Source organism: Kocuria rosea subsp. polaris, assembly GCF_001483755.1.
Classification (GTDB): domain Bacteria; phylum Actinomycetota; class Actinomycetes; order Actinomycetales; family Micrococcaceae; genus Kocuria; species Kocuria cellulosilytica.
On the sequence record NZ_LQBK01000022.1, the window covers coordinates 227,964 to 284,138 of the forward strand.

Annotated in this window: 48 protein-coding genes, 1 tRNA gene and 4 pseudogenes; 25 read left to right on the top strand and 28 right to left on the bottom strand. The window is 66.8% G+C overall.

All coding sequences use genetic code 11. The annotated features are described in order from the left end of the window. Positions 1-264 precede the first annotated feature (264 nt). Entirely contained in the window at positions 265-1,464 is a 1,200-nt protein-coding gene (locus AVL61_RS11330) for an acyltransferase family protein (protein WP_058874430.1), read from the top strand. A gap of 181 nt (positions 1,465-1,645) precedes the next feature. Then, the gene (locus tag AVL61_RS11335; protein WP_058874431.1) at positions 1,646-2,092 is read left to right on the top strand and encodes an FAD synthase family protein; all 447 of its coding nucleotides are present in this window, start codon (positions 1,646-1,648) and stop codon (positions 2,090-2,092) included. Between the two features lie 3 nt (positions 2,093-2,095). On the opposite strand, the gene AVL61_RS11340 is transcribed toward AVL61_RS11335, so the two are convergent. After that, on the bottom strand, positions 2,096-3,787 hold the full coding sequence (locus AVL61_RS11340) for a polymer-forming cytoskeletal protein (RefSeq protein WP_058874432.1): 1,692 nt from the start codon (positions 3,785-3,787) through the stop codon (positions 2,096-2,098). 215 nt (positions 3,788-4,002) lie between these two features. Here AVL61_RS11340 and AVL61_RS11345 point away from each other — a divergent pair, with 215 nt between their 5' ends. Then, a complete protein-coding gene (locus AVL61_RS11345; RefSeq protein ID WP_058874433.1) occupies positions 4,003-5,247 on the top strand; it encodes a ScyD/ScyE family protein in 1,245 nt (414 codons plus the stop codon). Between the two features lie 141 nt (positions 5,248-5,388). Here the strand turns inward: AVL61_RS11345 and AVL61_RS11350 are convergent, their stop codons facing one another. From AVL61_RS11350 to AVL61_RS11365, 4 genes are all read right to left on the bottom strand, one after another. Beyond that, positions 5,389-6,954 (bottom strand): arylsulfotransferase family protein, encoded by a 1,566-nt coding sequence (locus tag AVL61_RS11350; RefSeq protein WP_082697097.1) that lies wholly within the window; start codon positions 6,952-6,954, stop codon positions 5,389-5,391. Between the two features lie 79 nt (positions 6,955-7,033). Next, entirely contained in the window at positions 7,034-8,188 is a 1,155-nt protein-coding gene (locus tag AVL61_RS11355; RefSeq protein WP_058874435.1) for an aminoglycoside phosphotransferase/kinase family protein, read from the bottom strand. 83 nt (positions 8,189-8,271) lie between these two features. Continuing rightward, entirely contained in the window at positions 8,272-9,012 is a 741-nt protein-coding gene (locus tag AVL61_RS11360) for a hypothetical protein (RefSeq protein ID WP_058874436.1), read from the bottom strand. Between the two features lie 232 nt (positions 9,013-9,244). Beyond that, positions 9,245-11,089: an ABC-F family ATP-binding cassette domain-containing protein gene (locus tag AVL61_RS11365; RefSeq protein ID WP_058874437.1), complete on the bottom strand. Its 1,845-nt coding sequence runs from the start codon at positions 11,087-11,089 to the stop codon at positions 9,245-9,247. Between the two features lie 442 nt (positions 11,090-11,531). On the opposite strand from AVL61_RS11365, the gene AVL61_RS11370 reads away from it, so the two are divergent. From AVL61_RS11370 to AVL61_RS11390, 5 genes are all read left to right on the top strand, one after another. Then, the gene (locus AVL61_RS11370; protein ID WP_197412686.1) at positions 11,532-12,488 is read left to right on the top strand and encodes a calcium-binding protein; all 957 of its coding nucleotides are present in this window, start codon (positions 11,532-11,534) and stop codon (positions 12,486-12,488) included. A gap of 348 nt (positions 12,489-12,836) precedes the next feature. Then, positions 12,837-13,604: a hypothetical protein gene (locus AVL61_RS11375; RefSeq protein ID WP_058874439.1), complete on the top strand. Its 768-nt coding sequence runs from the start codon at positions 12,837-12,839 to the stop codon at positions 13,602-13,604. Between the two features lie 62 nt (positions 13,605-13,666). Next, a tRNA-Gln gene (locus AVL61_RS11380) sits at positions 13,667-13,739 on the top strand. Positions 13,740-13,971: 232 nt separating this feature from the next. After that, positions 13,972-15,429 (top strand): bifunctional UDP-N-acetylglucosamine diphosphorylase/glucosamine-1-phosphate N-acetyltransferase GlmU, encoded by a 1,458-nt coding sequence (glmU, locus tag AVL61_RS11385; RefSeq protein WP_231738396.1) that lies wholly within the window; start codon positions 13,972-13,974, stop codon positions 15,427-15,429. 2 nt (positions 15,430-15,431) lie between these two features. Beyond that, the gene (locus AVL61_RS11390; protein ID WP_058874441.1) at positions 15,432-16,412 is read left to right on the top strand and encodes a ribose-phosphate diphosphokinase; all 981 of its coding nucleotides are present in this window, start codon (positions 15,432-15,434) and stop codon (positions 16,410-16,412) included. A 77-nt stretch (positions 16,413-16,489) separates the two neighbouring features. On the opposite strand, the gene AVL61_RS11395 is transcribed toward AVL61_RS11390, so the two are convergent. Both AVL61_RS11395 and AVL61_RS18460 read right to left on the bottom strand, forming a co-directional pair. After that, a complete protein-coding gene (locus tag AVL61_RS11395) occupies positions 16,490-17,683 on the bottom strand; it encodes a CAP domain-containing protein (RefSeq protein ID WP_058874442.1) in 1,194 nt (397 codons plus the stop codon). After that, positions 17,680-19,569, bottom strand: a complete 1,890-nt coding sequence (locus AVL61_RS18460; RefSeq protein ID WP_157571391.1) for a GH25 family lysozyme — start codon at positions 19,567-19,569, stop codon at positions 17,680-17,682. Before AVL61_RS18460 ends, AVL61_RS11395 begins: the two co-directional genes overlap by 4 nt. A gap of 305 nt (positions 19,570-19,874) precedes the next feature. On the opposite strand from AVL61_RS18460, the gene AVL61_RS11405 reads away from it, so the two are divergent. Continuing rightward, a complete protein-coding gene (locus AVL61_RS11405) occupies positions 19,875-20,486 on the top strand; it encodes an arsenate reductase/protein-tyrosine-phosphatase family protein (protein ID WP_058874444.1) in 612 nt (203 codons plus the stop codon). Positions 20,487-20,588: 102 nt separating this feature from the next. On the opposite strand, the gene AVL61_RS11410 is transcribed toward AVL61_RS11405, so the two are convergent. The 5 genes from AVL61_RS11410 to AVL61_RS11430 form a co-directional block, all read right to left on the bottom strand. Next, positions 20,589-20,831: a hypothetical protein gene (locus AVL61_RS11410; RefSeq protein ID WP_058874445.1), complete on the bottom strand. Its 243-nt coding sequence runs from the start codon at positions 20,829-20,831 to the stop codon at positions 20,589-20,591. A gap of 135 nt (positions 20,832-20,966) precedes the next feature. Next, the gene (locus tag AVL61_RS11415; RefSeq protein ID WP_058874446.1) at positions 20,967-21,707 is read right to left on the bottom strand and encodes a hypothetical protein; all 741 of its coding nucleotides are present in this window, start codon (positions 21,705-21,707) and stop codon (positions 20,967-20,969) included. After that, complete coding sequence (locus AVL61_RS11420) at positions 21,704-22,624, bottom strand: ABC transporter ATP-binding protein (RefSeq protein WP_058874447.1); 921 nt, start codon at positions 22,622-22,624, stop codon at positions 21,704-21,706. The genes AVL61_RS11415 and AVL61_RS11420 overlap by 4 nt, the downstream gene beginning before the upstream one ends. Beyond that, entirely contained in the window at positions 22,621-23,016 is a 396-nt protein-coding gene (locus AVL61_RS11425) for a GntR family transcriptional regulator (RefSeq protein ID WP_058874481.1), read from the bottom strand. The genes AVL61_RS11420 and AVL61_RS11425 overlap by 4 nt, the downstream gene beginning before the upstream one ends. Positions 23,017-23,110: 94 nt before the next feature. Further along, positions 23,111-25,513: an ATP-binding cassette domain-containing protein gene (locus tag AVL61_RS11430; protein WP_058874448.1), complete on the bottom strand. Its 2,403-nt coding sequence runs from the start codon at positions 25,511-25,513 to the stop codon at positions 23,111-23,113. Between the two features lie 176 nt (positions 25,514-25,689). On the opposite strand from AVL61_RS11430, the gene AVL61_RS11435 reads away from it, so the two are divergent. From AVL61_RS11435 to AVL61_RS11445, 3 genes are all read left to right on the top strand, one after another. Further along, a complete protein-coding gene (locus tag AVL61_RS11435) occupies positions 25,690-26,052 on the top strand; it encodes a nuclear transport factor 2 family protein (RefSeq protein ID WP_058874449.1) in 363 nt (120 codons plus the stop codon). Between the two features lie 75 nt (positions 26,053-26,127). Next, entirely contained in the window at positions 26,128-26,421 is a 294-nt protein-coding gene (locus AVL61_RS11440; RefSeq protein ID WP_058874450.1) for an ArsR/SmtB family transcription factor, read from the top strand. Next, a complete protein-coding gene (locus tag AVL61_RS11445) occupies positions 26,418-26,825 on the top strand; it encodes a VOC family protein (RefSeq protein WP_058874451.1) in 408 nt (135 codons plus the stop codon). The genes AVL61_RS11440 and AVL61_RS11445 overlap by 4 nt, the downstream gene beginning before the upstream one ends. 32 nt (positions 26,826-26,857) lie before the next feature. Here AVL61_RS11445 and AVL61_RS11450 read toward each other — a convergent pair whose 3' ends face one another. The 4 genes and pseudogenes from AVL61_RS11450 to AVL61_RS18730 all read right to left on the bottom strand — a co-directional run. Further along, complete coding sequence (locus tag AVL61_RS11450) at positions 26,858-27,052, bottom strand: ferredoxin (RefSeq protein ID WP_058874452.1); 195 nt, start codon at positions 27,050-27,052, stop codon at positions 26,858-26,860. Positions 27,053-27,129: 77 nt separating this feature from the next. Beyond that, the gene (locus AVL61_RS11455; protein ID WP_058874453.1) at positions 27,130-28,377 is read right to left on the bottom strand and encodes a cytochrome P450 family protein; all 1,248 of its coding nucleotides are present in this window, start codon (positions 28,375-28,377) and stop codon (positions 27,130-27,132) included. Between the two features lie 245 nt (positions 28,378-28,622). Further along, the gene (locus AVL61_RS18465; protein WP_231738390.1) at positions 28,623-29,717 is read right to left on the bottom strand and encodes a CpsD/CapB family tyrosine-protein kinase; all 1,095 of its coding nucleotides are present in this window, start codon (positions 29,715-29,717) and stop codon (positions 28,623-28,625) included. Positions 29,718-30,032: 315 nt separating this feature from the next. After that, positions 30,033-30,365 (bottom strand): annotated as a pseudogene (locus tag AVL61_RS18730) (Wzz/FepE/Etk N-terminal domain-containing protein); the annotation flags it as partial. Positions 30,366-30,730: 365 nt separating this feature from the next. Here AVL61_RS18730 and AVL61_RS17895 point away from each other — a divergent pair. From AVL61_RS17895 to AVL61_RS17495, 6 genes and pseudogenes are all read left to right on the top strand, one after another. Beyond that, complete coding sequence (locus AVL61_RS17895; RefSeq protein ID WP_157571393.1) at positions 30,731-32,074, top strand: hypothetical protein; 1,344 nt, start codon at positions 30,731-30,733, stop codon at positions 32,072-32,074. 336 nt (positions 32,075-32,410) lie between these two features. Further along, positions 32,411-33,563: pseudogene (locus tag AVL61_RS11470) on the top strand (IS3 family transposase); the annotation flags it as partial. A gap of 293 nt (positions 33,564-33,856) precedes the next feature. Continuing rightward, the gene (locus tag AVL61_RS11475; protein ID WP_231738391.1) at positions 33,857-34,879 is read left to right on the top strand and encodes an acyltransferase family protein; all 1,023 of its coding nucleotides are present in this window, start codon (positions 33,857-33,859) and stop codon (positions 34,877-34,879) included. Positions 34,880-34,981: 102 nt separating this feature from the next. Beyond that, a pseudogene (locus tag AVL61_RS17490) lies at positions 34,982-35,182 on the top strand (leucine zipper domain-containing protein); the annotation flags it as partial. 220 nt (positions 35,183-35,402) lie between these two features. Beyond that, a pseudogene (locus AVL61_RS11480) lies at positions 35,403-35,690 on the top strand (transposase); the annotation flags it as partial. Positions 35,691-35,938: 248 nt separating this feature from the next. After that, on the top strand, positions 35,939-36,118 hold the full coding sequence (locus AVL61_RS17495; RefSeq protein ID WP_197412688.1) for a hypothetical protein: 180 nt from the start codon (positions 35,939-35,941) through the stop codon (positions 36,116-36,118). A gap of 205 nt (positions 36,119-36,323) precedes the next feature. Here the strand turns inward: AVL61_RS17495 and istB are convergent, their stop codons facing one another. Both istB and istA read right to left on the bottom strand, forming a co-directional pair. Further along, entirely contained in the window at positions 36,324-37,109 is a 786-nt protein-coding gene (istB, locus tag AVL61_RS11485) for an IS21-like element helper ATPase IstB (RefSeq protein ID WP_058874457.1), read from the bottom strand. Further along, entirely contained in the window at positions 37,109-38,317 is a 1,209-nt protein-coding gene (istA, locus tag AVL61_RS11490) for an IS21 family transposase (RefSeq protein WP_058874458.1), read from the bottom strand. The genes istB and istA overlap by 1 nt, the downstream gene beginning before the upstream one ends. Here istA and AVL61_RS18735 point away from each other — a divergent pair. Genes AVL61_RS18735 through AVL61_RS18620 form a run of 3 tightly spaced genes read left to right on the top strand, consistent with a single transcriptional unit; the run spans position 38,310 to position 39,101 of the window. Further along, positions 38,310-38,492 carry a helix-turn-helix domain-containing protein gene (locus AVL61_RS18735; protein WP_197412689.1) on the top strand — a complete coding sequence of 61 codons (183 nt, stop codon included), beginning with the start codon at positions 38,310-38,312 and terminating at the stop codon, positions 38,490-38,492. The genes istA and AVL61_RS18735 overlap by 8 nt on opposite strands. Further along, positions 38,482-38,892 carry a DDE-type integrase/transposase/recombinase gene (locus tag AVL61_RS17905; RefSeq protein ID WP_058874459.1) on the top strand — a complete coding sequence of 137 codons (411 nt, stop codon included), beginning with the start codon at positions 38,482-38,484 and terminating at the stop codon, positions 38,890-38,892. Before AVL61_RS18735 ends, AVL61_RS17905 begins: the two co-directional genes overlap by 11 nt. Continuing rightward, the gene (locus AVL61_RS18620; protein WP_197412690.1) at positions 38,889-39,101 is read left to right on the top strand and encodes an IS3 family transposase; all 213 of its coding nucleotides are present in this window, start codon (positions 38,889-38,891) and stop codon (positions 39,099-39,101) included. Before AVL61_RS17905 ends, AVL61_RS18620 begins: the two co-directional genes overlap by 4 nt. A gap of 192 nt (positions 39,102-39,293) precedes the next feature. On the opposite strand, the gene AVL61_RS17505 is transcribed toward AVL61_RS18620, so the two are convergent. The 9 genes from AVL61_RS17505 to AVL61_RS11515 form a co-directional block, all read right to left on the bottom strand. Then, a complete protein-coding gene (locus AVL61_RS17505) occupies positions 39,294-40,391 on the bottom strand; it encodes an acyltransferase family protein (RefSeq protein WP_082697104.1) in 1,098 nt (365 codons plus the stop codon). Positions 40,392-40,402: 11 nt separating this feature from the next. Next, positions 40,403-41,629 (bottom strand): MATE family efflux transporter, encoded by a 1,227-nt coding sequence (locus tag AVL61_RS17915; protein WP_157571396.1) that lies wholly within the window; start codon positions 41,627-41,629, stop codon positions 40,403-40,405. A gap of 100 nt (positions 41,630-41,729) precedes the next feature. Further along, complete coding sequence (locus AVL61_RS17510; protein ID WP_082697105.1) at positions 41,730-42,767, bottom strand: glycosyltransferase family 2 protein; 1,038 nt, start codon at positions 42,765-42,767, stop codon at positions 41,730-41,732. Then, a complete protein-coding gene (locus AVL61_RS17515; RefSeq protein ID WP_082697106.1) occupies positions 42,764-43,822 on the bottom strand; it encodes a polysaccharide pyruvyl transferase family protein in 1,059 nt (352 codons plus the stop codon). The genes AVL61_RS17510 and AVL61_RS17515 overlap by 4 nt, the downstream gene beginning before the upstream one ends. Then, entirely contained in the window at positions 43,819-44,865 is a 1,047-nt protein-coding gene (locus AVL61_RS11500; protein ID WP_058874460.1) for a glycosyltransferase family 4 protein, read from the bottom strand. Before AVL61_RS11500 ends, AVL61_RS17515 begins: the two co-directional genes overlap by 4 nt. A 1-nt stretch (position 44,866) precedes the next feature. After that, positions 44,867-45,925 (bottom strand): glycosyltransferase, encoded by a 1,059-nt coding sequence (locus AVL61_RS17520; protein ID WP_082697107.1) that lies wholly within the window; start codon positions 45,923-45,925, stop codon positions 44,867-44,869. Between the two features lie 329 nt (positions 45,926-46,254). After that, on the bottom strand, positions 46,255-47,802 hold the full coding sequence (locus tag AVL61_RS11505) for a sugar transferase (protein ID WP_082697108.1): 1,548 nt from the start codon (positions 47,800-47,802) through the stop codon (positions 46,255-46,257). A 303-nt stretch (positions 47,803-48,105) separates the two neighbouring features. Beyond that, the gene (locus AVL61_RS11510; protein ID WP_058874461.1) at positions 48,106-48,567 is read right to left on the bottom strand and encodes a hypothetical protein; all 462 of its coding nucleotides are present in this window, start codon (positions 48,565-48,567) and stop codon (positions 48,106-48,108) included. Positions 48,568-48,927: 360 nt separating this feature from the next. Then, a complete protein-coding gene (locus tag AVL61_RS11515) occupies positions 48,928-50,388 on the bottom strand; it encodes a sugar transferase (RefSeq protein WP_058874483.1) in 1,461 nt (486 codons plus the stop codon). Positions 50,389-50,765: 377 nt separating this feature from the next. On the opposite strand from AVL61_RS11515, the gene AVL61_RS11520 reads away from it, so the two are divergent. Then, positions 50,766-51,566 carry a WecB/TagA/CpsF family glycosyltransferase gene (locus AVL61_RS11520; RefSeq protein ID WP_058874462.1) on the top strand — a complete coding sequence of 267 codons (801 nt, stop codon included), beginning with the start codon at positions 50,766-50,768 and terminating at the stop codon, positions 51,564-51,566. Positions 51,567-51,893: 327 nt separating this feature from the next. On the opposite strand, the gene AVL61_RS11525 is transcribed toward AVL61_RS11520, so the two are convergent. Next, entirely contained in the window at positions 51,894-53,366 is a 1,473-nt protein-coding gene (locus AVL61_RS11525; RefSeq protein WP_058874463.1) for a sugar transferase, read from the bottom strand. Positions 53,367-53,880: 514 nt separating this feature from the next. On the opposite strand from AVL61_RS11525, the gene AVL61_RS11530 reads away from it, so the two are divergent. From AVL61_RS11530 to AVL61_RS11540, 3 genes are all read left to right on the top strand, one after another. Further along, positions 53,881-54,498 carry a 50S ribosomal protein L25/general stress protein Ctc gene (locus AVL61_RS11530; protein ID WP_058874464.1) on the top strand — a complete coding sequence of 206 codons (618 nt, stop codon included), beginning with the start codon at positions 53,881-53,883 and terminating at the stop codon, positions 54,496-54,498. A gap of 98 nt (positions 54,499-54,596) precedes the next feature. Further along, positions 54,597-55,175: an aminoacyl-tRNA hydrolase gene (pth, locus tag AVL61_RS11535; protein WP_058874465.1), complete on the top strand. Its 579-nt coding sequence runs from the start codon at positions 54,597-54,599 to the stop codon at positions 55,173-55,175. A 124-nt stretch (positions 55,176-55,299) separates the two neighbouring features. After that, on the top strand, positions 55,300-56,034 hold the full coding sequence (locus AVL61_RS11540; RefSeq protein ID WP_157571397.1) for a hypothetical protein: 735 nt from the start codon (positions 55,300-55,302) through the stop codon (positions 56,032-56,034). Positions 56,035-56,175: the final 141 nt, after the last annotated feature.

Below are 56,175 nucleotides of genomic sequence, written 5' to 3' on the forward strand. Positions count from 1 at the left end.
CTAACCCCGGTGTTAACGATCGGGAACGAGTTTCGATGTCCCCTTTTCTGACCCTCCTTTTCGGATGCAAACGCAGGTTTCTCCGCAGTAGGGTGAGGCGATCACCGGAATTTCTTCAAGCAAATGGGGAGTCCGGACGCAGCACGGGACGGCCGAGGCTCGGGGGAGCGCGGCGTCCGGCGAACGCAGGGGGACGTTGTGGCGGGGGAGACACCAGTACCGGTACCAGCAGGGGCGCGCCGGCGCCGCAGGGCGCAGCTGCCCGTGCGGCAGTTCGCGCACCTGGACGCGATGCGGGCCGCCGCGGTGATGCTCGTGGTGCTCGCGCACGCCGGCCTGGAGCTGGTGCCGGGCGGCAGCGGGGTGACGATCTTCTTCGTCATCTCCGGGTTCATCATCACGCACCTGGTGCTCAAGGAGCACCGGCGCACCGGCGGCTTCGACATCGCGGGGTTCTACCGCCGGCGGGCCCTCAAGCTGGCCCCGCCGCTGCTCGTGGCCCTGGTGCTGCCCACCGCCGTGTACGCGTGGCTGGTCCGGCCGGTGGGTCTCGGGGACTTCCTGGGGCAGGTCTTCTTCTTCTTCAACTGGCGCTACACGGACTCCCAGGTGGACGTGCTGCCCGGCTCGATCGTGGTGTGGAGCCTGTCCATCGAGGAGCAGTTCTACGTGGCCTTCGCGCTGATCTGGCTGCTGCTGGTGGGTCGGCGCCGGCCGGCCACCGCGCTGGCCGTGCTGGCGGGGATCGCCGCGCTCGCCTCGGCGGGCGCGCGGGTGGCCCTGCACCTGGGCGGGGCCAGCGCGGACCGGATCTACTTCGGCACCGACACCCGGCTCGAGGCCATCGCGATCGGCGTGCTCGCCGCGATCTGGTACGCCCGCGCCACCCGGGAGGGCGCGGCCGGGGCCCCGGCGTGGTGGGGCCGGGACCGGGTCCTGGTGCTGGCCGTGCTGCTCTACCTCGGCTCGCTGCTGATCCGGGACGAGCTCTTCCGCGAGACCGTCCGCTACACGGCGCAGGCGGTCGCGGCCTGCCTGGTGGTGCTCTGGGGCCTGCACGGGCCCACCGGCCGGCTCGGCACCCGGGTGCTGGCGGGGATGCGGTGGACGCCGATCCAGCTCCTGGGGCTGGCCAGCTACAGCATCTACCTGCTCCACCTGGGGGCCGGGCACGCGCTGACGGCGGTGTTCGGCGAGCTGCCGGGTCCCGCCGGGGTGGCCCTGCGCGTGCTGGTGGGCACGGCCGCCGGCATCGCCTGCTGGTGGTTCGTCGAGGAGCCCGTGGCCCGCTGGCACCACCGCCGCCGCACCGGCCGGCGCGCTGCGCCGGCGGCCGCCCCGGTCCCGCCGGAGCCGTCCGGAGAGCAGGCCGCCGTGCCCTCGGGTGGGCACGCCGCCGGGCGGACGGCCGAGCCGGCGGCCGGGCAGGCAAGCGGGCAGCCGGTCGGGCAGCCGTCCGGCTGAGCCCGCACCCGCCCGTCCGCACGCGACCTGCCGTTCGCGGGCGGACGGGCCCACAGATTTCCGCCGCGCGCCTCCGGGGCCGCGGCGAGCAGACCGAGAAGGACTCCCGGCGTCGTCCGGGCGGTCCACCGGGCCGGGGCACAGGAGGCCCCGGCAGGATCCCGAGGGGGGAATGACTGACATGAGCACCGACAAGCACGCACCGCGCGTGGGCTACGCGGCCGGGGCGTTCGACCTGTTCCACGTGGGGCACCTGAACATCCTGCGCCAGGCGAAGCAGCACTGCGACCACCTGATCGCCGGGGTCGTCTCGGACGACCTGATCGAGATCACCAAGGGCCACCGGCCGGTGGTCTCCCTGCGCGAGCGGATGGAGATCGTCGAGCACATCCGCTACGTGGACCAGGTCCACGCCGAGGTGCTGCTGGACAAGCTGGACACCTGGGAGCAGCTGCGCTTCGACGTGTTCTTCAAGGGTGACGACTGGCGCGGCACCCCGAAGGGGGAGCGGCTCGAGCGGGAGTTCGCGGCGGTGGGCGTGGAGGTCGTGTACTTCCCGTACACGGTGCACACGTCCTCCACGAAGCTGCGGGCCGCCCTCGAGGTGCTCTCGCTCCCGGTGGGCTGAGACTCAGCGCGGGGACTCCGGGGGGAGCTCCCGCCCGGAGTCCCCGCCGGACCACGGCGGCCGCGGGCGCCCCTGCGGCGATGCCGGCGAGGAGCCCTGCGCGCGAGGTCCCTGGGGCGACCCCGGGCCCTGCGGGGACTCCCGCGGGGCGTGCCGCTGGATCGGCTGCCCCGGGGGCGGGCCCATCTGCGGCGGCCCCGCCGGGGAGCCGTACCCGGGACCCGCAGGCCCCGAGTCGGCCTGCCCCGATCCCACGGGCCCTGATCCCGCAGGTCCCGAGCCCGCCGGCCAGGACCCGCCGTACCGCGGGTCGCCGGACGGCGCGCCGGGGTGCCCGCGGCCCCGGTCCGCGCTCCGGCGTGCCCGGCCGCGGCGGGCGGCGTCCCAGGCCCACACCACCAGGGCGCCCACGCCGAACAGCGCCACGAGCAGGGCGACGACGGGACCCAGGAAGGGCACGGCCCGCAGCAGCACGTAGATCAGCAGGCCGAGCGCCAGGGCGAGCACGCGCTTGCCGAAGCGCGCCGGGGCGCGGTCCCGCAGCAGCAGGGCCCCCGTGGTGTACGCGACCACGACCGGTGCCAGCAGGGCCAGGGCGAGCACCAGGCCCAGGACCAGCACGAGGTCGAGGACCACGCCCGCGGCCACGACCGCGGCGGCCAGCCCGGCCAGGGTCAGCCAGCCCAGGGCGATGGCCAGCAGGACCGCCACGGCGAGCACCGCGAGCACGGCGACGGCCGTGCCGACGACCGCCAGCGCACCCCACCCGAGACTCACCCAGGGCCGGGCCCGGAGCGTGCCCGCCGCCCCGGTCGTGACCCGGGGCATCAGCCGCAGCGCGAGCAGACCGACCAGGAACAGCGTGACGAACAGGCGCAGGCCGTCGATCAGCAGCGCGAGCGGGCCGGCCGGTCCGACGGCCTCCTCCTCGACCACCACCGGGTCGTAGACGACCTCGCCGGCGATCTCGGCGCCCGGGGCGATCGCGGCCTCCGTCCCGGACCGGTAGGACAGGTCCCCGCCCAGGCGCGCGGCGTCGGTCAGGGTCAGGCCCGGGTCCACCCGAGGCACGGCGACACCGGTCGTGGGCGCCCACGCGGCCCCGGCCTCGTCGGCGGCGCCCACGTCCGCCTGCACGTCCCCGCCGATCGCGCCGGCCAGGGTCAGGGCGGCGGCCCCGGCGGTCACGTCGCCGTCGACGGTGCCGGCCAGCAGGGCCTGGTAGGCGCCGAGGAGCACGTCCCCGCCGATCTCGGCGCCGGGACGCGTCTCGAGGCTGAAGCCGGCCGTGACCAGGTCGTCGGCTACTCGGGCCTGCTCGCCGAGGAGGAGCACCTGGCTCGCCACGCGGGCGTCGTCGCCCACGGTGCCCTCGATCACCACGGTCTGGGCCGCGGCCATCAGGTCCCCCTCGACCGTGCCGTTGACGGTCACCGTCCCAGCGGCGACCAGGAGGTCGCCGCGCACCGTGCCGTCGACCACCACGTCCCCGCCGGTCACGTACAGGTCGTCGTCCACGACCTCGTCGGCCGGCACCACCACGTTCTCCTCACCGCGGATCTCGGCCGCACCGGCGGGGGCGGCGAGCAGGAAGCCCGCGAGCGCGACGGCCAGCAGGCTCAGCAGGGCCAGGAGAGTCGGCAGGCGGCGGCGGAACGGGACGGGCGAGGTGCGGGGCACCGGCAGGGTCTCCATGTCCTCGAGTCCACGCCCGGGCCGGGACGGAGTCAAGGAACCGGCCAGTGTGACGGCACCCCGCCATGTACCCGCGCGTAGGTGAAGAGGTGGTCACGGTTGCGGAGCGTTCCTGGTGGGGGTGCGGCACCGGTCCTAGCCTGAGGGCGGCGCGCGGCGGGCGCGCGGCGGGATCCGACCGGGGGTGGGTCATGACAAGAAGACTCGGAGCAGGCGTGGTCACGGCAGTCGTGGTGCTGGCGGGGCCGCTGCCCGCGGCGCTCGCGCACGGGGACGACCCGCCGGCGGGGCCGCGCGTGGTCGCGGACGGACTGGACAACCCGCGCCAGCTCAACCGGGACCAGGACGGTGCCCTCGTGGTGGCCGAGGCGGGCCGCGGCGGCACGGAGTGCGTCGGGGCCCGGTGCGCGGGGCCGAGCGGTGCCGTCACCCTGATCGAGAACCCGGGACGGGACACGCCCACGGTGTCGACGGTCGTGGAGGGGCTGCTGTCCGTGGCGGGCCCGGACGGGACCTTCGCGGAGGCGCCCGCCGGAGCGGACGCCACGGACGTGGCGGGGCAGTACATCATGACGGGCTACGACCCCGAGCGTCTCGACCTCTCGGTGTTCGAGGCCCGCGGCGGGGCGATGTTCGTGGCCGGCACCAAGGAGAACGGGGAGACGTACCTGGTCTCCTACGCCGACCTGCAGGCGGCCGAGGAGGAGCTCAACCCGGACGGCGCGCAGGTCGACTCGAACCCGTACGCGATCCTCTACGTGGACGGGGACGACGAGGTGTCCCCGGACGGCTATGCGCTCGTGGCCGACGCCGGGGCCAACACCGTGTGGAAGGTCGAGCCGGACTTCGCCACCGCCACGGAGGACTCGCTGCCGGCGTACGAGATCACCGCGTGGGCCACGTGGCCGACCACCGCGCTGCCGGACGGGACGGACGACCCCGAGGGCCCGGCCGAGTTCGTGCCGACGTCCCTGACCGCGGACCGGCACGGCAACGTCTACGTGGGCGGTCTGGGGTCGGTCCGGCCGGGTGAGGCCTCGGTCGTGCAGTTCTCCGCGGACGGCACCGAGCTGCAGCGCTGGGACGGCTTCACCGCGGTGACCGGCGTGGCCGTGGACCGCGGCCATCTGTACGTCTCGCAGCTGTTCGGGCCGACCCCGCCGATGCCTCCGGGGGAGACCCCGGCGGACGAGGCGCCGTCCACCCCGGGGAAGGTGCCCGGCCAGGTGGTGGTGCTGCACCGGCACCACGAGGACGCCGCGCGGTACGCGATCGACGTCCCGCTCCCGGCGGGCCTGGCGACCGGCCGGCACGGCGAGGTCTACGCCTCGGTGAACAGCGTGGCCACCGCCGAGGGCATCGCGGCGGGACCGCAGAACCCGTTCGGCGCCGTGGGCGGCGGAGCGGTCTGGGAGCTGGACTTCTCCGAGGCCTACCGTCTGGAGGACGCCGAGGAGTAGGACGAGGAGTAGGACAGGACGGAACGACGACGACGGCGGGCGGTGGCGGGTCCAGCCACCGCTCGCCGGCGCCTGGCGCGACTCCCCGCGCACGTGCCGCACGATCCGTTCCGGGCCCGATGACGGCGCCGGAGGACCGGGCTATTCGGCGTGCACGGAGCTCGCGCCGAGCACCTCGCCGGAGGCGTCGAGGGCCTCCACCGCGACGTACGGTGCTGCGGGCGGTGCCGGGATCCGGGTCTCGAAGCCGTCCTTGTCCACGACCGCGTGCTCTGTGGCGCCGGCCTCGTCGGCACCGGCCAGGAGCCGCCACTGCGCGACCTCCGTCGCGCCGTTCCAGCTGACGTAGGCGCTGTCGCCGTCGACGACGAGAGCGGGTGGTTCGGTCGGGGTCCCCGTCCACTGCGCGGCGTAGGCCCGGTAGCTGTCGAAGGGTGCCGTGGCGGCGTCGTAGACGACCTCACCGTCCGGGGTGTATTCGGTGTAGTAGTGCTCCCACCCCCAGCCGACGAGCAGGTTGCCGTTGTCGAGCCGGGACGCATTGGCCATGTAGTCGGACAGCCGCGGCTCGGGCGGGTCGAGCTGCCGTGCGATGCCGGCCGTCCCGGCGTCCTCGTCGAGCTCGAGCCACAGCACCCGCGAGTTCTCGCGGTAGGCGGGTGTGGCCGCGTTGTCGAAGAGCCGGATGGTGCCGTCCTCGGCGCGCTGGGCGTCGTGCTGCCAGGAGAAGTAGGCCTCCTCGGACAGCTCGAAGTCGCTGTCTGCGCCGCCGAGGGTCCAGTTCACGTCGCCGGTCCCGACGTCGATGCTGTAGACGGCGTGGGTGTTGCGGCCCGAGACCAGCAGCGATCCGTCGTCGTCGATCTGCGCCGAGTTGATGTGGAAGTAGTCGAGCGGGTTCTCCTCGGTGCCCAGGGCCTCGCCCCAGTCCTGATCCGTGACGGCGACGTGGCGCGTGGCCGAGACCGGGACGTGGTCCAGGGCACTCCACTCGAACAGCACGTCACCGCTGGCGATGTCGACCTCCTGCACCACCCCGTCCAGGACCCATCCGTCCGTGGGTCCCCCGATGCCGCTGAGATCGGCCCGGGTGGGAACGTAGGCCACCCACAGCATGGTGCCCCGATCGGTGATGCGATATTCGTGGAAGTCGGGCCCTTCCACGGCCAGACCGCCGGCGGCGGACATCCGGCGGACCTCCTGATAGGACGAGTCGACCATCACCACCTCGCCGTACCCGTGGCCGCCCTGGTCGCTGCCCTCCCACCAGGTCAGCACCGGCTCGCCGTCGTAGGTCTGCACCAGGGCGTTGTGGACGTAGTCGTTGGCGTCGTCCAGGGCATCGAAGCTCTGCAGCCACAGCGGATCGCCGTTGCCGTCCAGGACGGCATTGGCGATGGACTGCTCCTCGGCTTCCGTGTTCCTCGGGGACAGCACGATCACGCCCTCGTAGGCTTCCTCGGCAGCCGGTCCCGGGGTGATGTCGGCGCCGAACTGCTCCAGGTCCGGCCTGGTCCGGTAGGCGTCGTGGTCGCCTTCGAAGACGGGCGACTGCGCGATGGGCGCGTCGTCGGTCGGCGACGCCTCGGCGCTGTCGACTGCCTGACCGGTGGAGTCGCTGGGGACGGAACACCCGCTCAGCACCAGGAAGGCCGCAGCGGTTGAACCCAGCAGCAGAGGGCGACGTCGTCGTGGAGAGGGGGTCATGTGGTCCAGCCTACGTTCGTGCTGGTCAGAGCGGGTTTGCCACACCGAGTCCTCGTTCGTGGTGAGCAGGATCCGGTCATCAGCCGATGGCCGCGAGGAACCCCTCCGCGACCTCCAGGCGCCGCCGGGCCCGGTGCGGCGGGCCGCCCGAGCGGCGGGCGCCCGCCACCAGGGACAGGGCCACCCCGGCGCAGCGCACCCGCAGCGCGGCGGGGTCCACGACCTCGTCGAAGCCGGCGAGCAGGCGCTCCGCGAGGGCCGGTGCGTGCGTGTAGCGGTCATGCACTGTCGGCAGGACCGCCAGGTGGGCGACCAGGCAGGCGAGGTCGTCCACGCGGTGGCCGGGGCCCACAGCGTCGACGTCCAGCAGCCCCGTCAGCGGACCGAACGGTCCGCAGGCGTCCGGGCCCACGAGCAGGTTGGCCTCGTAGAGGTCCCCGTGCGCGGGCACGGTGGGACCGGGGTCCGTGTCCCGGCGGGCGCGGTCGATCGCCGCGGCGAGTCCCTCGATCCGCGCGCGCTCCTCGGGCAGGGCCACGGCGGCCGCGTGCCCGTAGGCCAGGATCCGGTCCGTCCAGGACGGGCGGGAGGGCAGCTCGAGGGCGGCGGTGGGCAGGGCGTCGAGCAGCGCGAGCACGTGCTCGGGGCCCAACGCGGCGGCGCCGTCCGCCCGCACGGACGCGGCCAGCGGCGCGCCGGGCAGCTGCCGGAGCACCACGACGTCCTGGACCGGCTCGCCCTCGGGCGCGGGCACGGGCAGTCCCGCCTCGAGGAGCATCCGGTGCCGGGCGTGCAGGACCGCGGCCCTGCCCTGCCGCAGCACCTTGAGATAGCGCACCTGCGACTCGTGGCAGACCCGCAGCACCGCCCGGCGGGTGGGCCGGTAGGAGACCTCCGTGAGCTCGGCGGGCACGGCGGAGGCGAACACCTCCCGGCCCACGGCCTCGGGCGAGGACGCCCAGGGCAGGCCGGGCAGCCACGGGTCGTGCGGGTGCCGCCACGCGACGAGCTCCACGCCGGCGTGCCGGCTGCGCACCGTTCCCGGTGGTGTGCCGGCGGGCGGGGAGGCGGTGCTCACGCAGACCACCTCGGCGGTGTGCTGCTCGCCGTCCAGGGCCACGACGTCGAAGACCGCGGTGACCCCGGCGCCGGGGCGGTGGTGGACCCGCCGCCGGGTCCACCGGAGCACGGACAGCCCGGCCGGGGCCAGCGCGCGCTCCAGGACCGGTCCCATCCCGGAGCCCGACAGCAGGGCCAGGGCGCGGGACTCCGGGTGGGGCGCGGGCGGGCGGTCGCGGCCGGGAGGCTCGTGGTGGCTCAGGGGACGATCCAGCCGTCCTCCACCGTGAAGGTGATGGTGGTGGCCGTCAGCGGACCCGGCTGGTCGCTGGTGGTCGCCTGGAGCGAGTAGTTCCCGTCCGCCAGCTCGCGCACCACGGTCACCGGCCGGTGGTCGGTGTTGAGCCGGACCGGGACGCCGTCCCGGGCCAGCGTCCAGTAGACCTCGTCGACCGTCGCCGCCGGCACGGCGATCCGCACCCCGGCGCGGCCGGCCTGCCACAGCGCGACCTCCTGTCCGCGAGGATAGGAGGGCGTCATGACCTCGACGAGCCGGCCGTCCTCCACGACCGCTGTCGCCTCGCCGATGCCCAGGATGGCGAGCCGGCTGTAGTCGGTGTCCAGGTAGCGGATCTCGTAGGTGCCGTCGCCCTCGAGGGGGATCACGGCCCGGCTCCCGTCGGTGACGGCCATGGCGCTCCCGCCTCCCGGCAGGCTGTGGCTGACCTCCTGCTTCGAGGCCTCGCTCAGAGTCGCGGGGTGGGTCACCACCAGCGACCCGTCGGCCGCCTGGGTGACCTCCAGGGGCAGATCCACCGCCTCGACGACCTGCACCCCCTGTTCCTGCCCGTCCTGCGCTGGGGCGGGAACGGTGGGCGCCGGCCGGGGCGTGGACTCCGCGGGGTGCGGTGTTGCCGCGATGGCCGGTCCGCCGGTGAGCGTGACGGCAAGGGCGACGGCACTCAGGGTGCCCAGGGCGGTGCGGGTGCTGCGGGTCATGGGAACCTCCTGTTCGGGCCCGGCTGCGGGGGGCCGTCCGGTACTGGTCGTTCCACGCTAGGCACGCGGTTTGCGGACGTGACCTCACGTTTGCATCACGATCGATTCCGCCCGGGCACCGGCCCCCGTCCCCGTATCCGCCCTCGGCCACGGTGCCCCGGCGAGGTTTCCGGACCGGGTCCCCGACACGAGGCTCGGACTGGGTCATCCGACCGGGTCCCGCACCTGAGGCTCAGGCCAGGTCCTCGGACAGCTCGAGCCAGCGCAGCTCGAGCTCCTCGATCTCGTCCTGGACCGCGTTCAGCCGGGCGGTGATCCTGCCCAGGCCGGTGTAGTCGGACTGGTCGTGCGCCGCCATCTCCGCGTGCAGGGCGTCGACCTGGGCGGCGAGCTTCTCCAGCTTCCGCTCGATCGAGCCCACCTCCTTCTGCGCGGCCCGGGCCTGGGCACCGGAGAGCTTGGGCGCGCCCTGCGCCGTCGTCGTCCCGTTCGGGGACGCCGTCCCCGTGGCCGCCAGCGGGTTCGAAGCGCTCGCGGAGCCGGCGGCCGTGCCGGTGCGGGACTGGGAGGCCAGCTCCAGGTACTGCTCCACGCCGCGGGGCAGGTGCCGGAAGCGGCCGTCGATCACGGCGTACTGCTGGTCGGTGACCCGCTCCAGCAGGTAGCGGTCGTGCGAGACCACCAGGAGGGTGCCCGGCCAGGTGTCGAGCAGGTCCTCCATGGCGGCGAGCATGTCGGTGTCGAGGTCGTTGGACGGCTCGTCGAGGATCAGCACGTTCGGCTCGTCGAGCAGGATCATCAGCAGCTGCAGGCGCCGCTTCTGCCCGCCGGAGAGGTCCTTGACCGGGGTGGCGAGCTGCTCGTTGGTGAAGCCGAGCCGCTCCAGCAGCTGGCCCGGCGTCATCTCCTTGCCGTCCGCCAGGTAGGTGGAGCGCTTCGAGGCGACCACGTCCGAGACCCGGTCCTCGGCCACGTCCTCCAGCTCGGACAGCTGCTGGGTCAGGGTCGCGATCTTCACGGTCTTCCCGCGCTTGACCCGCCCGCTCGTGGGCTGCACCTCGCCGGTGACCAGGCCCAGCAGCGTGGACTTGCCCGCGCCGTTGACGCCCAGGATGCCGGTGCGCTCCCCGGGGGCGATCAGCCACGTGACGTCCCGGAGCACCTCCCGGGGCCCGTTGTCCTCGGTGGGGTAGGAGACGGAGACCTTCTCGAGGTCCACCACGTCCTTGCCCAGTCGGGAGACCGCCAGCTGGGACAGCGCCACGGTGTCGCGCGGCGGCGGGACGTCGTTAATCAGCTGGTTCGCGGCCTCGATGCGGAACTTGGGCTTGGCCGTGCGGGCGGGCGCGCCGCGGCGCAGCCACGCCAGCTCCTTCTTCATGAGGTTCTGCCGCTTGGACTCCACGGTGGCGGCCTGCCGGTCCCGCTCCACGCGCTGCAGGACGTACGCCGCGTAGCCGCCCTCGAAGGGCTCCACCATGCGGTCGTGCACCTCCCAGGTGTCGGTGCACACGGCGTCCAGGAACCAGCGGTCGTGGGTGACCACGGCCAGGCCGCCCTGGTTCTTCGGCCAGCGGTTGCCGAGGTGGCGGGCCAGCCAGGTGATGCCGTCCACGTCCAGGTGGTTGGTGGGCTCGTCCAGGAAGATGACGTCCCAGTCCCCGGCCAGCAGCGCCGCGAGCGCCACGCGGCGCTTCTGCCCACCGGAGAGCTCGCCCAGCTTCGCGTCCCAGTCGAGGTCCTTGACCAGCCCCGAGATCACGTCCCGCACCTTCGCGTCCCCGGCCCACTCGTGCTCCTCGCGGTCGCCGACGACGGCGTGCCCCACGGTCAGCTCCGGGTCCAGGACGTCGGCCTGGTCGAGCATGCCGACGCGCACGCCCGAGCGCACGGTCACGCGGCCCCCGTCCGGCTTCAGCCGCCCGGCGAGCAGCTTCATGAGCGTGGACTTGCCGTCGCCGTTGCGGCCCACGATGCCGATCCGGTCGCCCTCGTCGATGCCGAGACTGACGGCGTCGAAGACCGTCTTGGTGGGGAATTCCAGGTGCAGGTTCTCGCCGCCGAGTAGATGTGCCACCCGTCAAGGGTACTCGCGTGCCCGCCCGCCCCCACCCGCTGCCCCGAGCCCCCAAGCTTCTGCCCGCTGGTGCGCCGAGCCCCCAGCTCTCTGGGCCCCCTGGCGCCGAGCCCCCAACTTCCTGGGCCGCTTGGCGCCGACTCCCCAGTATCTCGAGCCCCCCCCTGGTGCCGAGTCCCCAACTCTCTGGGCCCACTGGCGCCGAGCCCCCAGACCGGTCGCATTCCCCCAGGAAGAATCGTGGGGAAATGCGACGTGCTTGGGGACTCGGCGGAGCGGGAAGGCCGGGGCATCGAAGCGATTCACTATCCGGCGATGCATCCCCGGGTGTAGTCGAATCCTCATGCTGGGGGTGGACGCTTCGTGAATGCATGACTCCGCATGCTGTAGATGGCGTCACGAGGCGCCGCAGGCGAAGACCAGCAATTGCGGAGGCACCATCATGGCAACAACACAGCGTCCCGATGCATCTCGTTCCTGTCCCGACGGCAGGGGAGGCCGCACTTCACCGCGCAAGCGGCTCGCCGGAGTCGTGGCGGCCGGTGTCCTGGCCGGCTCCACGCTCTTCATGGGGTTCACGCCGGCCCAGGCCGTGAGCACCGGCGTGGCGGTGGAGGGCAGCGTCCTGAAGATCGCGGCCAGTCCGGGAAAGAACAACAACATCACCGTGGCTCCCTACGTCAAGGGCGGCAAGGCCTACTACAGGGTCACGGACACCGGTGACTCCGTGGTCGCCGGCAACCAGTGCGTCAGGCTGAGCACCACCACCATCCGGTGTGCCGCGGCGGGCGTCTCGTCCGTCCGGGTGGACACCGGGGGCGGCAACGACAGGGTGAACCTGACGTCCGTGACCAAGTCGTCGCGCGTCGATACCGGGACGGGCAACGACGTGGTCTACGGCGGGACCGCCAGGGACATCGTCTACGGGCAGAGCGGCAACGACTACCTGTTCGGACAGGCCGGCAACGACTACCTGTTCGGCGGATCGGGCAATGACTACGTGTCCGGCGGATCGGGCATCGACTTCATGCGTGGTCAGGACGGCGACGACAGGCTCTACGGCAGTGCGGGGGACGACACCCTGTATGGCGACGCTGGAAACGACAAGCTCTACGGGCAGGCGGGCGACGACACCCTGCGTGGTCAGGACGGCGACGACACCCTCTACGGCAGCACCGAGGACGACACCCTGTACGGCGACGCTGGAAACGACAAGCTCTACGGGGAGAAGGGGAATGACAAGCACTACGGCGGTACCGGCAACGACTACCTGGACGGTGTGGACGGTGTGGCCTTCAACGACTATCTGAACGGCGAGCAGGGCGTGGACAAGTGCCAGGCCGACGGCGGTGACACCGTGCTCAACTGCGAGTCGGTCAGGAGGATGAAGGCTCTCTGATCAGCGGTATGACGGTTGCAGTGCAACGGTGGCGGTGGCGCTCACGCACTGGTGAGGCGCCGCCGCCACCGCCAGCACGTCCACCGAGCCCCCACCCGTTGGGTGCATGACCCGCCGAGTCCCCAGTCATGTCGCACATCCCCAGGAATATCCGTGGGGAAACGCGACGGGACTGGGGGCTCGGCGCGTCGGAGCCCAGTGAGGTGGGGGTTCGGCGGCGAGGGAGCGCCAGGAAGCGGGGCTCGACGTGTCGGAGTGCCGGGAACTGGGGGCTCGGCGGCGGGGACGGCCGGTGTGCGAACAGAAATTTCTAAGCGGCGGCACAAGCACGGGTGAGAGCATGGGGCCATGGAGCAGAACCCGACGGAGCGATCCTCCTCGACCCCCAGCACGCGACCCCTGGGCACCAGGCTGAACGGCATCACGGACCTGGAGACCGCCGTCCGCGCCGTCACGGAGCACCCCGGGCCGGTGGAGATCCCGGCCGGGCCCGGCCAGCTGGTCGGCCGCCACCTCGGCTCGGTGCCGCAGCGCCAGGTGGGGGAGGCCCTGCGCGGCGCGGGGGCCGATCCGCTGATGATCCGGGCGGACATCTCGATCGACCAGGACATCCCGGACGAGGGCGTCATCGCGGTGCTCGACGACCACCTCTCGCTGGCCGCCGGCGTGGGTGCTGCGTACCTCGTGGTGCCGCGGGCCGGCGTCGGCGGGCGGGGCCGCAGCGAGGACCGGATCTACTCGATGCTCGCCGCGCTCGCGGAGGCCGCCTCGGCCCACCAGGTGCACCTGCTGCTCGAGACGGAGGGCGCCACCGCGGACGAGGTGGAGCTGGTCCAGTTCCTGGAGCGGGCCCGTGCGGCGGGAACCCTGGACGTGGACCCGCACTACCTGGCGTCCGTGGCCTGGAACGTGGCCGCGTCCTCGGAGGCGGGGGAGGGCCCCGCTGCCGCGTTCGAGCGGATGCGGCCCCTGCTGGACCTCGCCCCGCTGATCATCTCGGGGGTGGACGAGGACACGGTCGAGGACCTGTTCGCCGCCGTCCCGGAGCTGCGGGAGGCCGCCGCCCAGGCCCGGATCATCGTGGTCCTGGGACGCCCGGGAGCGGCCGGGGCCTGATGCCCGAGTGGTAGGGTGACTGCCTGTGCACTGCGTGCACCACTGCCGTTCCACGGCGGTGCTCCGCCTTGGTGTAATCGGCAGCACCCCGGCCTTTGGAGCCGTGGAGTCTAGGTTCGAGTCCTAGAGGCGGAACGTCCGCATCCCGCCAGACAGCCCGGAAGCTCGGAAGTGCCAGAGCCGAAGAGCGCAACAGCTAGTGAGACGGAACGGAGCCGGAGCCGGTGAGCCCACCGGCTCCTCTCTACGATCGACGACCGAGGAGCTGCATCCCGCTGTGAGCACCCCCCAGACCCCTGCGAATCGTCCGGGGGCGGCCGTCGGGCCCGCCGCCGTCATCGTCCTGGCCGCCGGCAAGGGCACGCGCATGAAGTCCAAGACCCCCAAGATCCTGCACCGGATCGGGGGTCGTTCCATGGTCGGGCACTGCCTGGTGGCCGCGCGGAGCCTGCACCCGCAGCGGCTGGCCGCCGTGGTGCGCTTCGAGCGGGACCTGGTGGCCCCGCACGTCCTCGAGCAGGACCCCGAGGCGCTCATCGTGGACCAGGACGAGGTCCCCGGCACGGGCCGGGCGGTCCAGGTGGCCGTGGAGGCGCTCGACGCCCAGGAGCGGCTGGCCGGCACCGTGGTGGTCACCTATGGCGACGTCCCCCTGCTGACCCCGGAGGTCCTGCGGAGGCTGGTGTCCCACCACGAGGAGCGGGCCAACGCGGTGACCGTGCTGACCGCCGACCACGAGCAGCCCGGCGGCTACGGCCGGATCCTGCGCGACGCCGACGGCTCGTTCCGGGAGATCAAGGAGGCGAAGGACGCCACCGAGGCCGAGCTCGCGGTCGCCGAGATCAACTCCGGCATCTTCGCCTTCGACGCCGACGTCCTGCGGGACTCCCTCGCGAAGGTCACCTCGGACAACGCCCAGGGCGAGATGTACCTGACGGACGTCCCGCTGCTGGCCCGCGAGGCCGGCCACGCGGTGGACGCGCTGAAGATCGAGGACCGCTGGGAGGTCGAGGGCGCCAACGACCGCGTGCAGCTCGCCCAGCTCGGCGCCCACCTCAACCGCCGGGTCCTCGAGGCGCACATGCGCAACGGCGTGACGGTCGTGGACCCCGCCAGCACCTGGATCGACGTGCAGGTGCGCATCGCCGCGGACGCCACGATCCTGCCGGGGACCCAGTTGCACGGGGGCACCCGGGTGGGCGAGGACGCCGTCGTCGGCCCGGACACCACCCTCACGGACGTGGAGGTGGGCCCCGGCGCGCACGTGGTGCGCACACACGGCTCCGGGTCCGTGATCGGACCGCGCGCGAGCGTGGGTCCCTTTGCCTACCTGCGCCCGGGCACGGTGCTCGGGGACCAGGGCAAGATCGGCACGTTCGTGGAGACCAAGAACTCCCGGATCGGCACCGGCTCGAAGGTCCCGCACCTGTCCTACGTGGGGGACGCCACGATCGGCGAGCACTCCAACATCGGGGCGGCCTCGGTCTTCGTCAACTACGACGGCGTGCGCAAGCAGCGCACCGTGATCGGGGACCACGTCCGGATGGGCTCCGACAACATGTACGTGGCGCCCGTGCACGTCGGCGACGGCGCCTACTCCGGGGCCGGCACCACGATCCGCAAGGACGTGCCGCCCGGAGCCCTGGCCCTGACCGAGGGCGCGCAGCGGGTCGTCGAGAACTGGGTCCTGGAGCACCGTGCCGGCACCGCCGCGGCCGAGGCCGCCGAGCGGGCCCTGGGCAACGGCGCGGCCACGGCCGCACCGGGGACTCCCGAGCACTCCAGCGCAGGAACCGGCGCGGACACCACCGAGGAAAGCGAGTAACAATGACCGCAATCACCAACGCAGGTGCCAAGCAGCTGGTCCTGGTCTCGGGGCGGGCCCACCCGGAGCTCGCCGAGCGCATCGCCTCGGAGCTGGGCACGGAGCTGATCCCCACGGACGCCTACGACTTCGCCAACGGCGAGACCTACGTGCGGTTCGGGGAGTCGGTGCGCGGCACGGACGCCTTCCTCATCCAGTCCCACCCGGCGCCGATCAACCAGTGGATCATGGAGCAGCTGCTCATGATCGACTCCCTCAAGCGGGCCTCCGCGAAGTCGATCACCGTGGTGTCCCCGTTCTACCCCTACGCCCGGCAGGACAAGAAGCACCGCGGCCGCGAGCCGATCTCGGCCCGCCTCATCTCGGACCTCTACAAGACGGCCGGCGCGGACCGGCTGATGTCCGTGGACCTGCACACCGCGCAGATCCAGGGCTTCTTCGACGGTCCCGTCGACCACCTCATGGCCATTCCGCTGCTGGCGGCCCACGTGCGCTCCGTCGTCGACGTCGACAACGTCACCGTGGTCTCCCCGGACACCGGGCGCGTGCGCGTGGCGGAGCAGTGGACCGAGCTGCTGGGCGGGTGCCCGCTCGCGTTCGTGCACAAGACCCGGGACATCACCCGGCCCAACCAGGCCACCTCGAAGGAGGTCGTGGGCCAGATCGAGGGCCGCACCTGCGTGCTGATCGACGACATGATCGACACGGGCGGGACCATCTCCGGCGCCGTGCAGGTGCTGCGCGAGAAGGGCGCCAAGGACGTCATCATCGCCGCGACCCACGCGGTGTTCTCGGATCCGGCCGTGGAGCGGCTGTCCACGTGCGGCGCCCTCGAGGTGGTCGTCACGGACACCCTGCCCGTGCCGCCGGAGCACCAGTTCGAGAACCTCACGGTCCTCTCGATCGCCCCGCTCATCGCCCGGGCCATCCAGGAGGTCTTCGAGGACGGCTCCGTGACCAGCCTCTTCAACGGCAGGTCCTGACCCGGCTACGGCCGACGACGACGCAGCCCCTCGCCTTGCGGTGAGGGGCTGCGTCGCTGTCCGGGTGGCGGAACGGGTCAGCGGGTGACCCAGTTGCGCTTGGTGATCGAGGACCAGTGCACGGTGTAGCCGTTGGAGAACCGCTGGCGGACCTCCGAGCCGTACCGGTACTCGTCGGTGACCGGGTAGCCGTAGCCGCGCTCGGCGCCGGCGGCCTTCCAGCGCTGGCCGATCGCGCCGGACTCCTTCACGACCTTCGCCCCGGTGCGGGGGCTCCACAGCACCTTGTGCACGGCGCTGCCCTTGCGGAAGACCTGGTAGGCGCCGCCGCCGGTGAGCCCGGTGATCTCGCGGGTGGTGGGGTAGCCGAAGCCGTTCTCCCAGCGGTGGGCGGCGAACTTGCGGCCGATGGCGCCGTTGAAGTTCACGGGCCACGCCCCGGTGCCGGAGCTCCAGTAGAAGGTGTGCTTGTTGGCGAAGCCCTGCAGGACACCGCCGTAGAGGAGCCCGCCGCGCTCGTGGCCCGTGGGGGCGCCGAACACGGGCGCCCCGCCCAGGGCGTGGTACTGGCGGCCGATCCCGCCGCGCACCTCGTAGCCGGCCGAGGTGATCGGCGCGGTGGTCGGCGGGGGAGTGGGCTTCGGCGCCGGCGCGGGGGCCGGTGCCGGGGCCGTGCCCACCGTGGTGCGGACGTCCGTGGGCCCCTTGCCGTCCGGGTAGCCGTAGGACGTGACCGTGCCGACCAGCCGCCAGCCCTGCTTGGTCCCGGCCAGCGAGCCGTCCGCGTAGGTCAGGCCGATCCCGATGACGGTCATGTCCGGGTCGGTGAGCACCTTGTTGTGCGCTTTCGAGTTCTTCCACCAGGTCATCAGGTCCGCCACCCGGCCCTGGTAGGAGATCGCGTGGATCTCGCCGACGTGGTTCCAGCCGGCGGCCCGGGGATCCGTCATGAAGGTGTTCGTGTGGTTGATGACCTCCTGGCGGACCAGGCGGTCGGACTCGCCCTGGGCGATGCCCGAGACGGTCGCGGAGTACTTCACCGGGGCGAGGCCCTTGGCCTTGCGGTGGGCGTTGATCAGCTCGAGCAGCTGCTGGGCGTCGGCCGAGCGGGTGCTCGAGGGGACCGTGACGATGTCCGAGCTCGCCGCGGCCGCGGGGGCCGCGGTGAGCATCCCGGTGGCGGGGACCGCCAGGGCGAGGGCGGCGGCGGTCAGCGTCAGCGGACCGGGGGTGCGGGTGCGCGCCGGGGCGCGGTGCTTGGCGGGGCTCATCGGGTCACCCAGGTCCTCTTCGTGGTGGTCGAGTAGTGCACGGTGAAGTTCTTGGAGAACCGCTGGCGGATCTCGGAGCCGTACCGGTACTCGTTGGTCGTGGGGTAGCCGTAGCCGCGCTCGGAGCCCGCGGCGATCCACTCGCGGCCGATCGCGCCGTTCTCCTGCACCGCGTGGGCGCCGGAGGCGGAGCTCCAGACGATCCGGTAGACCTTGCTGCCGTTGCGGAACACCTGGTAGGCGCCGCCGTTGAGCAGCCCGCCGCGCTCGGAGGTGACCGGATAGCCGTAGCCGCGCTCGTGACCGGCGCGCTTCCACAGCCCGCCGATCCCGCTGGTCTCCCGGACCGGCACGGCGCCGGTGGCCGGGCTCCACAGCACCTTGGTCACGGCGCTGCCCTTGCGGAACACCTGATAGGCGCCGCCGTCGACGAGCCCGCGGACCTCACGGGTGGTGGGGTAGCCGTAGCCGTTCTCCCAGCGGGTCGCGGCGAACTTGCGGCCGATGGCCCCGTTGAAGTTCACGGGCCACGCCCCGGTGGAGGGCGTCCAGTAGAAGGTGTGCTTCTTGGAGAAGCCCTGCAGGACGCCGCCGTGGAGGAGTCCGCCGCGCTCGTTGCCGGTGGGGGTGCCGAACACGGAGGAGCCGCCGAGGGCCCGGTACTGGTTGCCGATGGCGCCCTTGACCACGTAGCCGGCGGGGGCCACCTCGGTGGGGGCGGCCGGGGCGCCGGACGGGGTCCGTCCGCCGAGCGGCTTGTAGTAGGCGTTGCGCGCCAGGTCCCGCAGCTGCGTGGAGCTGCCGCGGTAGACGTTGGCGTCGATCTGCTCGGTGAACCCGGCGTCGGTGTACTGCCAGAAGTCGTAGGTGGACCACGCGCTGGGGACGATGGGGGCCGCGGTCTCGTAGGCGGCGATGTGCATGGGGTGGTCGTTGAACGCGCTGGAGTTGCCCGTGCAGTCCCGCCACCAGTAATAGTTCGTGTAGATGGCCGGCAGCCGCCCGGTGCGGGACTTGTACCGGTCGGAGAAGTCCCGGATCCAGCGGACCATCTCGGACGGGGAGAAGCCGTAGCAGGCGTTGCCGTAGAGGGAGGGGTACGGGTTGTTCTCGATGTCCAGCAGGCCGGGCAGGGTCCGGCCGTCCGCGGACCAGCCGCCGCCGTTGGCCAGGAAGTAGTCCGCCTGCTTGGCGCCGGAGGAGTCCCGGGTGGGGATCGCGAAGTGGTAGCCGCCGCGGTACATGCCCACGGCCCCCGCACCGGCGTACTGCTGAGTGAACAGGCTGTTGCGGATGCTGTCGCCCTCGGAGGACTTCACGTAGGCGAAGCGCGAGCCCTGGTTCCACAGGCTCGTCCAGTTCAGGGACGGCTGCCAGTTGGAGACGTCCGTGCCCTTGATGCCGCTGGGGGCCCAGGAGGCGGCGGCGCCGAGGGAGGACGCGGACGCGACCCCCGCGCCCGCCTCCTCCGCGGCGTCACCGGCATCGGAGCCGGCAGCGGCATCCGTGCCGTCGTCGTCGGCGGTCCCGGAGAGCTCCTCCGCGGTGCGGGCGGAGCTCGCGGCGAGCTGCTCGAAGTGCTGGTCGGACTTGGCCCACTGCCCCATCACGGCACCGCCGTGGGGGTCGCCGGGGGTCGGCTGCGTGCCGGCGCGCTCCGGGTCGGGGAGGACGGCCTCGCCGGTGGTCCCGTCCACGAGGGTGGAGACGACCTCGCCGTCGGACTCCACGACCTTGGAGACCAGGTTGCCCTGCCGCTCCTCGGAGAGGGTGGTCGAAGAGGTGGTGGCGGCCCCGTCCAGGGCCGCGACCGGGGTGAGTGTGGTGATGGCCAGCACCGCCGCCGTGAGGGCAGCGGGCAGCGTCAGTCGGGGGGGTGCTTTCACGCTGGAACGCCTATCTCGCATGGATCGTTGGGGGAACGACTCGTGCAAGGCCATGGGGATGGGGGGAAGATCCTCTGGAGCCAGGTCGAGTATAAAGGTGCGTTTGCATAAATAATCAATAACGATGGGCCGTGTTACGCACCCGTACACCTCTGCGCGTAGTCATTCGGACCCGGGAACGACGACGGCGGGCTCGCCGCCTTCCAGCTCGGTCCCGCGGCGCGGTGCCGATGAGCGGGGAAACGCCCTGCTCAGGGCGGTCCCCCGGATACGATGAACCGGACTCGACCCCCCAGAGGAGAACCATGGCCCCCACGCGCATCCTGACGGTCTGCACGGGCAACGTGTGCCGCTCGCCCATGGCGGCGGTCGAGCTCGACCACGGCCTCAACGAGATCTCGCCCGGCGGCTTCGAGGTGACGAGCGCCGGGATGCACGCGCTGGTGGACGAGGGCTTCGAGGAGCGGGTCGGCCAGCTGGCCCGGGACCGCGGCCTGGAGGCCGCCGCCGCGCACAAGGCCCGGCAGGTCACCCCGGACGTGCTCCGGGACGTGGACCTGGTGCTCGTGATGGCCCGCGAGCACACCCAGCTGGTGCTCCAGCAGTCCCCGCGGCTGCTGAAGAAGGTCTTCACCCTGCGGGAGTTCGCCCGGATCCTGCAGTACCTCTCCACCGACCCGGAGCTGGACCGCGCTGTGCCGGCGGACCGCGCCGAGCGCTGGGCGTGGCTGGTCCAGCAGGCGCCGCGGCTGCGGCAGCGGGTGCCGGTGCGCCACCCCGAGCGCAACGACGTGATCGACCCCTACCGCCAGGAGGACGCGGTGCTCCAGCAGATGGCGGACGAGCTGTTCGAGGCCACGGACGCCATCCTCGCCTTCGAGCGGCGCTACGCGGAGCGGGCGCCGACGGCAGGGTAGTCCTCCCTCAGGTCGGTTTTACCCTGAGGGAGTTGTCCCGCCGAGGTGGTGTGCCTGACGGATCGCTGAGCTGTGCGACGGCGGAGTGCGTCGCGCGAGCGGTCAGCCCTGGCCGAACCTCTGCTGGGCAGCCTGGCGAGTGGTGTCGAGAGCAGCGCCGATCACGGCCCAGGAGTCACCGGCCTCGCGGGCCGCCTTCACCGCCTCGCGCAACTCCTGTTCCGCCTCGGCGATGTGCTGCCGAGCGGCCAGAATGCGCCGGAAATGCACAGCGTCGCGCGCTGGGTGTGACGACACCTCGAGTTCATCAAGTCCGGTGCGGTCGTGCGCGGTGGTGATGTCCATGGAATTCCACCTCATCTCAAGTAGTCGTAGAACTTCGGCCGGAGCAGATGTCCAGGTCCTCAGGATGCCCGATCCCCTCGGGGTGTCAAGGTAAGCTTGACATCACTGGTCGCGACCTCGATGGTCGCACGCCCGTCAGGCGGGCATCCTGCGCAGCGTGAGGTAGGAGCCGACCGCGAGCAGGGCGCTCACCAGCACGGCCCACATCGTCAGGCCCAGGGACCCGGTGTCGAGGATCCACGTCCCCACCTCCGGCCAGGCCTGCCGCAGGCTCACCAGGGCGATGAGCCCCACGAGGGCCAGGCCGATCGCGAGCATGACGATCACGAGCTTGGCCGTGCCGAAGCGCTTGAAGATCGTCGCGAACCAGAAGCCGATGATGAAGAACAGCATCGTCGAGACGAAGTACGTCAGGCCGGCCGCGAGCGGTCCCGCCTCCCACACCCACTCGAGGTAGGCGAAGTACCCGTTCAGGCCGTACCCGTCGGTGGCCTGCTCGACCAGTCCGAGCAGCACGAAGATCAGCGACATCCCGAGGCCGCTCACCGCGGCGGCCGCCAGGGAGCCGACGTAGAACTCCCGCCGCGTCAGGCTCATCGCCTGGGAGAACGGGAAGGTCAGCGTCATGGCCTGGACGCCGACCACGAGGAAGTACCACAGCGGAGCCTGCGAGCCTCCACCGATCTTGACGTCCACGCCGCCCGCGCTCTGGATGATCCAGTAGATGAGCAGCGTGATCACCCACGCGCCGCCGAGCACGAGGGCCGGCACCCAGACGAACGTCTGCGTGTTCACGAACTGCAGACGCACCACGTTGAGGGTGCGGTGGCGCACCGCGGCGGGGCGGGTGACGCTGCCGGCATCGAGGGCGGTCATCGGAGTGCTCCTTCCTGGGTGGCCGCGGCGGAGGCGTCGTGGCCGGGGGAGCGCCGTTGCGTGCGGCGCACGATGAGCTGCTGCAGCGAGACGGGCGCGAGCTCGAGTCCTGCCGCGGTGAGCGCGGCGCGCTCGGTCTCGTCGAGGCGGCCGAGGAACGTGACGGAGGCGACGCGGCCGAGGATCTCCCGGTGGATGACCTCGCGGCCGCGCACGGCGTCCTCGACCGCGGACGCCTCGCCGACGACGTTCGTGGCCTGGGCGCGGGCGTCGTCGGTGGACTCGTCCATGATGATCCGGCCCTCGTCGATCACGAGCACCCGCTCGAGGAGGTTCGCGACCTCGTCGATGAGGTGGCTCGAGAGCAGCACCGTCCGGGGGTGCTCCGCGTAGTCCGCCAGGAGCCGGTCGTAGAAGATCTGCCGCGCGACGGCGTCGAGGCCGAGGTACGGCTCGTCGAAGAAGGTGATCTCCGCGCGGGAGGCGAGACCGATGATGACGCCGACGGCGGAGAGCTGCCCGCGCGAGAGCTTCTTGATGGTGCGCTTCACGGGCAGCTGGAACTCCTCGACGAGCTCGTCGGCGAGGTGCTGGTCCCACCGCGGGAAGAACAGCCGCGCCGAGGTGAAGGCGTGCCGCGGGGTGGCGTCGTCGGGATACTTCTGGCTCTCGCGCACGAAGCACATCCGGCTGAGCACCCGGGCGTTCTCGTAGGGGTTCTCCCCGAACACCCGCACGTCACCGCTGGTGGGGAGGTTCTGGGCCGTGAGGATCGACATCGCGGTCGTCTTGCCGGCGCCGTTGCGCCCTAGCAGGCCGTAGATCGTGTCCTGCTCGACGTCGAAGCTCACGTCGTCGAGGGCGACCTTGTCCTTGTAGCGCTTCGTGAGGTTCCGGACCTGGATCACGGGGTTCATGGTGTCCTTCGATCTGGCGTGGCCTGTGGTGCGGTGCCGGCGGCACCGGCTCGGACGAGATCGGCGACGTCGTCGGGTCCGAGCCCGATCTTGCGCGCCTCGGCGAGCAGCGGGTGCACGTAGCGGTGGGCGAAGGCGTTGCGGCGCTCCTCGAGCAGGAGTTCGCGGGCGCCGGATGCCACGAACATCCCGATGCCCCGGCGCTTGTGGAGCACTCCCTTGCCGACGAGCATGTTGATGCCCTTCGCGGCGGTGGCCGGGTTGATGCGGTAGAAGGCGGCGAGCTCGGTGGTGGACGGGGCCTGCGCCTCCTCGGCGAGGCTGCCGTCCACGATCGAGTCCTCGACCTGTTCGGCGATCTGCACGAACAGGGGCCTGCCTTCGTCGACCACCACGACCTCCGAGTTTCTCGGTTAGTTACTCCACTAGTACACCGCAGGAGCAGAGAAGGGGCAAGGGTATTCCGAAGACGCGGACATGTTGCGCTCAGGCGCCCACGTAGGCGGCGAGGTGCTCACCGGTGAGGGTCGAGCGGGCGGCGACGAGCTCGGCAGGGGTGCCCTCGAACACGACCCGGCCGCCGTCGTGGCCGGCGCCGGGGCCGAGGTCGATGATCCGGTCCGCGTGGGCCATGACCGCCTGGTGGTGCTCGATGACGATCACCGACTTGCCGGAGTCCACCAGCCGGTCGAGCAGGCCCAGCAGTTGCTGGACGTCGGCGAGGTGCAGGCCGGTGGTCGGCTCGTCGAGGACGTAGACGCCGCCCTTCTTGCCGAGATGCGTGGCCAGCTTGAGCCGCTGCCGCTCGCCGCCGGAGAGCGTGGTCAGCGGTTGGCCTAGGCTGAGGTAGCCCAGTCCAACGTCGGCCAGCCGGTCCAGGATCGCGTGCGCGGCGGGGGTGCGCGCCTCGCCGGCGCCGAAGAACTTCTCGGCCTCCTCGACCGGCATCGCGAGCACCTCGGCGATGTTGCGCCCGCCCAGCGTGTGCTCGAGCACCGAGGCCTGGAACCGCCGGCCCTCGCACTCCTCGCACGTGGTGGCCACCCCGGCCATCATCGCCAGGTCCGTGTAGATGACGCCGGCGCCGTTGCAGGCGGGACAGGCGCCCTCGGAGTTGGCGCTGAACAGCGCGGGCTTCACGCCGTTGGCCTTGGCGAAGGCCTTGCGGATGGGGTCCAGCAGTCCCGTGTACGTCGCCGGGTTGCTGCGCCGGGAGCCGCGGATGGCGGCCTGGTCGATCGACACCACGCCCTCCCGGCCGAGCACCGAGCCGGCGATCAGCGAGCTCTTGCCCGAGCCGGCCACGCCCGTCAGCACCGTCAGCACGCCGAGCGGGATGTCGACGTCCACGGAGCGCAGGTTGTTCGTGTCGGCGCCGCGCACCTCCAGGACCCCGGAGGGTTCGCGGACCGACGGCTTCAGGGCAGCGCGGTCGTCCAGGTGCCGCCCGGTGAGGGTGCCCGCGGTGCGCAGACCGTCGACGGTGCCCTCGTAGCAGACCGTGCCGCCGCCCGTGCCGGCGCCGGGGCCGAGGTCGACCACGTGGTCGGCGATCGCGATGGTCTCCGGCTTGTGCTCCACGACCAGCACCGTGTTGCCCTTGTCCCGCAGGAGCAGCAGGAGGTTGTTCATCCGCTCGATGTCGTGCGGGTGCAGCCCGATGGTCGGTTCGTCGAAGACGTAGGTGACGTCGGTGAGCGAGGAGCCGAGGTGGCGGATCATCTTGGTGCGCTGAGCCTCCCCGCCGGAGAGCGTGCCCGAGGAGCGGCTGAGCGAGAGGTATCCCAGCCCGATCTCCACGAAGGAGTCGAGGGTCTCGCCCAGAGCCGTGAGCAGCGGTGCCACGGACGGCTCGTCCAGCTCGCGCACCCAGGCGGCGAGATCGCTGATCTGCATCGCGCAGGCCTCGGCGATGTTGATCCCGCGGATCGTGGAGGACCGGGCGGCCGCGCTGAGCCGGGTGCCGCCGCACTCGGGGCAGGCGGTGAACGTCACCGCCCGCTCCACGAAGGCGCGGATGTGCGGCTGCAGGGCGCTCACGTCCTTGGTCAGGAAGGACTTCTGGATCTTCGGGATCAGCCCCTCGTAGGTGAGGTTGATGCCGTCGACCTTGATCTTGGTCGGCTCCTTGTGCAGCAGGTCGTGCAACTCGTCCTCGGTGAAGTCGCGGATCGGCTTGTCCGGGTCGAAGAAGCCGCAGCCGCTGAAGATCCGGCCGTACCAGCCCTCCGTGCTGTAGCCGGGAACGGTGAGCGCGCCCTCGTTGAGGGACTTGGCGGAGTCGTAGAGCTGGGTGAGGTCGAAGTCGTTGACCTGGCCCATGCCCTCGCAACGAGGGCACATGCCGCCGGTGATGGAGAAGCTGCGCCGCTCCTTCACGGTCTTGCCGCCGCGTTCCATGGTCACCGCGCCCGCGCCGCTGATCGAGGCGACGTTGAAGGAGAACGCCTTGGCCGTGCCGATGTGCGGCTGACCGAGCCGGCTGAAGAGGATCCGCAGCATCGCGTCCGCGTCGGTGGCGGTGCCGACCGTGGAGCGGGCGTTGGCGCCCATCCGCTCCTGGTCCACGATGATCGCGGTGGTGAGGCCGTCGAGGACGTCGACGTCGGGCCGGGCCTGCGTGGGCATGAAGCCCTGCACGAAGGAGCTGTAGGTCTCGTTGATCAGCCGCTGGGACTCCGCGGCGATCGTGCCGAACACCAGCGAGCTCTTCCCGGACCCGGAGACACCGGTGAACACCGTCAACCGGCGCTTGGGCAGCTCCACGCTGATGTCCCGGAGGTTGTTCTCCCGGGCGCCCTGGACCCGGATCAGGCCGTGGCTGTCGGCCACGTGCAGCGCAGTGGACGGTGCGGGGGAGTGCGGGTCCTGGCTCGGGGGCGTGCTCATCGTGTCTCCATCCCTGGGGCGCCCTGCCGTGACGGCCTCCGGCGGCGTCGCCCGGTTCGATCCGACCGGTTCCGAGCATACGTCCGGCCCGTCGTGGTGGGCAGGCGGACGTCCCTCGGTGCAGTACGTCGTCGTCATCGGTGCCGGGCGCGGCCGGCCGGTGCCATCATGGGCCCATGGCGAGCACCGATCCGATCACTCTGGAGCAGCAGGGCTGGCAGGCCCTGTCCTCGACCGGCGAGCAGGCCGCGGCCTTCTACGACGACGTCCTCGCCCAGGAGGTGGTGATGCTGCTGCCCGGCGGCCTGCTCCTGGACGACCGTGCGGCGATCGTGGCGTCCATGGCCGGGATCCCGTGGTCCTCCTACGAGCTGTCCGAGCTCCGGGCGCTGCACCCGACCCCCGACACTGCGGTGGTCTGCTACCGCGTGGTGGCCCGCCGGGGAGAGTCCGCCCCGTACGACGCGCTCGTCAGCAGCACCTACGCCCGCCGGGACCGGGGCTGGAAGCTGGTCGTGCACCAGCAGACCCCCTGCTGAGGCCGCCGCCGGAGCCCCGCCGAAGCAGGCCGGTGACTCTTGACCAGCAACCATAAGGTTGCCTATTCTGGACGTGTGGACATCCTGTTCCAGGCCCTGGCCCACCCCGCGCGGCGGATCCTGCTCGAGGAGCTCGCCGCGCGTAACGACCAGAGCCTCTTCGAGCTCACCGTGCGTCTCATCAACGACCACGGCCTGGCCATGACCCGGCAGGCCGTGACCAAGCACCTGGCCGTGCTGCGCCAGGCCGGCCTGGTGACCACCACCGTCCAGGGACGCACCACGCTGCACCACCTGGACACCTCACCGCTCACCGCCGCGCGGCAGTGGATGGACTCCCTGCCGCCCCCGCCGAAGGACACGCCATGATCATCACCACCGCCAGCATCTTCGTGGACGACCAGCAGAAGGCCCTGGATTTCTACACCTCCACGCTGGGCTTCCAGCTCAAGACCTACGTGCCGGCCGGGGCCCACCGCTGGCTGACCGTCGTCTCGCCGCAGGCCCCGGAGGGGGTGGAGCTGCTCCTGGAGCCCTCCGAGCACCTGGCCGTCCGGCCGTTCAAGGAAGCGCTGGTGGCCGACGGCATTCCGTTCAACAGCTTCGGCGTGGAGGACGTGCAGGCGGAGTACGAACGGCTCGTCGGCCTGGGCGTGCGCTTCGTGCAGGAGCCGACGGCGATGGGCCCGGTCACCGCTGCGATCCTCGACGACACGTGCGGCAACCTCATCATGATCGCGGAGATGACCGACCCGGAGGCCGCCGGGCAGTGAGCGCCGCGCCGCGGGGGATCGGGTCGCGGGATCTACTCTTCGGTCAGGCGCAGAGCACCCGACGGGCACCGGGCGACCGCTTCACGAGCCGCTTCCTCCTGGTCGGCGGAGGGGGTGTCGGTGAGCAGGACGACCAGGGCGTCCTCGTCCTGGTCGAAGATGTCGGCGGCGGCGAGCACGCAGTTGCCCGAGCCGATGCACACGCTGCGGTCGGCGTGGATGCCCATGGCGTCCTTTCAGGTCGGTGCCGGATGAGGTGGCGTCCGGAGCGTTCATTTCTCCTCCGCCGGGACGGCCGCGCGGTTCAGCCCAGATGCACGGGCAGGCTGCGGTAGCGCAGCCAGAGGGGCAGAGGCTCGAACTCGAGCGCGGAGCGGTCCACGGCCAGCCGCAGGCCGGGACTGCGCTGGAGGAGGACGCTCAGGGCGATCCGGGTCTCCAGCCGGGCCAGGTTCGAGCCGAGGCAGAAGTGCACGCCGTGGCCGAACGCGAGGTGGTTGTTGGGGTGCCGGTCGATGTCGAATCGGTCGGGGTCCGTGAACTCCCGGGGATCGCGATTGGCTGCCTGGAGCAGGGGGACGACGGAGGCTCCGGCCGGGATGGTGGTGTCGTGCCAGGTGACGTCCGTGACGGCGGTGATCGGTTCGGTGCTGCCGATGGGGCTGCTGTAGCGCAGGAGCTCGTCGACGGCGGTGCGCCAGAGTCCGTCGTCGTCGGGCGCTGCGCGCAGCCGGCCGAGCTGCTCCGGGTGGTCCAGCAGGGTCACGACCGCGTTGGTGATGAGGTTGTAGGTGGTCTCGTAGCCGCCGGTGACCAGAGTGAACACCATGGCGAGCAGTTCGTCGTCGCTGAGGCGGTCGCCGGCTTCCTCCGCGTGGATCAGCCCGGTCAGGATGTCCTCGCCGGGGTCGGCGCGCTTGTGCGCGATCAGTGCACGCACGAGGTCGGTCAGCGCGTTCACGTCCCGGGCCCAGCTGTCCTGGCCGACCGCGGCCATGCCGTTGATGAGGGCCTGCACGCCCTGCTGGAACCGGTCCCGGTCGGCCGGCGGAACGCCGACCATCTCGTTGATCACGGTGGCGGGGATCGGGAGGGCGAACTGCGTGCGCAGGTCGATCTCGTCGGCCGGTCCCCACCGGTCGAGCAGACCGTGGGCCAGCTCCCGCACCCGGTCACCGATCCGGGCGATCGCCCGCGGGGTGAAGGGTTTGGTCACCAGTCCGCGCAGCCGCCGGTGCGCGGGATCGTCCATCAGGATCATGCTGTTGGTGAGCAGCAGCCGCATCGGTTCCCGCACGGCCTCGGGGAGCTGGTCCAGCAGCGCGGGTCCTCGTCCGCCGGGCGAGCGCTGGAACCGCGCGTCGGTCAGCAGCGTCCGGCAGTCGGCGTAGCGCGAAACCATCCACAGGTCCTGTTCACCCACGTACGCCATCCGGCCCTGGTAGACCGGGGCGTTGTCCCGCAGCCACGCATAGTGGCGGTAAGGGTCGGCGAGGAACTCCGGGCTTCCCATGGTGATGGGATGGGCGATCGCGTATTCAGGGACGTTCATGATGGTCCTGCCCAACTCGTGGTGCGACGGAACCTGACCGTGTCGTGGCTGCTCCCGCCGTGCAGGGTCCACGGTAGTGAGCCCGCCGGGGGGCGACAAGAGGAAGGCCTGCAGCCCCTGACGCTCGGTCCCGGTGTGGTGCCATCGGTGGGTGCCGATGGATGTCGTCGTCCGCGGCATGCAGCACGGGGCGCCTTCCCGGAGGAAGGCGCCCCGTGCACGGGCGGACCGGGAGCCGGACGGAGTCAGTGCCCCTGAGCCGTGGACCCGGTGGAGGAACCGGAGCGCCCCCACGCCTCGAGCCCGAAGGACTCGTGCTCGGCAGAGCCCTGCCCGTTGGATCGCTCCGCCCGCGGAGCGGGGGCCGCGTCCTCGGCCGACGGAACAGTCGGCTCCTGCCGGGTTGAAGCCCCCGCCGGCTGATGGGCGTCGGAGCTCTCCGCGCGCGGCGCGGTGCCCCAGGGCTGCTTGGCGGCCGGTGCGGCCACGACCGGCTGGGCGCCGGTCTTCGGCGCCGGCTGGTCGTCCGAGTTCGCGTAGTAGGACTTGCCGTAATAGCCGTAATAGCCGGCGTCCGCACCGGTGGTGGGCACCCGGTTGAGCACCACGCCGAGCACGTTGCCGTGCACCTGGTGCAAGTTCTCCAGGGCCTTGGACAGCTCGTCCGTGGTGGTCTTCTGCGCAGTGGCCACGATGATTGCCCCGTCGGCGGAGGCCGTGAGCAGCGCGGCGTCGGTGACCGGCAGCAGCGGGGGAGCGTCCACCAGGACCAGGGCGTCCTCGGCGAGGGTCTCGAGCATGGCGTGCATGGCCTTCGAGGACAGCAGCTCCGTGGGGTTCGGGGCAGTCCGGCCGGCGCCGAGCACCTGCAGGTTCGGGAACTTGTCGTAGGTCTGGAGGACCTCGTCCACCTGCACCTGCCCGGTCAGCACGTCCGTGACGCCCACCCCGGGCACGAGCCCGAAGAGGTCGGTGATCACCGGCCGGCGGAGGTCCCCGTCCACGACGACGACGTTGCGCCCGGTCGAGGCGATGGCCACCGCCAGGTTCGCGGTGATCGAGGACTTGCCCTCACCCGGCAGGGCGGAGGTGACCACGATCATCTTCGGCGGGCTGTCCACAGACACAAAGCTGAGGTTGGTGCGCAGCTCGCGCAGGGCCTCGGAGAACTCGTGGTGCCCTCGGCCGGCGGAGAAGCCCGTCTCGACGATCTCGCGGTGGTCGGCCAGCCGGTCGTCGGTGGGGATGACGCCGAGGACGGCGACACCGAAGCCGTCGCGGATCTCCTCGACAGACTTGATCCGGCGATCCATCTTGAAGCGGGCGAACGCGTAGAGCAAGCCCACAATCAAACCCAGTAGAGCACCCAACATTACATTTAGGGAAACATTCGGAGCCACCGGAGCGAGGGGCTCAGCCGCCTCACCTAACGGCTGCAGGAGTACGGAAACGTCCCCGCCCCCATTTGCGGCAAGGCCCTCTACGTCCTGGACTTGCTCTGCTAAGACCTGCATCCATGAGTCAGCAATCAGCGCAGCCTCACGCGCCGAATCCGCACTGGCCACTATCCGCACTTCCGCGGAGTCGACTGGCGTCATCGATGTCACTCGGGGTATCAGCTGTTCGGGGGTCGCGCTCAAATTCAGGTCTGCGATGACGCGCTCGGCGATTGGGCGCGAAACGGCCAAGGTGCCGTATGATGCGGCCTTCGACTTAGCCAAATTGTCACCGGCGTAGGTGCTCGCGATGTCAGTGCTGCCAGTGACGATCACGAGACCTGTCGCAGTGGACTGGTAGGTCTTCGGCTGCAGGGAGGAGTAGCCCAGTGCGAGCAAAGCGCTAAGTACGACGAGGGCGACAATACCCTTCCAGTGGGTCCGCACGATACGAAGGACCGCTCGTGTGTCCAGGCCCTGTGGCTGAGACTGGGCGTGGTTGGTCTCCAAAGGAGCTCCTTTGTGGGGGGAGGGGGAGGAGTCAACGGTCAACTAGCAATGTTCTTGTCCGAGAGTATCTCCGGGAAGCGCCTAAGTGGAGCACGTCGGCCAAGTGTCGTGGGACTAGCGGTCGCGTGCCCAAGGGAAAATTAGGGCCTGCCACGGTAGCATGCAGCGACGCGGTGGCGCCCGGGACGCAGGTAGAGTCGCCACCACTAGCGCGTGAACACCACTTATGTGGTCCAAACGAGTCCCCAGCTCCTTCAAATCGGTCGAGGGGAAAATGGCCAATATTATGGGGCAAATAGTTCATCGCCTGTTTGTCTTAATTTTTCCTGCCTGCTTCTATCAAGTTATTTCCAATAACTTCCAAGTTCACGCGACGCTCGTGGTGAAGGGTATAAATAGTGGTCTATGTGAATGATTCCAATACAAGGACTCGATCGAAATATGCGCAGTTGCCAAGCCGGGATTTGGAGCTCCGATGGCCGTGGTGGCTTCATCCGGCCTGGGCTGCCGTAGTGCTGGTCGCGAGCACAGCTCTGTTAGCAGTTCTGCTTCCCTCACAGTATTATGAAACCTGGGGTGTCGAGAAATTTCTGGATATTGAGCTGTCGCTAAAAGTGCTAATTGGGGTGACGCTAGTCATTGTAGGTATTGTCGTAGGCGGTGGCGGGAAAGCCCGCAGTGGAAATGTTCAAATAAAATTCACTGGACAACGCCTCCGGTATCTCAAGAAGGCATACCAAGTATTGCTTTGGTTGACGATACTTGGCTACGCATTTTGGACGCTTATTGCAATTTCTGAGGGCGTCCGGGTGGACAGTCTTTTAGCAGTAATGCAACGCGACACGGGTGCCATTAGCGAGCTAAAGCAAAGCAGTCGCCCGGTCGGCGGCGTAACGACCCTCACGCAATTTGGCCCCATTGCGGTGGTTATCGGATACGTCTTGCGCAGAGTGGGCGTTGGGGGGCGTAGTTATTGGTCAATTATTGCCCTGGCGGTAGTTCGCGCCGTTTTTTATGCAGAAAGACTGGCACTCCTTGAGATACTAGTTCCACTTGTCTTGGTCGCGGGCCTGACCATACGGCGAGGATCAAAGTGGCGCCCGATAGCCCAAGTCATGCCTCTTGTCCTCGGTCCGCTTGTGTGGCTAGTTTTCGCGCTTTCAGAATATTCCCGGTCTTGGGTTTACTATCAAAAAATTGTCGCCCTGCCCTTTAACGAGTGGGTGACGTCGAGACTGCTGGGCTACTATATTACTTCGTACAATAATAGTGCACTTTTTGCTAGGGAGCACGAGTCGGTATATGCACCTCCATATATGACTCTGCAGGCATTCTGGAACGCACCTGGCATTGACGGCGTAGTTGCAACTCCTCAGTGGATGGGCTTGAGTCCCGAGGGGTGGTGGAGGTCCATACTCCAGGCCCATAGTAATCCAGAGTTCAACAACACGGGATCGTTCCTTGTTGTCTATGCGGAAATGGGCTGGTTATTTGGATCTATTTTCTTGTTGCTGATCGGGATTTTCATGGGCTCCTGCTTTTCATCATTGAAGCGGGGAAGTTTGCCCGGATTCCTGGCTTACACCTCTTTGTTTATTGGACTGCTGGAACTACCCAGATTCCTGTACTGGACGCAAGGTCGAGCCGTGCCCGTATTACTAGCACTCGTGGTGATTGCGTGGACATGGGCGCGTTATGGTCGGCAATTACAGCCAAGCCGGAAAGGTGTTCCTGCAAATCGGCATCGTTGATGACTGATGCCATAGGGTAGGTCTTTGTTAACCGGGGCTCATGGCTGCAGGCTGTCCGCAAAGCCGTTGATGCTGGAAATCGCAGACCGGACGTCGATGGCGTGTTTATTGTGGGTCATGGGTTTTCTTGGTGCGGGCGCGTCGATGAGGCGAGGACCACGCCCTTGGTTCCATGATGGAATTCTCTAACACGAATTATCCGACTCGCGAGAGCCCATTCACCATCCACGTTATGCACCTCTGCCCACGACTGGCTGGCTACGCATCGGGGACTGCCGCACCGATAGGGACATCTTGATCTGGCTTGCCCGTGGGGCGGCCTGGAAGGATGTTGCTGTGCCCGCTCCTGATCCCCAAGAGTTCCGTGACGACGTCGTGGGCGTGGCCCGCACCCGCGAAGAGGGCGTGACGCTCGCGCAGATCGCCAAGGACTTCGGCATCCACGAGATGACCCTGTCGAAGTGGATGCGCCACGCCGACATCGAGGACGGCGAGAAGCCCGGCGTGACGAGAGCCGACTCCGCGGAGAATCGTGAGCTGAAGAGGCGGATCCGTCTGCTCGAGCAGGAGAACGAGGTCCTGCGCCGGGCAGCGGCCTACCTCTCGCAGGCGAACCTGCCGGGAAAAGGCTCTACCCGCTCGTGAGTGAGCTCGCCGCGACGGGGTCCCCGTCGCGGTGACGTGCCGGGTGCTCAAGCTCTCCCGCCAGCCCTACTACCGCTGGCTGGCGGACCCGGTCACCGCTGCCGAGCTGGCCAAGGCGTACCGGGCGAACGCCCTGTTCGACGCCCACCGGGACGACCCGGAGCTCGGCTACCGCTTCCTGGTCAATGAGGCCAAAGAGGCCGGCGAGGTGATGTGTGAGCACAGCGCGTGGCGGATCTGCCGGGACAACCGCTGGTGGTCCGCCTTCGGGAAGAAACGCGGCAAGAACGGGAAGAAGCCCGGCACACCGGTCCATGACGACCTCGTCGCCTGCGACTTCACCGCCGGCGGGCCGAACCAGCTGTGGCTGTCCGACGTCACCGAGCACAGGACCGCCGAGGGCAAGCTCTATTTGTGCGCGATCAAGGACGTCTTCTCCGGGCGGATCGTCGGCTACTCCATCGACTCCCGGATGAAGGCCCGGCTGGCTGTACAGGCACTGCACAACGCCGTCGCACGGCGCGGGGATGTGGCCGGCTGCATCGTCCACTCGGACCGCGGGTCGCAATTTCGTTCGCGGAAATTCGCCCATGCCCTGAATCGGCACGGACTGGTCGGCTCGATGGGCAAGGTGGGCGCGGCCGGGGATAACGCCGCGATGGAGAGCTTCTTCGCCCTGCTGCAGAAGAATGCCCCGGACCGGCGGTCCTGGACGACCCGGGACGAGTTGCGGATGGCGATCGACACCTGGACCGAACGGACCTACCACCGCCGCCGCCGGCAAGTCCGTCTCGGGCGGTTGACCCCCATCGAGTACGAGACCATGATGAAGCCCGCCATGACCCCTCGCGGCATGAGACCTCACCTATCGGTGCGGAAGTCCCAAGCCTCCAACAGACCCGTCACGGGATAGGCATGCTGAAGAACGCTGGTGTTGCGACGAGCCGCTGAATCTGCCGATGTGGGACTGCCAATACAAAAAAACCCCGCAGGATGGCTTGCGGTCGCGTCATGTGGGTAGTTTAGGGGACACCCGGGTACGGTTAGCGCATGCGAAGGCTCCCCCCCACAGCGTCGAGCCAGGTCCATTTGCGGAGCTTGACGTCATTACGCTTCTTCGCCGCCTTGATGGTGGTCATGCTCCATGCATCTCAGCAGCTTGAACCCATGGCCGGTACGGACTCAGTCGTCGGCTTCGGCTACACAGGCGTCGGCTTCTTCTTCGTGCTCTCCGGATTCGTGCTCGCCTGGTCACGCAATCCCGGGCTCAGCAAGGGACAGTTCTACTGGAGGCGCTTTGCCCGAGTCTGGCCGTTACACGCACTCACCACGTTGCTGGCGGTCCCGGTCGCACTCTTTACCGGAGCCGGATTAGCTTGGGCTGCTCTGCCATTCGTCCTCACAATGACGCAGTCGTGGGCCCCACCGGGAGAGTTGCGATACGCCTTCAACGGTGTCTCATGGTCGCTGTCCTGCGAAGTGTTCTTCTACCTACTGTTTCCCGCACTAGTTGGCCCTATCAGCCAACGCATCCGGCTCATGCCGGCCATCGCCGGGGCGTTCCTCGCGATGGGCGTCCTCGGAGCGATCGGGGTAATCGCTCTTCCGAGCGAGGTCCTAGGATATCTTTTCTACACGATGCCGCCGTTCCGGCTCGGTGAGTTTATCATCGGCATTTGTCTTGCTCTCGCGTTGCAGCGCGGATGGCGGCCCCGGTTCACTGTGGGGCAAGCTCTGGTAGGAGCTGTCCTCATGTATGCAGTGCTGATGGCGGGAATGCTCTTGACCTTCGGGGAACCGGCCCGTTTGCCTTACGTGGTGGCGGACCTGTGGATGCTCCCGAGTTTCATGGCCATCATCGTCGCCGCTGCCGCAGGGGACATTAACAACGATGGTGGGTTCCTGCGTTCGTCGGTTCTTGTCCGGTTGGGGCAATGGTCCTTCGCCCTGTACTTGATCCACGAGCTGATTCTGAAGACCGCGGGGCTCTGGGTAGACTCTCTCAACCCCGGCATGGGGGCTTTTGCGGCGCTGGTAGTTGTGGCGGTTGCAGTCGGTGCATCCGGGGTGCTGTACGAGTGGTTCGAGCGTCCTGTCGAGAGTCGCCTGCGCAAGTGGGGCAACAGCCGAGCTGCGACGAAAGTTGACGTACGCGTCTAGATATGCCCGGGCATGACGTCGGTGGCAGTGGGGTGTTGACGTGAGAAAAGCCCCCGGTTGGGGTATGGCTTGTCGAAGCTCACAACCACCACGGAGGCACCCATGTGTCACCGAAATTCCCGCACCACCGTTTACGGCAGGCTTCTGATCGTGAGACGGCATCAAGTCGGGATGCTCAAGGTCCACATCGACGGCGCGATGGGTGTGTCCCGCGAGTGTGTGGCCCACCACTGGATCAGCCGCTACGAGCACGAGGGCGAAACCGACCTGCACGACCGGTCGTCCCGTCCGCACACCACCCCGGCCTGAACCATCCCCGGTTCTCTGCTACTCCTATGAGGGGGCGAGCGGGACTATCGCAGTAACGGATGTAAGAGGCCCAATCACCCCGAGTGGGGTCGGAGGGTCGACATGAGCGAAAAGGTTGTCAACGCCGAGTAAATATTGATCCCTCAGCGCCGTTGAATCCGCCCGGCGCCCGCGGGTCAGTATTCAGAGGGCATCGACAAAGGTCGAGACAGTGGTGGACGTGAGCCCACCGCAGCCCGGTGATCAGCCGGAAGAGAACGCGCAGCTGAGCGCGGCCGAACAGGACACCGTCCGGGAAATGGTCCGCGCCGCCCGGGCCAGCGGGGCGGCGTTGACCGGCCCGGGCGGGCTGCTGAAGCAGCTGACCAAGATGGTCGTCGAGGCCGCCCTGGACGAGGAGATGAACGAGCACCTTGGCTACGAACCCGGCGAGCCAGAGGGCCGCAACCGCGGTAACTCGCGCAACGGGAAGCGGACCAAGACGGTCATCACTGAAGTGACTCAATCGGCCGGACTCCTTCAGACTTGGCAGAAGCCAGGGAAGGAGGCCCTGATGGGTCGAGTGAGCAAGTACCCGCCGGAGTTCCGTGAGCAAGCTGTGCCGCTGGTGCTGGACGGCAATCGCAGCACCTGTCAACGCCGAACGAACATTGACCCCCTATTGCCGGGCGGATTCACCGTTGAATCCGCCCGGCGCCCGAGGGCCAGTATTCAGACGGCATCGACAGCACCCGGGAGGTAGCTTGGGAGTTGGGCATCAACCACGAGACGCTGCGGACCTGGGTAACCGAAGCCCGTCGTGACCGTGCCGCCGGGCCAGCGGCCTTGAGCAGCGATGAACGCCTCGAGCTGGCCCGGCTGCGCCGGAAAGTCGCCGAACTCGAGGTCGAGAAAGAGATCTTGAAAAAAGCCGCGGTCTTCAACGCGTGAGGACAACCGATGACCTCCCGAATGGACCTGTGGGAGTTCATCGATGCGCCAGATGTCCGTCTACGGGGTCAGCAAGTCCGCCTACTACGAGCACCGCCGGCGTGAGGGCGGTCCTTCGGCTGCTGATGAGGCCGATGCACATGAGGCACATCAGGCCCGGGTCGCCTGGTGTCAACGACGGTCGAAAAGTGAGCAGTTGGTGTCGCTAGTTGGTCTGGTGGGTGGTGCTGGGCAGGGAGTCGGTGCCCAGGGTCTTGAGTCGGTAGCTGGCGCCTTTGAGGGTGTGGACCTCGGCGTGGTGGACGATGCGGTCGATCATGGCCGCGGCGATGGTGACGTCGCCGAAGACCTCGCCCCAGCGGGCGAAGGGCAGGTTGCTGGTGAGGATCAGGGAGGCCTTCTCGTAGCGGGTCGAGACGAGCTGGAAGAACAGGTTCGCGGCCTCTTGCTCGAAGGGCAGGTAGCCGACCTCGTCGATGATGATCAGCCGGTACCGGCCCAGCTTGCGCAGCTCTGCGTCCAGGCGCCCGGTGTCGTGGGCGTTTTTGAGCCGGTGGATCCAGTCCACGGCGGTGGCGTAGAGCACCCGGTGGCCCTGCTGGCAGGCGGTGATGCCCAGGGCCGTGGCCAGGTGGGTCTTGCCGGTGCCTGGGGGCCCGAGGAGCACGATGTTGCCGGCCTCGGCCAGGTACCGGCCCGAGGCCATCGCGGCGTAGTCGGTGTGGGTGATCGCCGTCTGGGCAGTGAAGTCGAAGTCCTCGGCGGTCTTGATCGCGGGGAAGCCTGCGGCGGTGATTCGCAGCCGGGCCCCGGAGGCATTGCGGGCGGCGACCTCGCGCTCGAGGACGGCGGCCAGGTATTCCTCGTAGGACCAGTGCCCCGCACGGGCAGTGTCGGCGATGCGGGCGGCGGCCTCACGGATCCGTGGGGCCTTCAACGAGGCGGTGAGGTACTCCAGGGTCTTGGCCGTCTCGGCCGGTGTGGTGGCCATCAGGCGACCTCGATCCCGAAGGCGCGGTCGTAGTCGGCCAGATCCCGTACCAGCGGATCCGGTACGGTGCCCGGGTGCGGGCGCTGCTGGTAGGCCCGGCGCAGCACCGCGGCGGTGGCCACGTGCGCCGGGTCGGTGACCGTGGTCGCCCTTGCCCAGCAGCGCGCGTGCTCGGCCACGACCCGGCCCTGGTGGCGCACGCGCACCCGGTGCAGGTCGGCGGTGACCTCGACCATGGATCCGATCACGGTCGGGTCCACGGAGTAGTCGTTGCCGGCGACCCGCACGTAGTAGTCCCGGCCCAGCCGCACCCAAGAGCGGTGCCCGATCGCCGGGGCGACCGGCGGCACAGGGAGCATCGCGGCCCGATCAGCGGCGATCAGCTCCGCCGGGCGGGCGGCGATGGCCCGCACCCGCCGGGTGTTGGCACCCACCAGCCACTGGCGCAGTTGGGCGTTGAAGTCGGCCGGGGAAGCGAAACTGCGTCCGGGCAGGAACGAGGTCTCGAGGTAGCCGTTGGCCCGCTCCACGATGCCCTTGGACTCCGGGTCGTAGGGCTTGAGCTGCACCAGGGTCGCCGCCATCGTGCCCATGAACGCAGCCACCCCCTCGGCCGGGCGGCCCCCGCGACCGATGCCGGACTCGTTGTCCCAGACCCACCGCCGCGGCACGCCCTGGATCTGCTCGACCACCAGGTGCCACATCCCGGCCAGCAGATCACCGGTGGTGCGGGATGGAATCATCACCGCGGTGATGAACCGCGAGGAGGAGCAGACCATCACCAGCACCGGCGGTGATCCCTGCTGAGCGCCACCCAGCGGAATCCGTGCCGGCGGGAACCACAGATCGCACTGGACCTGGTCCCCGAGCCGGTAGGACAACCGGTCCGCCGGATCAACCGGGGCGTACTCGCTGCGGATGGCTCGAAGATTGTCCCGGAACCAGGTGATGGACCCCGACCACCCCACCCGCTCGGCCAGCACCGTGGCCGGCATGGACGGGTGCTCGGCCAGCAGCGCCCGCACGGGCTGCTCGACATCGCTGAACGCGTTGGGTCCGGCGGACCTTTCGTAGCGCGGTGGTCGGGAGGCGGCCACGGCCTTGGCGACCGTGTTCCGCGAGATCCCCAGCCGCGAGGCGATCTGGGACTTCGGCACCCCCTCGGCATGCAGCCGACGGATCAACGCCCAATCTTCCACAGTGATCACACTCCAATCGTCGAGTGCTCACTTTTCGACCGTCGCATCTGCTCAGTATTCGTCCGGCGTCGACACCTGGGCGGATCACCGCCGCGTGTACGGGGCCCGCCGACTCACCGCTGAACTGCGCCACCGCGGGCTTGCGTGGAACCGCAAGAAGGTGGCTGAAGTTGATGCGTCTTAGCGGCATCGAAGGGGCCCACCAGCGCCGCCGCGGCAAGTACGGCAAACGCTCCGCCTCAACGGCCACGGCCCCGGATCTCGTCGAGCGGCAGTCCACCGCCGGAGCGCCGAACAAGCTCTGGGTCGCCGACATCAAGTATCTGCAGACCTGGGAGGGATTTCTGGACCTCGCCGTGGTGATCGACGTCTGTTCCCGCAAGGTCGTCGGGTGGGCCATGGCCGACCACCTGCGCACCGAACTGGCACCGGACGCAGTCGGTATGGCCATCTTCACTCGGAACCCAGATCCTGGACTGATCCACCACACCGACCGCCGCCCAGTACACGACCTACGAGTTCGGCCGGACGCTGCGCACCTCAGGCATCCTGGCTTCGATGGGCAGGGTCGGCTCGGCCTTTGATAACGCGATGGCGAGACGTTCTTCGCCCCACCCTTAAGGCCGAGCTCGTCTACAGCCGCCCCTGGCCCACACCGTACGAGCTCGAGATGGAGGTCTTCTCCTACCTCGAAGGCTTCTACAATCCTCGCCGGCGCCACTCCCGGCTCGGAAACCTCAGCCCCACCGACTACGAGCAGCAGTTCGTGACACCAAACGAGGCGTCCGCCTGACGGGGGTCACTTCACTCGCGAGCCACACCGAGCTAAGCCCCGTCGGCGATACTGGCCGCGGTCACCGAGCCGTAGTAGGCCTGATGGTCCTGAACCATCCGCACCGTCCGAGCCCTGAACTCGGCATCGAACTTCTTTGGCATGTCGTCATCCTTCAGCGCAACGAAGTGGCATCAAACGCATGACGCTTCATTATCGTCTACTGGGACTGACTCGCTTCAGTAGTGCATGCAGCCAATTCGGGGTGCGGAACAAAAACGCCGCACCCAGTTGTTTAGCCAACTTCTCAAGTCCGATGGCGAGAAAAAGTACCCCGATGCCGAGGACCAATGGATAAAAAAAACCTAACCACGATGACTGAACAAACCATGACGGAACCAACCATGCATAGTCGGTGACGAGCCTGCTCCAGAAAACAACAATAAGTGGGTGGATGACATAAATACCCAGCGTCCTAGACCCGACCCATTCACCAACTCGAGATAGCGGTGACAATCGGACCGTGAGCGAAAGTGCTCCTATGCATGACAAAGCCAGCACCATGGATCGCACAAGATAGGCCAGTTCATGCAACAACTCGGTCGATAATGTTGAGGAAAAAAACATAAGCATCAAACCAAGAGCAGACCCTATGCTCGTCAGAAGAAACGCCCGAAATTCAGCGAGCGTAATTATAATATTTTTGAAGTAAACGCCAACTGCAAAAAATACGAAAAGCCGGGCAACCTTCACTGCCATCAATTCTGGCTCGGCACCAAAAGTCGCAGTCGCGACGCTAATAACAAAAAGTGTGCCGACGACTATGGTGGGGGAGATTGACCGGAAAAGCGCTAGCAAAGGGGCATAGACTGCAAGGGCAAATACAAACCACAAACTAGTGTCCGGCAGGACCACTTGATCGAGGAAACCATACAAACCATCAACGCTATTGGGAGAACCGGTGCCGAAAATCCAGAACCCGAAAAGGGCGTACATCGCGAGCCAGATTAAGTATAAATAGTAATTTGCAATTGAATAGTGAAATACTCCAGCGAGTCCGTCAGTACTTCGAATTCTACTTGATGCCAGCATGCCGGAAACGATCAATAGTAGGGGCATGCGCACGGCGCCGAGCAGTCGACTGACGCCTTCCCATATGTGTCCAGAAAGTGCATCCATTGGCATGTCAATTGATGCAAAATGCCATATATAAACATGATACAACACTACGGCCAAGACGCTAAACGTCCGGGCAGCATCAATCCATGCTATGCGCTGAGAGGCTTGACTGCCTATTGCCTTGTGCGACATATAATACCCACCTATTTATCACCACTACGCTCTGGAAGTGCAAGTCGCATCAACAATGCCGTAATACACAAATAGTAAGCTGTATCGACCATGAAGGCCCCTGGCGCGCCAGCTAAACTAGAAATTACGGGAGCCAATAACAATAATGGAACAGTCAACTTCAATCTGATCCGCGTGGCACTCCAGGCCACTCCTTGCACTCTCAAAATTATGAGGGGGATGACTGACAACCCTGCAGCCATCCTGTTTACGGCAGCCCATGGAGCGAATTGCGTTACTAAAGACCATGTTCCACCAAAAGCCGCATAGCCCCATTTATCAGGGACTAGTAAAACCAAAATAAGAGTCAGAGTGGAAACTGCGAGCACAAGGCCTGCTAGTAATGCAGAGGTCGTCCAGAAATACTTCCATCTGGATAACCCTTCAGGGGACAACTCCCTCAGTATCGCAGTTCTAAGGAAATTAATAACGAGGCTTGTCACACCAAATACCGATATGGTAGCTCGATACCCTGCAACCTCGGCTGGTGAAGACACCGTGCCCAGAACCACAACGATGGCATACCCAACTAAGGCGCCGAGTGAAGCCTCAACTACAAAAGCCGAACTTGATGGCCATATCGCCTTAAGCCAATTGAAAGCCCCTGCGAACGAAGGTCTTACTCGCTCACTAACCACAACAAATAAAGATCCTAAGGTTCCTGCGACTCCCCAGGTAAGAATCATTATGTCTGGCCCAAAGCCGCGAAGACCTACAAAATAAATTCCTGTCACGCTGGCAAAAAGCACTAGAAAATCAGCACCAAGTAAAGGAGTCGTACGCCGCCGCGCTATACAAACATGCCGCATACAATCCTGTGCAATAATGGGTACCACTGCAAGGGCTGAACAAAATAGCACCTGTCTCGGTTCTGACCACATAAGCCCAACAATTGCTATTGCGACAGACGATCCTAGTCCAAGGCATATTGACAACCCGAAGGCGAAGCGTGATTCGCCGCGCACAAGGGTCTCATCGCGCTTCTGGCCCAAAAAATTCGTGACACGAACTAAGTATGTCTCGCCCGTCATTGATCGAACAATTGCCACGCACGAAACGATGCTAGCCATACCAATCGAGAATAGCCCTAATTTTCCAGGATTCAAAGACTGCGCTGCACTGGCAAGGACGAGAAGAGATGTAAGGCTGACAATTCCTTGATCAACCAAGCCGTATAAAACCGTTCGTTTTCTTCTCACCCGCCAATTCTCGATCCATTTCTGAGGGCTTCTCTAGGTATACGTAAGAGATAAGTTGCCATGAATACAGTCACCGTTTAAGTCTATTTATCTATCGAGCTCAATAAACCCTTGGGGACCTGATAGAGTCGGGCAGTCTGAACGCATGCAGCGTGATGCCTTCCCATCGCCCAATGGCTGACTGAATTCGCAGGTTGGCTTTTCCTGTGTTTCCAGTGGCGAATGATATGACGGCACCTATGCATGGACGGAGAACCTGCCAAAGGCATGTATGAAGCGAGTAGTGAGCGCGGTATACACGACCGGTTCCGCGTGCGTAATTCCTAGTTTTTAGTGTCATAGAATTCAACGGACCTTTTCGTTGGTCATGTTCATAAACTTTGCAGGATGGTGTGTACCAAACAGAGTAGCCGCCTTTCATTAGTCGAAGCAGTAGGTCTGTGCCTTCCCCCGATTGCCAAGGCGTTGAACTGCCTATGCCAAGAGATTCATCAAACTGCCCTACTTTTTGAAGCGCATTCATCCGGCAAAAGGTTGTGGCTTCAATAGCTTTTGTCCACACCGTTTTCCGATTCAGACGGGCATCCTTGTCGCCAAATGCTAAGCGATTTTGGTGGCTCTCCAGGCGCCCCGAAATTGCTCCCACCATATCGGTGCCAAAGTATTGGGTAGCCTGAAACAGGCAATCCTCCGCATAAGTGCAGTCGTCGTCTAGAAATCCAACAATGTCTACGCCCGGGGGGAGATTATCTATGCCTACGTTTCGTGCGTGTGAGGCTCCTGTATGCGAGCGTACGTGGATGACGTTGCTAGCATGAGAGCCATCGTTGCATATTTGCTCAATACGTTGGCTGGAGCTTTGATCTATGACGATCACACATTTGGCGGGTACTGACTGTCCTGCTATGGAGGCCAAAGTGGCGTCCAGACAATCATTGACGCCCAAGGTCGGAATCACTATGCCGACGGAGAGTTCAGGTGTTTGTTTTTCTCTTGTCACCGAGGGAAGGCTGTCGCCCGAGTAATCAGGCCGACAGACGTTTCGTGCGGGCGTGCATTGGGAGTTTCTATTGGAGTGTGAGAAAAGTTTGCTGCCTTTTTTAAATTTATGCCAGAAGGCAATAAGTGCGGAAGTCACTTCTGGGTTACTCCTCTTATGTCTCGAAGTGACTCGATGATTTTTGCGTTTTTAGCATTGTGAAGTTCGAGTTGACCAAGTAATCGTTGCTCGTAGCAGTCCCGAGAGGATGGATCATTCTGTAAAGTCTGAATTTGGCGCAAGACTAAGGCCGGATCAAAATTGTTCACATTGTGAACATAATCGCTTAATTCAAGATCGTTAAAGGCTCCAAATCCTTTTCTTTCGTAGGCTAAATGTATTACATAGTGCCCTGCTGCGAGGGCCATCAAAGCAGCGTGCAAGCGAACTGCCACAACCACGCGGCTTTCCTGGTTGTGGGTCATAAGCTCGGAATATTCCAATATCCTCCGTGGGAGAAGTTCCTGTACCGCATGCACATCAGAGTTTGAGCTAACGTCGCTCTGCACATAGCTGTCGACGGAACCCAGTTGATCGCGGAGTTCTTTCACGGGCCTTGTCAGTTCACCGTTGACATGCCTAACACTCATAACTACGCGATTCCGCAGGTCAAACGGCCGTCGCCGGCGTGCCATGCCAAGCACCGCGAGGTCGGGTGCTCGGCGGGCGTTTGGCAACTGTAGTTCGGCAACGGATTTGTCATCCCGTAGCCAGACCACGCCTAAACGCCTAAGAATCGATCTAATTGCAACCCACAGCACTGGGGAAAATGGCCCGATACTTTGAGGCAAGTAAACACTCGCATTCCGGCGACTCGCAGAAAGCAAAGCCTGCGGGCCGTGAACGAGTATCGTCTTTGTTGCCTCTATCCATGTCTTTCCCCTCAGAAAACCTCCACCGACCGAAACTATGGCGTCGTATTCTTTGGCACGGCTCAAAAGAAGTTGGAGGTACTTAAGGTCGTACCCCAGTCTGGAAGGACGGCTGTTGTACATCGGAAAGCCAAGGTGTGCAAAAGACTGAGGATAAGACGCGACGACTGCGAATTCGGTTTCAGGGCCGTAAGCTTGTCGCACCATGTTCACGGTCTCTTCGACGAGCAGGCCATCTCCTCGGTTTTCTGCGCTGTACGCATGGGCAATCAGCACTTTCATCGTCCAACCGCCTTTTTTTGAACCTTTTGATACAAGTTTATGTGTTTCCCAACGCTGGTATCCCAACTAAATTTCGCAGCCCAAGCTTGCCCCTCGGAAAGGCAATGGCGGCGGGCACCATCATTGGCTAGGGCGTGTTCCAATGAATGAGATAGGCCGGCGGGGCTCAGGTCGTCGATGGCTATTGCGGGGCCAGAGACCTCCGCCAGTGATCCACGCTGGGAACATGCAACTACCGCTCCAGCCGCCATGGCTTCTAGCACGGGGAAACCGAATCCTTCGTAATAACTGGGGAAAGCAAAAAGGGCACAGTTTTGCATAAGCGCGATGCGGTCCTGGTCGGACACGAAACCTAAGTGGATCACGTTATCCGCTTTTTCGATTTGAGTCATTGTCTCTGCGTAATTCCATGCAGGTTTTCCGGCGATCACCAAAGGTATTCCGGCAGCGCGGAGCTCCGGCATTTGGAACGCCTTGACTAGATTAGCCACGTTTTTGCGCGGTTCGATGTTCCCCAGGTAAAGAACGTACTCTGCGGGCAAGTTCCAGTTGGTTGCAGTTTGGCTGAACTCTGTGGTGGCGGAGAACATGTCGGCGTCGATGCCATGCTCAATGACGTTAATTGCCGATTTCCTTACATCGAAAACTGCGGCGATGTCTCTGGCGCTTGAATGCGACACTGTGATGAGCGCGTCTGTACTATGAATAGCCCTTCGGACCCGGTGGCGCCACACGGCTTCTTGCGCGGAGGAGCGCGCAACCCTAGTCCAGCGGCTTGCAATTCCGTGCACTGTCACGACTGAGGGATTTCCGGTACGCACGAGCGGACCCGTGTCCGCCACGTAGTGGCACACCGTGCTCCTGTGCTTTTTGCTGAGCCCGTAGCCGGTTTCCTTCAGCATTGTTATTTCGGGTCTGGCGGATGCTGGCATCCGGACCACCTCGTGCCCTCTGAGTGAAAGGCCTTCAGCGATACGTCGAGCGTATGTCGTATTTCCGCCCGTATGCCGGTCGAGGATTCTTGTTGGCATCGCGATCTTCATGTCATTTCCTGGAATTCTCGTAGGCGATGTTCAAAGCATCCGTTTGTGCTTGTTCGTTCATGGATTTCAGCAGGCTGTACCCGTGCTCAATAACGGATGAGCGCGTGTGTTGGTTGGTAAGGGCGTCTATAACATGTCTTGCCAATTTCTTTGGGTCACGGGCTTGCAGAAGTGGCGTTCCATTGAAGCATGGGATGCTTCGCGCTATGATCGGCACTCCCTGAGAAGCTGCGTCGAGGACGCTGAGTGGAAACCCTTCGTAGGACGCGGTGTGGAGGTAAACACCAGCCGTAGAAAGTTCGGCGGTAAGGGCATCAGCGCTTAGCCATCCCGTAACCCGAATGCCTTTCGCTTGTAGTTTTTCGACCTGTTCTGTCTCGCCATCGCCTATCCAGACGAATTCGATGTCTTTCAACCGCTGGCGTACTTGATTGGCTACCGATATAAAAAACTCCGGATCTTTTTGGGGGGTCACCCTCCCAATCATGTATACCGACTTTGTGTATGGCCGGGCATTGGCGACTTCTGGGGATAGCACAGGCAATGTTGGAACATTAGGTAGGTGATATGCCGGAATTTTGGCGTTCAGACGGATGGCGAGATCCATTTCGTGTTTCGAAAGTGTCAACACACTCGAGGTGCGATGCGAAACTACGTATTCTGCTGCCCAAAATGCAGCACGTTCGACCCAGCTCCGGTTGGGGGCCTCGAACGCATAACAGTGTGGCTGGTATACGACGGAAGAAGGGAGGGGTATCGTGCGAGCATAGAAGCCGCCCCATGAAGAGTGTGCATGAACGACGTCTGGGGTCAAATTTCGTGTGACTGCCCGGATCTTGCGAATGGCTTGTGCGGGGTTGGATGGCAATCTAACCACGGATGCGAACAAGTCGACATCGGATGTTAGGTCTTTGCCAGTGCCCAGCAGAAGGTGTACGTCCTCTGGCACAAGTCGCACGATACTTCGAATTGCTCGGCTAATACCACCCTCGTAGCACTCCGTGACATGAAGAATGGTACGGGGGGTATATTTGCCGACTGGGGGATGTGTGCGATTCACGCTATAACGCCTTTTGTTGGTTGGCGGCTACGTTTGATTGGATTTTTGGTGTCCATTTGGGCGTCTTTTATTTTAGAAGTGAAATGTATATACTGACTGCAGGATTGGGCAGTGCGAGCCGCTCGGCAGATCGGTGTAGTTACTTTGTATTGGCGCTGTTTGTTTGTTAAGAGCATGTCAGTTGTGGAGTTAGTTCCCGCTTTGGAAAGTTACATTAATTTCGATGAGACTTGCCTTATGCCTTATGCCTTATGCTGAGGCGCAGCACGTGGTGCTAGCCAGCGAGCCCCTCTTTCGCTAGCGGCTGGATGTCTGCCTCGGAAGACCAATTAGTATGCCCCCTCCTTGGCCACGACGGCTTTGAAGGTGCGTCCTAGAATGAGCATGTCTTGCACCGGGGACCAGTTCTCCACGTAGTACAGGTCCAGACGCACGGACTGTTCCCAGTCAAGATTGGACCGGCCTGAAACCTGCCACAGGCCGGTGATGCCCGGCCGTACGCGCAGGCGGCGGTGGACGTAGTCCTCGTACTGCTCCACCTCGGCGGGGAGCGGCGGGCGGGGTCCGACCAATGACATCTCGCCTTTGAGGACGTTGAGGAACTGGGGGAGCTCGTCCAAGCTGTAGCGGCGCATCCACTTCCCGGGCCCGGTGACGCGGGGATCGTCCTTCATCTTGAACAGCAGGCCGGCGCCCTCGTTCTGCTCCTTGAGGCGCTGGAGCACCTGCTCGGCGTCGGTGCGCATGCTTCGGAACTTCAGCATCTTGAAGCGGTTGCCGTCCTGACCGATGCGCTCCTGGGCGAAGAAGGCGGGGCCCTTGTCGTGCCTCTTGACGATCAGCGTCAGGGCCAGCAGGACGGGGGAGAGGAGGAGCAGAGCGGCTGCGGAGCCGAGGATGTCCATGAGGCGCTTGGTGAGCGCCCGGCTGCGGCTTAGCTTGGGAGTGGCCACGTGGATGAGGGGGAGCCCGGCCACCTGCTGCATGTGGATGCGGGGGCCCGCGATGTCGGTGAGGCCGGTGTCCATGACCAGCCGGATGTGGGCGTCGGCGAGCTCCCAGCTGAGGTGGCGGATCTCCGTGGTGCTCAGCGGCACGTTGGAGGACAGCACCACGGTCTCGATGCTGTGCCGGCGGCAGGCGTTCATGACACCGCGCACGGAGGGCCGCTCACCGGGGGCCAGGGCATTGGGGGGCAGATTCAAGCGCTGCAGCTCGGCGTGGATCGGCTTGCGGGTCTCGGGGACGTAGACGGCGGCGGCCTCGAGTCCCGAGGTGGGGTACTGGCGCAGTGACTTGATGAGGTCGACCGCGCCGCCCAGGCGACCGACCACCATCGTCCGGGAGAGGGCCTCGCCCCTATAGCGGGCCTTGACCAGTCGGTCCCGCACGCCGAACCGGCCGAGGATGAGCAGGCCGATGCCGAGGGGCAGGGCGATGAGGACGTAGCTGCGGGCGGTGGGGATCTCGAAGCCGAAGGAGATGATGGCGATCGCGCCGAACAGGATGAGGCTCGAGTGGACCACCTGCCGGGTCTCCTCCATGCCGTGGCCGATCAGTCGGACGTCCCGGGCACCGCGCAGGCCCAGGTGCATCCACCAGACGAACGCGAGCACGATGCCGACGATCCAGTACGGCACGGAGAGCGGGCCCAGGTGCAGGCCGGCGTGCTCCAGCTGGAAGCGCACGAGGTGGGTGCCCAGAAGGGTGACCATCAGCGCGACACCGTCGGCCCAGCGCAGTCGGTTGAGATAGGCGGAGCGCCAGCCGGTCTGAGACGCCGGGGTGCGCTCGGCGTGGACCTGATGACGCTGGTCGCCCTGCCCCTGGATGTGATGCTGCGCTGCCGCGTGGGCGACCTGATCGACCTTGAGCATGCTGGTGCTCCCTCCCCGAACAAAGCACGCGGCCACCTGGGGTGGTCTCCTCCAGCCCGTGAAGGAGACGGTGGGCCGCGCGCTGCATTGCACTTGTCACCAGTTTAGGGGCGCAAATGGATGAAACCGACACTATGACGAAAGGTGTTTGCATTTGCATCAGCTGGTGCCGGGAACCTGCGGAATGGCGTTGTGCCTAGTGGTGACGCGGATCACGTCGTCGGGCGGGGAGGTCGGCCCGGCCTTCAGAGTGCGATTGCGTGTCCCCCATTCAGGGGACCTTTGCGGTGGTGTGGGTGGTGCTCAGGCGGCGCGGACCTGCGGTGCAGTGAGCCCTGCGGCGCGGAGGTGCTCGGCCTTGAGCCGGCGGAGGCTCAGCGCCAGGCAGTCCGGGGTGTAGGCCGGGCGGAACACGACGGGCGTGCCGTCGTTGCCGTGGACGGCCAGGATCTGGCCGAGGGCGGCCTCGTGGCGTTCGAGGAGCAGGTGGCCGAAGTAGTGCTCGTTGAAGAGGTAGGCCATGTCCAGGGCGTAGGCCCAGGTGGGGGTACCGGCCTCCATGGACGCCTTCGGGCAGTCCCAGTCGCTCGGGGCGCCGGTGATGCGCAGCTGGTTGCGCAGCACCTGGTCGAGGGCCTCGGGGGTGAAGGCCAGGGTGAGCTCGGCGACGTCCTCGACAATGTCGAGGTCCAGGAGGGTGAGGCCGGCGGGGGAGCAGGACTCGAGGTAGCGCTGGACGTCGGTGGCAAGGGGGGTGGTGTGCATCGGATTCTCGCTTGTCCGTCGAGGGGTACGGATTCTTGGGGTGCTCCGAGCGTATCCGGGCGACGGCCCTAGTGGGGGCCGTTTTCTGTCCCCACATGGTCCCCATCGGACCGGACAAAAGTCTATTGTCAGTGCCTTGTTCCTATGCCGGAAGTGCTTTGCTGTGCACCATTGTCCAGACCGTGCTGTAGGCAGGTGTTGGGGAGCTCACAACCAGTGCCAGGCGTAGGGCCTCGTTGCCCCGGCTCGAAGACGGTGGGCACCGCAGAACCCTGGTACGCGAAATTCTTCCTGGACCACGTCTCGACTGATGTCGCCGCTGCCTCCGGGGCGCCGCGCCGGGGCCACGAGGCCGGCTCGTCAGTGCGCGCCCTCCTTGGCGACCACGGCCTTGACCGTGCGCAGCAGGATCACGAAGTCCTGCACCGGGGACCAGTTCTCCACGTAGTAGAGGTCCAGGCGCACGGCCTGCTCCCAGTCCAGGTCGTCGCGGCCGGAGACCTGCCACAGCCCGGTGATGCCGGGCTTGACCCGCAGCCGGCGGTGGACGTGCTCCTCATATTGGGCGACCTCGGAGGGCAGCGGCGGGCGCGGGCCCACCAGGGACATCTCGCCCTTGAGGACGTTGAGGAACTGCGGGAGCTCGTCGAGGCTGTACTTGCGCATCCAGCGGCCCGGGGTGGTGACCCGGGGGTCGTCGGCCATGAAGAACAGCACCCCGCCCTTGGCGTCGTTGGCGGCCATCAGCTCGGCCTTGCGCTCCTCGGCGTCGGTGTACATCGAGCGGAACTTCAGCATCTTGAAGCTGGAGCCGTCCAGGCCGGTCCGCTCCTGGGCGAAGAGCACGGGCCCGCCGTCGTGTGCCTTGACGATGGCGGCGAGCACGAGCATCACGGGGGAGAGGACCACCAGGGCGGTAAGCGCGCCGGCGAGGTCGACCAGGCGCTTGAGCAGCAGTCGTGACCGGCTCATCCGCGGTGTGGAGACGTGGATCAGCGGCAGACCGGCCAGCTGCTGGGTGTGGATGCGCGGGCCCGCGATGTCGGTGAGCCCGGTGTCGAGGACGAGGCGGATGCGCTCGTCGGCCAGGTACCAGGACAGGTGCCGGAGCTCCTCCGAGCTCAGCGGCGCGGACGCGGCCATCACCAGGGTCTCGATCCGGTGGGCGCGGCACGCGGCCACGATCCCCTCCACGGACGGCGCCTCCCCGGCGGGCAGCATGTTCTCGGGCATCGGCACCCGGGCCAGGTGGTGCGGCAGGACGCGCGACGACGACGGGGCGTAGACCGCCACCGGGTCGAAGCCCGCGGCCGGGTGCTGCTGCAGGGACTTGAGCATCTCCACGACTCCAGGCACGCGTCCGACCACCAGGGTCCGGGACATCGCCTCGCCGGTCAGCCGGCGGCGGGTCAGCCCCCGCCGGACCAGGCCGCGCCCGGCCAGCAGCAGGAGCGTGCCCAGCGGCAGGGCGATCACCACGTAGCTGCGGGCCATCGGCACGTTGAGTACGTAGGACAGGATCGCCAGGGCGCCGAAGAGCACCAGCGTGGCGGAGACCACCTGCCGGTTCTCCTCCACGCCGTAGCCGATCAGGCGCACGTCGCGGGCGCCCCGCAGCTCCAGCCAGCCCCACCAGGCGGCACCCAGCAGGGCGCCCACCAGCCAGTACGGCATGGTCAGCTGACCCAGCCTGAGCGCCTCCTGCTCGAAGCCGAAGCGCAGCAGCTGCGTCAGCACCAGTGTGGCGGCCAGGGCGGTCGCGTCCACGCGCCGCAGGCTGCTGATGTGGGTGTCCCGCCAGGCGGCAGGCCGCACGGACATGTTCTTCTTGAGCACGTTGGTCACTCCCCCCGAGTGTGATGGGGGCCGGAACACTCCTCCTACGCCCCCCGGCGTGGTTCCGGCCCCCATCGATGACTTTACAAGTGCACATCTATGCAAACAGGCCCTTAACTGGGGACAGTCCTGCTGGCGTGATGCGGTCACTGCTTTGCTAGCGTAAATGCAGGCGCATGATCCCGGCCACCAGGGCTGGTGGGCACGGGACCGGCGCTCCAGGGGGTGCCGGTGTGCCGGCGGAGATCCGGGGGGATCCCGCCGCACCACGGACGGCGCTCCCTGCCGAAGCCGCCGACCCGATCACCAGGTGCCGGCGGGGGAGCAAGGCGCCGCCGAGGCGCAGCACAGGGGGAGTTCGCATGTTGAAGCACCAGAGCCGTGCCCAGAGCACGGGCCCGATCGAGATCCCGGTCAGCGGTGTCCGGGTGACGCCCATGGACGCCGAGGAGCTGCACCGCTGGATCTCGGCCACGTGGCAGGAGCGGCGCAAGGCCGCGGTCCTCGCCCACAACCTGCACAGTCTCTACACGTGGGAGGTCAACGCCACGTTCCGCGCCTTCTACGAGAAGGCCGACGTGGTGCTGACCGACGGGTTCCCTGTCCTGAAGCTGGCCAAGTGGCGGTCCGGGCGCGACCTCAGCGCCAAGCGGCACCGCCTCGGCACCCTGGACTGGCTGCCCGGCCTGATGGGGCGCACCCCGGTGCGGCGCGTCGCCGTCGTCGGCGCGACCGCCGCGGGCAACGCCCGCACGGTGGACATGCTCCGGCGGGACGCAGCCGCCGGCCAGGTCGAGGGCTGGCCGGGGGAGGGGTGGAACCCCGTGCTCGAGGAGCACATCGTCCGGGAGCTCCAGGAGTTCCGGCCGGACTTCGTCATCGTGGGCCTGGGCATGCCGCTGCAGGAGGAGTTCCTGAGCCGGCGCTGGGCGGAGCTGCCCACGGCGATCTACGCGGCCGTCGGCGGCGGCATCGACGAGTACGCCGGCATCCAGAAGCCCCCGCCGCGGTGGCTCGGACCCATCGGGCTGGAGTGGGCCTACCGGCTGGTCACCCAGCCGCGGCGGCTGGGACACCGGTACGTCGTTGAGCCGTGGATCCTCGCCTACCTGCTGGCGACCAAGGCCATGCGGAAGGACGAAGTCGCGCCCGTGGGCGCCTGAATGTATCGCCGTACCTCAACCGTGATCGAAGAAGTGTCTTGGCTCTGCGCCGGGCGGCGAGGTCCTCGGCGCGCAGGGGTTCAAGGTGCAGGGAATGGTGTGCCAGTGATCGCTCGAACTGCAGGCGGAAGGGTGGTCAGGTCCAGGATCCCGAACTTCTTGCCGCTCCCGTCGCCGGGGTCGACACTCACCGCATTGGCCAGCACGGGGCAACACCAATGGGACGTCCTTCAACTTCTTTGTGCTTCAGGGCGTCCCACTGGTGCCGCCCGAAGGTTGGCATCGCCCCGACTCCTGTTATGGCTAGTCGGGTCGGGCTCGGCAGTATCAGTACGCTCCCTCTCGAGCGACAACTGCTTTGAAGGTACGGAGCAGGATGACGAAGTCCAGCACGGGTGACCAGTTTTCGACGTAGTAAAGATCCAGACGAACCGTCTGTTCCCACCCCAGATCGGCGCGGCCGGAGACCTGCCACAGACCCGTGATTCCAGGTAGCACCCGGAGGCGGCGGTGAGCGTAGTCCTCGTACTCGGCCACCTCCGCCTCCACCTGCGGGCGTGGCCCCACCAGAGACATCTCTCCCTTGAGGACGTTCACAAACTGCGGCAGTTCGTCGAGGCTGTACTTGCGCATCCAGCGCCCCGGACTGGTCACACGCGGGTCGTTTTTCAGGTGGAAGAGTAGAGCATTGCTCCCCGCCTCAGCCATGAGTTGTTTCTGCAGAGACGAGGCGTCCGTGCGCATGCTGCGGAACTTGAGCATCTTGAAGCGCCGCCCTTCCATGCCGATGCGCTCTTGGGCGAACAGGATGGGACCGCCGTCGTGGAGCTTGACGATCAGTGCGAGGGCCAGAATCACCGGGGAGAGCACCAGCAGAGCCGAAACAGATCCGACGATGTCGACCGCACGCTTGCTCCACTTTTTGCCGAGGGTCATCTTGGGCGTGGAAACGTGGATGAGCGGCAGGCCGGCCAAGTGTTGGGTGTGGATTCGCGGGCCTGCGATATCAGTGAGTCCAGTGTCGAGAATCAGGCGGATGTTCTCATCAGCCAGATGCCAGCTCAGGTGGCGGACCTGCTCAGAGCTGAGGGGGGCGCTTGCGGCCAGCACGAGCGTCTCAATCTGGTATTCACGGCACGTGTTCAGGATCTCTTCCACACTGGCGCGCCCATTCTCTGGCCACAGGTTCGGAGGCATCTGTACGGTCGCGAGCGCCGCTGAAAGTGGCTCCTCTGCCGGTGGGGAATACACCGCTACAGGTGTGAAGCCTGGGTCGGCGTTGTCCTGCAGATACTGGACGAACTCGGCCGCTCCAGGTTGGCGACCAACGACGAGTGTCCTGGACATGGTGAGTCCGCGTGACCGCTGAACCAGCAAGTGCCGCCGCATCAAACCACGAGCCAGGAGCAGCAATCCGAGACCGATGGGAAGGGCCAGGATGACGTAACTGCGTGCCACCGGGATGTCCAAGGCGAACGACACGATGGCGAGAGCGCCGAAAAGCATGAGTGTTGCAGAGACGACCTCGCGGGTTTCCTCGACCCAGTAGCCAATCAGGCGGACGTCTCTGGTCCCGCGAAGGTCCAGCAACATCCACCAAGCGATGGCCAGCAACAAACCCACCAGCCAATAGGGCATGGGTGCGTTCTCCAGCGGTAGCACCTTGTCGTCGAAACCGAAACGGGCAATCTGAGCTGCCCCGACGGCCAGCGCGAGCGCAACCGCGTCAATCCTGCGTAGGCTGTTGACATAATTCTCGCGCCACGCTGTCGAACGTGTTGCTGTTGTCTGTTTGAGCACGGGTGTTGTCCTTTCCCCCCGCGGCCTCACTATGGCCGAACTCCTCCGAGTGAACAGGGCCGTGCCGGGACTCGCGAATGCATCGTCGGCGAGTTCTCTGGACTGCCCCGGTCAGCCGGCTCCGGAGTGCGTGCCACTGTGAACCAGTCAACCCCCATCGACTGGCACCTCCTCGCCGGATCGGATCGATCCGACTGGTCGTGGTTGCCGCGGTACCGACTCTAAAGCGAAGGCGCTCCCGATACTTACTTTTGTCCAATAATGGCCGAATGTGAATTCACATATGCGATGACATGGGGCAACGTTCGCGTGAGTCGACCGTGCTAACCTTGTGCGGTTGCCAAGGCGAGGGGACCCCTGCGGTCCCGTGATCGACGACGGCTGGTTGAACGTTCCCGCCCCACCGGCGCGGCGCCCCTCCGGGTGTCCCGCCCAGCGTCCAGAACGCGGGGGAGGGTCTGCGGCCGGTATCGCCTGGCCATTCCGACGACAGACCCGCTACCGAGGAGTTCCCATGGTTGACACCATCCGCATCCCCGCCACCACGCGCACCGACTTCGGCAAGGGCTACGCCCGCCGCATCCGCAACAACGACCAGATCCCCGCGGTGGTCTACGGCCACGGCGCCGAGCCCAAGCACGTGATCATCCCCGGTCACGAGACCATGCTGGCCGTGCGCCACTCCAACGCCGTGCTCGAGCTCCAGCTCGACGGCGGCACCGAGCTGGTCATGGTCAAGGACATCCAGCGCCACGCCACCCGCCCCGAGATCCTGCACGTCGACCTGCTGGCCGTGCGCCGCGGCGAGAAGGTCGAGGTCGAGATCCCCGTCCACGTCATCGGCGAGGTCGAGCCCAACGCCGTGCACAACGTCGAGGAGAACACCCTCACGGTCGAGGCCGACGCCCTGAACGTGCCCGAGGACGTCGTCATCAACCTCGACGGCCACGGCGTGGGCGACCACGTCTACGCCGCCGACGTCCGCCTGCCCCAGGGCGTGACCATGGTCTCCGACCCGGAGCTGCTGGTCATCAACGTCTCCGAGCCCCAGGCCCAGGACCTCGGCGAGTCCGAGTCCGCGGGCGAGACCGAGGCCCCCGAGGGCGACGTCGTCCCCGAGAACGAGGCCTGAGCCTCACCGCTCGACTGATCCTCCGGAGTGCGGGGCGGCTACCGGGCCGCCCCGCACTTCGCATGACCGCACTCTGCACCTTTTCGATGGAGGCACCGATGTCCGACGCATGGCTGGTCGTGGGGCTGGGCAACCCCGGCCCCGAGTACGCCCGGACCCGGCACAACGTGGGGCAGATGGTCCTCGACGAGCTCGCCTCCCGCCTCGGCGGGAGCTTCAAGGTGCACAGGGCCCGCGCCCAGGTCCTCGAGTCCCGGCTGCGCCCGGGCGGACCGCGCGTGGTGCTGGCCAAGCCCATGACCTACATGAACACCTCCGGCGGCCCCGTGGCCGGCCTCGCCAAGTTCTACGGCATCCCCGCCGAACGGGTCGTCGCCGTGCACGACGAGATCGACATCCCCTTCGCCGCCCTGAAGCTCAAGATCGGCGGGGGAGAGGGCGGGCACAACGGCCTGCGGGACATGTCCAAGGCCCTGTCCACCAAGGAATACTACCGGGTGCGCGTGGGCGTGGGCCGGCCGCCGGGCCGGATGGACGCCGCCTCCTACGTGCTCAAGCCGTTCTCCTCCACCGAGGGCAAGGAGCTGCCTTTCCTGCTCGACGACGCCGCCGACGCGGTCGAGCAGCTCGTCGAGAACGGCCTGCTCGAGGCGCAGCAACGCTTCCACGCACGCTGAGTGACCGCAATCCCCTCTCCGACATGGGCAGACATTCCCCGCTTCACAAATGACTTGAGCTACTTCTGTCAACCGCCTGTCTCTATGCTCGGGCGGTGGGTGAAGGATAGCGAGGTGCACAGGGGTGGGGCAGGAGTCACCAATTCCGATACGTGAAGAAGGCGCCCCTAGATCGATCGCCATCGGCATCGCAGTGTTCCTGCTTGATGCGTTGTTGCTGGTGGGATTCGTGCTGAACCACCTTGCAGGTGCGGTCGACCCGGCCCAAACCTGGACCACGCCGTTCCGACCGCTCACACCGTGGAACCGTGCAGGTGACGGCTCGGTCATCGAACTTTTTGGCCATTTACAGCTGGCCCTCGCGGCAGGATTGCTCTTTCGGCTGGCAGCCCGCCAGAAGGGACATGAGGTTCTCCGTGCTTGGGCTGGGATCCTGACCATACTGATGGCGGACGACTTTTTTACCCTCCACGAGCGAGCTGGGCAAGCTATCGCCCCCGTGTTTGGAAGCACGGGTTTGTCTGCGACGAGTGTCCAGGAACTTGGTGGGGCCTTCTTCTGGTTCGTCGTAGCGATGCCTTTGAGCGCCTGGCTGTTTCGCGCTTACCGGCGCAGCCATCGTGAAGCGCAACATGCGTCTCGCATATTGCTGTGGTGTGCTTCGCCCCTCGGCATCGTGGCCTTGGGGTACGTCCTCCTCAGCGTGCTCGCGCCAGAACACCTCTACGAAGCCTTAGGACTCACAGCGGTGGCCATCCGTGTCGCCGTGAAGGTCTTGACCACGTCAGTCATCCTGTTGTTCGCGTCTTGGTGGAGCGAGCTTGGGCTTCGAGGCAGTCCCGACCAAAGCGAACAGTGAACATTCCTGTCGGCAGGACTCCAAGGATGTACAAGCGGTGATTTTGCGCTCGGGCAACGGCAACCGCCCGAGCGCACCGCCGTATGCCCCTACGTCTAGAGGTCGCCGATGGCGGAGCCGAGCAGGCGGACCGGCTCGAAG

Coding starts and splice junctions, on each gene's coding strand:
- AVL61_RS11390 (WP_058874441.1), top strand. CDS start 15,432: ATGACCGCAATCACCAACGCAGGTGCCAAGCAGCTGGTCCTGGTCTCG.
- AVL61_RS17505 (WP_082697104.1), bottom strand. CDS start 40,391: ATGTCGCACAAGGCAATAGGCAGTCAAGCCTCTCAGCGCATAGCATGG.
- AVL61_RS11515 (WP_058874483.1), bottom strand. CDS start 50,388: ATGTCCGTGCGGCCTGCCGCCTGGCGGGACACCCACATCAGCAGCCTG.
- AVL61_RS11415 (WP_058874446.1), bottom strand. CDS start 21,707: ATGACCGCCCTCGATGCCGGCAGCGTCACCCGCCCCGCCGCGGTGCGC.
- AVL61_RS17515 (WP_082697106.1), bottom strand. CDS start 43,822: ATGAAAGTGCTGATTGCCCATGCGTACAGCGCAGAAAACCGAGGAGAT.
- AVL61_RS11510 (WP_058874461.1), bottom strand. CDS start 48,567: ATGCACACCACCCCCCTTGCCACCGACGTCCAGCGCTACCTCGAGTCC.
- AVL61_RS11520 (WP_058874462.1), top strand. CDS start 50,766: ATGTTGAAGCACCAGAGCCGTGCCCAGAGCACGGGCCCGATCGAGATC.
- AVL61_RS11405 (WP_058874444.1), top strand. CDS start 19,875: ATGGCCCCCACGCGCATCCTGACGGTCTGCACGGGCAACGTGTGCCGC.
- AVL61_RS11370 (WP_197412686.1), top strand. CDS start 11,532: ATGGCAACAACACAGCGTCCCGATGCATCTCGTTCCTGTCCCGACGGC.
- AVL61_RS11335 (WP_058874431.1), top strand. CDS start 1,646: ATGAGCACCGACAAGCACGCACCGCGCGTGGGCTACGCGGCCGGGGCG.
- AVL61_RS11530 (WP_058874464.1), top strand. CDS start 53,881: ATGGTTGACACCATCCGCATCCCCGCCACCACGCGCACCGACTTCGGC.
- pth (WP_058874465.1), top strand. CDS start 54,597: ATGTCCGACGCATGGCTGGTCGTGGGGCTGGGCAACCCCGGCCCCGAG.
- AVL61_RS11350 (WP_082697097.1), bottom strand. CDS start 6,954: ATGACCCCCTCTCCACGACGACGTCGCCCTCTGCTGCTGGGTTCAACC.
- glmU (WP_231738396.1), top strand. CDS start 13,972: ATGAAGTCCAAGACCCCCAAGATCCTGCACCGGATCGGGGGTCGTTCC.
- AVL61_RS11340 (WP_058874432.1), bottom strand. CDS start 3,787: ATGGAGACCCTGCCGGTGCCCCGCACCTCGCCCGTCCCGTTCCGCCGC.
- AVL61_RS11430 (WP_058874448.1), bottom strand. CDS start 25,513: ATGAGCACGCCCCCGAGCCAGGACCCGCACTCCCCCGCACCGTCCACT.
- AVL61_RS11375 (WP_058874439.1), top strand. CDS start 12,837: ATGGAGCAGAACCCGACGGAGCGATCCTCCTCGACCCCCAGCACGCGA.
- AVL61_RS11360 (WP_058874436.1), bottom strand. CDS start 9,012: ATGACCCGCAGCACCCGCACCGCCCTGGGCACCCTGAGTGCCGTCGCC.
- AVL61_RS11475 (WP_231738391.1), top strand. CDS start 33,857: ATGCTCCATGCATCTCAGCAGCTTGAACCCATGGCCGGTACGGACTCA.
- AVL61_RS11450 (WP_058874452.1), bottom strand. CDS start 27,052: ATGGGCATCCACGCCGACCGCAGCGTGTGCATCGGCTCGGGCAACTGC.
- AVL61_RS17905 (WP_058874459.1), top strand. CDS start 38,482: ATGCGTCTTAGCGGCATCGAAGGGGCCCACCAGCGCCGCCGCGGCAAG.
- AVL61_RS11355 (WP_058874435.1), bottom strand. CDS start 8,188: ATGGGACCGGTCCTGGAGCGCGCGCTGGCCCCGGCCGGGCTGTCCGTG.
- AVL61_RS11455 (WP_058874453.1), bottom strand. CDS start 28,377: ATGAACGTCCCTGAATACGCGATCGCCCATCCCATCACCATGGGAAGC.
- AVL61_RS11500 (WP_058874460.1), bottom strand. CDS start 44,865: ATGAAGATCGCGATGCCAACAAGAATCCTCGACCGGCATACGGGCGGA.
- istB (WP_058874457.1), bottom strand. CDS start 37,109: ATGGCCACCACACCGGCCGAGACGGCCAAGACCCTGGAGTACCTCACC.
- AVL61_RS11445 (WP_058874451.1), top strand. CDS start 26,418: ATGATCATCACCACCGCCAGCATCTTCGTGGACGACCAGCAGAAGGCC.
- AVL61_RS11410 (WP_058874445.1), bottom strand. CDS start 20,831: ATGGACATCACCACCGCGCACGACCGCACCGGACTTGATGAACTCGAG.
- AVL61_RS11420 (WP_058874447.1), bottom strand. CDS start 22,624: ATGAACCCCGTGATCCAGGTCCGGAACCTCACGAAGCGCTACAAGGAC.
- AVL61_RS11505 (WP_082697108.1), bottom strand. CDS start 47,802: ATGCTCAAGGTCGATCAGGTCGCCCACGCGGCAGCGCAGCATCACATC.
- AVL61_RS11435 (WP_058874449.1), top strand. CDS start 25,690: ATGGCGAGCACCGATCCGATCACTCTGGAGCAGCAGGGCTGGCAGGCC.
- AVL61_RS11395 (WP_058874442.1), bottom strand. CDS start 17,683: ATGAGCCCCGCCAAGCACCGCGCCCCGGCGCGCACCCGCACCCCCGGT.